The 57671-nt window shown below is 58.6% G+C and carries 51 protein-coding genes and 1 pseudogene (1 of these 52 running past the window's edge); 30 read left to right on the top strand and 22 right to left on the bottom strand.

Translation table 11 applies throughout. The features are described 5' to 3' along the window. From BHU62_RS18330 to ogt, 10 genes are all read left to right on the top strand, one after another. On the top strand, positions 1-445 hold the 3' portion of the coding sequence (locus tag BHU62_RS18330) for a carbohydrate ABC transporter permease (protein WP_073533342.1). The gene continues 497 nt to the left of window position 1, outside the view; only the last 445 of its 942 coding nucleotides appear in the window; the start codon falls outside the window, past its left edge; the stop codon is at positions 443-445. Positions 446-455: 10 nt separating this feature from the next. Then, positions 456-1274, top strand: coding sequence for a carbohydrate ABC transporter permease (locus BHU62_RS18325; protein WP_073533340.1), 819 nt, complete (start codon positions 456-458; stop codon positions 1272-1274). Positions 1275-1295: 21 nt separating this feature from the next. Further along, entirely contained in the window at positions 1296-2408 is a 1113-nt protein-coding gene (locus BHU62_RS18320) for an ABC transporter ATP-binding protein (protein WP_073533337.1), read from the top strand. Positions 2409-2428: 20 nt separating this feature from the next. Then, positions 2429-3712: a Gfo/Idh/MocA family protein gene (locus BHU62_RS18315; protein WP_073533335.1), complete on the top strand. Its 1284-nt coding sequence runs from the start codon at positions 2429-2431 to the stop codon at positions 3710-3712. Positions 3713-3730: 18 nt separating this feature from the next. Continuing rightward, a complete protein-coding gene (locus tag BHU62_RS18310) occupies positions 3731-4636 on the top strand; it encodes an ROK family protein (RefSeq protein WP_073533332.1) in 906 nt (301 codons plus the stop codon). A 331-nt stretch (positions 4637-4967) separates the two neighbouring features. Continuing rightward, positions 4968-5738 carry a transcriptional repressor AgaR gene (gene agaR / locus BHU62_RS18305; protein WP_073533329.1) on the top strand — a complete coding sequence of 257 codons (771 nt, stop codon included), beginning with the start codon at positions 4968-4970 and terminating at the stop codon, positions 5736-5738. Positions 5739-5763: 25 nt separating this feature from the next. Continuing rightward, on the top strand, positions 5764-6930 hold the full coding sequence (locus BHU62_RS18300) for an SIS domain-containing protein (RefSeq protein ID WP_073533327.1): 1167 nt from the start codon (positions 5764-5766) through the stop codon (positions 6928-6930). A gap of 9 nt (positions 6931-6939) precedes the next feature. After that, entirely contained in the window at positions 6940-7794 is an 855-nt protein-coding gene (locus BHU62_RS18295) for a tagatose bisphosphate family class II aldolase (protein WP_073533324.1), read from the top strand. Between the two features lie 308 nt (positions 7795-8102). Continuing rightward, positions 8103-8414, top strand: a complete 312-nt coding sequence (locus BHU62_RS18290; protein WP_073533321.1) for a hypothetical protein — start codon at positions 8103-8105, stop codon at positions 8412-8414. A gap of 219 nt (positions 8415-8633) precedes the next feature. Continuing rightward, on the top strand, positions 8634-9164 hold the full coding sequence (gene ogt / locus BHU62_RS18285) for a methylated-DNA--[protein]-cysteine S-methyltransferase (RefSeq protein ID WP_073533317.1): 531 nt from the start codon (positions 8634-8636) through the stop codon (positions 9162-9164). On the opposite strand, the gene BHU62_RS18280 is transcribed toward ogt, so the two are convergent. Together BHU62_RS18280 and BHU62_RS18275 are read right to left on the bottom strand one after the other, a co-directional pair. Further along, on the bottom strand, positions 9161-9688 hold the full coding sequence (locus BHU62_RS18280) for a glycine zipper family protein (protein WP_073533315.1): 528 nt from the start codon (positions 9686-9688) through the stop codon (positions 9161-9163). The two genes, ogt and BHU62_RS18280, sit on opposite strands and share 4 nt — an antisense overlap. A 16-nt stretch (positions 9689-9704) precedes the next feature. Then, on the bottom strand, positions 9705-10034 hold the full coding sequence (locus tag BHU62_RS18275) for a hypothetical protein (protein WP_073533314.1): 330 nt from the start codon (positions 10032-10034) through the stop codon (positions 9705-9707). 392 nt (positions 10035-10426) lie between these two features. Here BHU62_RS18275 and BHU62_RS18270 point away from each other — a divergent pair, with 392 nt between their 5' ends. Continuing rightward, positions 10427-11191 carry an FNR family transcription factor gene (locus tag BHU62_RS18270; protein WP_004938278.1) on the top strand — a complete coding sequence of 255 codons (765 nt, stop codon included), beginning with the start codon at positions 10427-10429 and terminating at the stop codon, positions 11189-11191. Positions 11192-11316: 125 nt separating this feature from the next. After that, positions 11317-12279, top strand: a complete 963-nt coding sequence (gene uspE, locus BHU62_RS18265) for a universal stress protein UspE (RefSeq protein ID WP_073533313.1) — start codon at positions 11317-11319, stop codon at positions 12277-12279. 52 nt (positions 12280-12331) lie between these two features. On the opposite strand, the gene BHU62_RS18260 is transcribed toward uspE, so the two are convergent. From BHU62_RS18260 to pntA, 4 genes are all read right to left on the bottom strand, one after another. Continuing rightward, entirely contained in the window at positions 12332-13231 is a 900-nt protein-coding gene (locus BHU62_RS18260) for an alpha/beta hydrolase (RefSeq protein WP_073533312.1), read from the bottom strand. Positions 13232-13377: 146 nt separating this feature from the next. Beyond that, positions 13378-14160 (bottom strand): enoyl-ACP reductase, encoded by a 783-nt coding sequence (locus BHU62_RS18255; protein WP_073533387.1) that lies wholly within the window; start codon positions 14158-14160, stop codon positions 13378-13380. A gap of 410 nt (positions 14161-14570) precedes the next feature. After that, on the bottom strand, positions 14571-15959 hold the full coding sequence (gene pntB / locus BHU62_RS18250) for a Re/Si-specific NAD(P)(+) transhydrogenase subunit beta (protein WP_073533311.1): 1389 nt from the start codon (positions 15957-15959) through the stop codon (positions 14571-14573). Positions 15960-15969: 10 nt separating this feature from the next. Then, on the bottom strand, positions 15970-17499 hold the full coding sequence (gene pntA / locus BHU62_RS18245; RefSeq protein ID WP_073533310.1) for a Re/Si-specific NAD(P)(+) transhydrogenase subunit alpha: 1530 nt from the start codon (positions 17497-17499) through the stop codon (positions 15970-15972). 537 nt (positions 17500-18036) lie between these two features. Between pntA and ydgH the strand changes: the two genes are divergently transcribed. After that, positions 18037-18987 carry a DUF1471 family protein YdgH gene (gene ydgH, locus BHU62_RS18240; RefSeq protein WP_073533307.1) on the top strand — a complete coding sequence of 317 codons (951 nt, stop codon included), beginning with the start codon at positions 18037-18039 and terminating at the stop codon, positions 18985-18987. Here the strand turns inward: ydgH and BHU62_RS25030 are convergent. Next, positions 18980-19174 (bottom strand): hypothetical protein, encoded by a 195-nt coding sequence (locus tag BHU62_RS25030; protein ID WP_139282296.1) that lies wholly within the window; start codon positions 19172-19174, stop codon positions 18980-18982. The genes ydgH and BHU62_RS25030 overlap by 8 nt on opposite strands. 57 nt (positions 19175-19231) lie before the next feature. On the opposite strand from BHU62_RS25030, the gene BHU62_RS18235 reads away from it, so the two are divergent. After that, positions 19232-20623 carry an amino acid permease gene (locus tag BHU62_RS18235; RefSeq protein ID WP_073533305.1) on the top strand — a complete coding sequence of 464 codons (1392 nt, stop codon included), beginning with the start codon at positions 19232-19234 and terminating at the stop codon, positions 20621-20623. Positions 20624-21103: 480 nt separating this feature from the next. Here BHU62_RS18235 and BHU62_RS18225 read toward each other — a convergent pair whose 3' ends face one another. Further along, entirely contained in the window at positions 21104-21514 is a 411-nt protein-coding gene (locus BHU62_RS18225) for a hypothetical protein (RefSeq protein ID WP_073533302.1), read from the bottom strand. Between the two features lie 184 nt (positions 21515-21698). On the opposite strand from BHU62_RS18225, the gene folM reads away from it, so the two are divergent. The 4 genes from folM (at position 21699) to BHU62_RS18205 (ending at position 26059) form a co-directional block, all read left to right on the top strand. Beyond that, positions 21699-22421, top strand: a complete 723-nt coding sequence (gene folM / locus BHU62_RS18220) for a dihydromonapterin reductase (RefSeq protein ID WP_073533299.1) — start codon at positions 21699-21701, stop codon at positions 22419-22421. Between the two features lie 75 nt (positions 22422-22496). Further along, a complete protein-coding gene (gene rstA, locus BHU62_RS18215) occupies positions 22497-23222 on the top strand; it encodes a two-component system response regulator RstA (protein WP_073533296.1) in 726 nt (241 codons plus the stop codon). Beyond that, a complete protein-coding gene (gene rstB, locus BHU62_RS18210) occupies positions 23219-24523 on the top strand; it encodes a two-component system sensor histidine kinase RstB (RefSeq protein WP_073533294.1) in 1305 nt (434 codons plus the stop codon). Before rstA ends, rstB begins: the two co-directional genes overlap by 4 nt. A gap of 36 nt (positions 24524-24559) precedes the next feature. After that, positions 24560-26059 (top strand): carboxypeptidase M32, encoded by a 1500-nt coding sequence (locus tag BHU62_RS18205; protein ID WP_073533291.1) that lies wholly within the window; start codon positions 24560-24562, stop codon positions 26057-26059. A 169-nt stretch (positions 26060-26228) separates the two neighbouring features. Here the strand turns inward: BHU62_RS18205 and BHU62_RS18200 are convergent, their stop codons facing one another. Next, positions 26229-27134 (bottom strand): alpha/beta fold hydrolase, encoded by a 906-nt coding sequence (locus tag BHU62_RS18200; protein ID WP_073533288.1) that lies wholly within the window; start codon positions 27132-27134, stop codon positions 26229-26231. A 185-nt stretch (positions 27135-27319) separates the two neighbouring features. Between BHU62_RS18200 and asr the strand changes: the two genes are divergently transcribed. Together asr and BHU62_RS18190 are read left to right on the top strand one after the other, a co-directional pair. Beyond that, positions 27320-27616, top strand: coding sequence for an acid resistance repetitive basic protein Asr (gene asr, locus BHU62_RS18195; protein ID WP_073533285.1), 297 nt, complete (start codon positions 27320-27322; stop codon positions 27614-27616). A gap of 294 nt (positions 27617-27910) precedes the next feature. Then, positions 27911-28723, top strand: coding sequence for a trypsin-like serine peptidase (locus BHU62_RS18190; protein WP_073533281.1), 813 nt, complete (start codon positions 27911-27913; stop codon positions 28721-28723). Between the two features lie 94 nt (positions 28724-28817). Here BHU62_RS18190 and hrpA read toward each other — a convergent pair whose 3' ends face one another. After that, complete coding sequence (gene hrpA / locus BHU62_RS18185; RefSeq protein ID WP_073533279.1) at positions 28818-32705, bottom strand: ATP-dependent RNA helicase HrpA; 3888 nt, start codon at positions 32703-32705, stop codon at positions 28818-28820. Positions 32706-32973: 268 nt separating this feature from the next. Here hrpA and azoR point away from each other — a divergent pair, with 268 nt between their 5' ends. Continuing rightward, positions 32974-33579: an FMN-dependent NADH-azoreductase gene (gene azoR / locus BHU62_RS18180; protein WP_073533278.1), complete on the top strand. Its 606-nt coding sequence runs from the start codon at positions 32974-32976 to the stop codon at positions 33577-33579. Between the two features lie 118 nt (positions 33580-33697). Here azoR and BHU62_RS18175 read toward each other — a convergent pair whose 3' ends face one another. The 3 genes from BHU62_RS18175 to BHU62_RS18165 are packed head-to-tail and all read right to left on the bottom strand — an operon-like array spanning position 33698 to position 36836. Then, positions 33698-34021 (bottom strand): YdbL family protein, encoded by a 324-nt coding sequence (locus BHU62_RS18175; RefSeq protein ID WP_073533276.1) that lies wholly within the window; start codon positions 34019-34021, stop codon positions 33698-33700. Between the two features lie 8 nt (positions 34022-34029). Beyond that, positions 34030-34227 (bottom strand): YnbE family lipoprotein, encoded by a 198-nt coding sequence (locus BHU62_RS18170; RefSeq protein ID WP_073533274.1) that lies wholly within the window; start codon positions 34225-34227, stop codon positions 34030-34032. Beyond that, positions 34224-36836, bottom strand: coding sequence for a YdbH family protein (locus BHU62_RS18165; RefSeq protein WP_073533272.1), 2613 nt, complete (start codon positions 36834-36836; stop codon positions 34224-34226). The genes BHU62_RS18170 and BHU62_RS18165 overlap by 4 nt, the downstream gene beginning before the upstream one ends. A gap of 455 nt (positions 36837-37291) precedes the next feature. On the opposite strand from BHU62_RS18165, the gene BHU62_RS18160 reads away from it, so the two are divergent. Both BHU62_RS18160 and hslJ read left to right on the top strand, forming a co-directional pair. Next, entirely contained in the window at positions 37292-38284 is a 993-nt protein-coding gene (locus BHU62_RS18160) for a 2-hydroxyacid dehydrogenase (protein WP_073533269.1), read from the top strand. 50 nt (positions 38285-38334) lie between these two features. After that, on the top strand, positions 38335-38763 hold the full coding sequence (hslJ, locus tag BHU62_RS18155; protein WP_073533267.1) for a heat shock protein HslJ: 429 nt from the start codon (positions 38335-38337) through the stop codon (positions 38761-38763). Between the two features lie 29 nt (positions 38764-38792). Here the strand turns inward: hslJ and BHU62_RS18150 are convergent, their stop codons facing one another. After that, complete coding sequence (locus tag BHU62_RS18150; RefSeq protein WP_073533265.1) at positions 38793-39047, bottom strand: DUF333 domain-containing protein; 255 nt, start codon at positions 39045-39047, stop codon at positions 38793-38795. Between the two features lie 498 nt (positions 39048-39545). Continuing rightward, positions 39546-39878 (bottom strand): multidrug efflux SMR transporter SsmE, encoded by a 333-nt coding sequence (ssmE, locus tag BHU62_RS18145; RefSeq protein ID WP_004930487.1) that lies wholly within the window; start codon positions 39876-39878, stop codon positions 39546-39548. Positions 39879-40115: 237 nt separating this feature from the next. Here ssmE and nifJ point away from each other — a divergent pair, with 237 nt between their 5' ends. The 4 genes from nifJ to BHU62_RS18125 all read left to right on the top strand — a co-directional run bounded on the left by nifJ (position 40116) and on the right by BHU62_RS18125 (position 45760). Beyond that, positions 40116-43649: a pyruvate:ferredoxin (flavodoxin) oxidoreductase gene (nifJ, locus tag BHU62_RS18140; RefSeq protein WP_073533263.1), complete on the top strand. Its 3534-nt coding sequence runs from the start codon at positions 40116-40118 to the stop codon at positions 43647-43649. A 76-nt stretch (positions 43650-43725) separates the two neighbouring features. Next, positions 43726-44055 carry a TfoX/Sxy family protein gene (locus tag BHU62_RS18135; RefSeq protein ID WP_073533262.1) on the top strand — a complete coding sequence of 110 codons (330 nt, stop codon included), beginning with the start codon at positions 43726-43728 and terminating at the stop codon, positions 44053-44055. Between the two features lie 221 nt (positions 44056-44276). After that, positions 44277-45215 carry a tRNA 2-thiocytidine(32) synthetase TtcA gene (gene ttcA, locus BHU62_RS18130; RefSeq protein WP_073533261.1) on the top strand — a complete coding sequence of 313 codons (939 nt, stop codon included), beginning with the start codon at positions 44277-44279 and terminating at the stop codon, positions 45213-45215. A 146-nt stretch (positions 45216-45361) separates the two neighbouring features. Then, positions 45362-45760 (top strand): VOC family protein, encoded by a 399-nt coding sequence (locus BHU62_RS18125; protein ID WP_073533260.1) that lies wholly within the window; start codon positions 45362-45364, stop codon positions 45758-45760. 218 nt (positions 45761-45978) lie between these two features. On the opposite strand, the gene zntB is transcribed toward BHU62_RS18125, so the two are convergent. Then, positions 45979-46962, bottom strand: coding sequence for a zinc transporter ZntB (zntB, locus tag BHU62_RS18120; RefSeq protein WP_073533259.1), 984 nt, complete (start codon positions 46960-46962; stop codon positions 45979-45981). Positions 46963-47342: 380 nt separating this feature from the next. Between zntB and BHU62_RS18115 the strand changes: the two genes are divergently transcribed. After that, the gene (locus BHU62_RS18115; RefSeq protein ID WP_073533258.1) at positions 47343-47591 is read left to right on the top strand and encodes a hypothetical protein; all 249 of its coding nucleotides are present in this window, start codon (positions 47343-47345) and stop codon (positions 47589-47591) included. A gap of 240 nt (positions 47592-47831) precedes the next feature. Here the strand turns inward: BHU62_RS18115 and BHU62_RS18110 are convergent, their stop codons facing one another. From BHU62_RS18110 to BHU62_RS18100, 3 genes are all read right to left on the bottom strand, one after another. Further along, on the bottom strand, positions 47832-49625 hold the full coding sequence (locus tag BHU62_RS18110) for a glycoside hydrolase family 18 protein (protein ID WP_073533256.1): 1794 nt from the start codon (positions 49623-49625) through the stop codon (positions 47832-47834). A 732-nt stretch (positions 49626-50357) separates the two neighbouring features. After that, the gene (locus BHU62_RS18105) at positions 50358-51992 is read right to left on the bottom strand and encodes a peptide ABC transporter substrate-binding protein (RefSeq protein ID WP_073533253.1); all 1635 of its coding nucleotides are present in this window, start codon (positions 51990-51992) and stop codon (positions 50358-50360) included. A 159-nt stretch (positions 51993-52151) separates the two neighbouring features. Next, the gene (locus tag BHU62_RS18100; protein WP_015378006.1) at positions 52152-52502 is read right to left on the bottom strand and encodes a hypothetical protein; all 351 of its coding nucleotides are present in this window, start codon (positions 52500-52502) and stop codon (positions 52152-52154) included. Positions 52503-52709: 207 nt separating this feature from the next. Between BHU62_RS18100 and mpaA the strand changes: the two genes are divergently transcribed. Further along, a complete protein-coding gene (gene mpaA, locus BHU62_RS18095) occupies positions 52710-53417 on the top strand; it encodes a murein tripeptide amidase MpaA (protein WP_073533250.1) in 708 nt (235 codons plus the stop codon). A 3-nt stretch (positions 53418-53420) separates the two neighbouring features. On the opposite strand, the gene ycjG is transcribed toward mpaA, so the two are convergent. Further along, on the bottom strand, positions 53421-54395 hold the full coding sequence (ycjG, locus tag BHU62_RS18090; protein ID WP_073533248.1) for an L-Ala-D/L-Glu epimerase: 975 nt from the start codon (positions 54393-54395) through the stop codon (positions 53421-53423). Positions 54396-54620: 225 nt separating this feature from the next. Between ycjG and tpx the strand changes: the two genes are divergently transcribed. Continuing rightward, entirely contained in the window at positions 54621-55124 is a 504-nt protein-coding gene (gene tpx, locus BHU62_RS18085; RefSeq protein ID WP_004930536.1) for a thiol peroxidase, read from the top strand. A 57-nt stretch (positions 55125-55181) separates the two neighbouring features. On the opposite strand, the gene tyrR is transcribed toward tpx, so the two are convergent. Together tyrR and BHU62_RS18075 are read right to left on the bottom strand one after the other, a co-directional pair. Continuing rightward, positions 55182-56753, bottom strand: coding sequence for a transcriptional regulator TyrR (gene tyrR / locus BHU62_RS18080; RefSeq protein ID WP_073533246.1), 1572 nt, complete (start codon positions 56751-56753; stop codon positions 55182-55184). A 313-nt stretch (positions 56754-57066) separates the two neighbouring features. Further along, positions 57067-57671: pseudogene (locus BHU62_RS18075) on the bottom strand (TIGR01620 family protein); the annotation flags it as partial.

The raw sequence follows: 57671 nt of genomic DNA, 5'->3' as shown, positions 1-57671 counted from the left end.
GGTCGCCTGGCTGTCCGATCCGGACGTGGTGCGCATCAGCGTGTCAGTCATCATCATCTGGTCGTCGCTGGCGTTGAAGATCATCATTTTGCTGGCGGGTTTGCAGAGCATTCCGCGCCAGCTGTACGAGGCGGCGGATCTCGACGGCATCGGCACCCTGCGCCGCTTCTTCTGTATCACGCTGCCGATGATGGTGCCGACGCTGTTCTTCGTGTCGGTAATGAGCTTTATCGAGATCCTGCAAATCTTCGACGTGGTGTTCCTGATGTTCGACCGCGCGCTGGTGGAAAACGATGTGATGACCGTCACCAACCTGTTCTACAAGTACGCGTTTTACCTGCAGGAAAAAGGCTACGCCTCCGCCATCACCGTGGTGCTGTTCGCCGTCACGCTGGTGATCACCCTGATTCAAATGGCGATCGGCAAGCGCCTGAAAGTCAGCTGAGGAGCTGCACATGAACGCAAGTAAGAAAACGCTGGTGTACCTGTTTATGGGGCTGGCGGCGCTGGCCTCGGTGGTGCCCTTTATCTGGATGCTGGTGACCTCGCTGAAAACCCAGGCCGAGAGCATTCAGATCCCGCTGACGCTGCTGCCGGCACACCCCAGCCTGCAGGCCTACGGCCGGGTGATGCACGAAATCCCGTTCGCCGGCTTTTATCTCAACTCGCTGCTGGCGACCTTCTTCACCGTCACCTTGCAGATGGCGATCGCCACCATGGCCGCCTATGGCTTCTCGCGCCTGCATTTTCGCGGCCGCGACGCGGTGTTTCTGGTGTGCGTGTCGATCCTGATGGTGCCCGGCCAGGCGTTTCTGATCCCGCAATTTCTGGTGGTACAGAAGTTGGGCTTGGTCAACAGCATCACCGGTTTGGTGCTGCCGGGCATTTTCAGCATTTACGCCACCTTCCTGCTGCGTCAGTTCTTCCTCGCGGTGCCGAAGGAGATGGAAGAAGCGGCATTGATCGACGGCTACAGCTACTTCGCCATCTTCTGGCGCATCATGTTGCCGCTGATCCGGCCGGGCATTATCGCCTGCATCATCATCAACGGCCTGTGGAGCTGGAACAACCTGATGTGGCCGCTGATCGTCAACACCACCACCGAGAAGCTGACGTTGCCGGTGGGGCTGGCCTCGCTCTCCAGCCGCGCCGGGGTGGAGTATCCGCTGCTGATGGCCGGGGCGCTGATGGCGGTGATCCCGATGCTGATGCTGTTCATTATTTTCCAACGCTATTTCATCCAGGGCATCGCCAGCGCCGGGGTGAAAGGCTAACGCGCAGACAAGGTAAACGACATGGCCGGAATTCAGTTAAACAGCGTCAAAAAAGTGTACCCCAACGGTTTCCATGCGCTGCACGGCGTCGATCTGGAGATTGAAGACGGGGAATTTATGGTGTTCGTCGGCCCGTCCGGCTGCGCCAAGTCCACCCTGCTGCGGATGATAGCCGGGCTGGAGAGCGTCAGCGAGGGGCAGATCCTGATCCACGATCGCTGCGTCAACGACAGCATGCCGAAGGATCGCGGCATCGCCATGGTGTTCCAGAACTATGCGCTGTACCCGCATATGACGGTGTACAAAAACATGGCGTTCGGCCTGATCGGTAAAGAGAGCAAAGCCGAAATCGACCGCCGGGTGCGCGACGCGGCGGAAAAGCTGGAGATCACCAATCTGCTGCAGCGCAAGCCGGGCCAGCTTTCCGGCGGCCAGTGCCAGCGAGTGGCGGTCGGCCGCGCCATCGTGCGTAAACCCAAGGTGTTCCTGTTCGATGAACCGCTGTCCAACCTCGACGCCAAGCTGCGGGTGTCGATGCGCGTGCAATTGATCGAACTGCACAATCAGCTGAAGCAGGAAGGCGCCGCCGCCACCATGGTGTACGTCACCCACGATCAGGTCGAAGCGATGACCATGGGCGATCGCATTTGCGTGATGAACCGCGGCGCCATCATGCAGGTGGATAAGCCGATCAACCTGTACCACCACCCCGCCAACCGTTTCGTCGCCGAGTTTATCGGCAGCCCGTCGATGAACCTGCACGATCTGACAATCGTGCGCGATGGCCCATCGGTGCGGCTGCGTATCGGCCTGCAGCATCAGCTCGATCTGCCGCCGGCGCTGCAACGGCAGTTGGCGGACTACCCGCATGAGCGGGTATGCCTCGGCATCCGGCCGGAAGCGCTGCGGCTGTGCGCGCCCGGCAGCGCCAACTGTTTCCCGGCGCAGATCGTCACCATCGAACGCATGGGCAACGAAGAGTTGCTGCACTGCGAACTGGCCGGCCTGCGCTTCGTGCTGCGCATGGCGTCGCTGCCGGACTGGGAGCCGCGCCTCGGCGAAAGCCTTCATCTGGCATTCGATCTGGCGCGCGCGCATTTGTTCGATGAGCTCAGCGGCCAAAACCTCAAATAACAACAGCGGAGTATCCAGCAATGTCGTCAACACAACCCAACAACTTTGCTCATCGCCCGGTGCGGGTGCTGGTGGTCGGCGCCGGCGCGCGCGGTGAAATCTACTCGCGCTATGCGCTGGCGCATCCTGATTTGATGCAGGTGGTAGCGGTGGCGGAACCACGCGACGCCTACCGCGAACAGTTCGTGGCGCAACATGCCATCGCGCCGGAAAACGTCTTCACCGACTGGCGCCAGGCCGCCGACGCCGGCAAGCTGGCCGACGCGGTGCTGATCTGCACCCAGGATCAGATGCATCTGGAACCGGCGCTGGCTTTCGCCCGCCAGGGCTACGCCATGCTGCTGGAGAAACCGCTGTCGCCGGACGCCGACGAATGCCGTGCCATCGTTGCCGAGGTGGTGCGCCAAAAGCTGATCTTCTCGGTCGGCCACGTGCTGCGCTATACCCGCTATACCCAGAAACTCAAGCAGTTGCTGCGCGATGGCGCGATCGGCGACATCGTCAGCCTGCAACACCTCGAACCGGTCGGTTACTGGCATCAGGCGCACTCCTTCGTGCGCGGCAACTGGCGCAACGATCGGCAGGCCGCCTTTATGCTGCTGCAGAAATCCTGCCACGACATCGACTGGATCCGTTACGTGATGGAGCAGCCCTGCGAACAGATTAGCTCCTTCGGCGGCCTGCGCCACTTCCGCCGGGAGAACCAGCCGGCCGGTGCAGCGGACAACTGTCTCGATTGCACGGTGGAGGCAAACTGCCCCTATTCCGCCAAACGCATCTATCTGGGGGACGACCACAAGGCCACGCCCGGCTTCCTGCGCGTGCTGACGCCAGAGCCGGACCAGGCGCATCTGCAGGCGGCGCTGCGCGACGGGCCCTACGGCCGCTGCGTCTACCGCTGCGACAATAACGTGGTCGATCATCAGGTGGTCAACATGCAGTTCGCCGGCGGCCGCACCGCGTCGTTCACCATGACGGCCTTTACCCGCCACGAAGATCGCCATACCCGCATCTTCGGCAGCCGCGGCTGCCTGGAAGGCGACGGCCGCCATATCCGCATCACCTCGTTCCTCGACGATGGCGAGACGCATTACGACACCGACGCCGGCCAGGATCTGCACGCCATGGCCGGCCACGGCGGCGGCGACTACTACCTGATGCAGCACTTTATCGCGGCCATTCGCGCCAACGACCCGAACCAGGTGTTGTCCGGCCCGGCGGAAGCGCTGGAAAGCCACCTGATGGTGTTCGCCGCCGAACGCGCGCGCCGCGAAGCGGCGGTGATCGCCCTGAGCGGAGCCTGAAACATGGCGACGAGAGAGATGCGTTACGGCTTTGACATCGGCGGCACCAAGATCGAAATGGCCGCTTACGATCGCCGGCTTAATCAGGTGCTGCTCCAGCGGGTGCGCACCCCAACCGGCGACTACGACGAGTTCGTGGCCTGCATCGCCGGGCTGGTCGACCAAGCGGATCGCGAGCTGCATACGCGCGGCAGCATCGGCATCGGTTTGCCGGGCATCACCGATCCCGTCAGTCGCCGTCAGCTGGCGGTCAACGTGCCCTGCCTGACCGGCCACTGCCTGGCGGACGATTTGACGCAGGCGCTGGCGCGGCCGATCGCCATCGAGAACGACTGCCGCTGCTTTGCGCTGTCGGAAGCCAGCACGCCGCAAACCGCACACCTGCCGCTGGTGTTCGGCGCCATCATCGGCACCGGCGCCGGCGGCGGCCTGGTGGTGAACCGGCAACTGCACAAGGGGCGCAACGGGCTGGCGGGCGAATGGGGCCATATGCCGATCTCCGCCCAGCTGGCGCAGCGTTACGATCTGCCGCTGTTCGGCTGCAACTGCGGGCTGACCGGCTGCTTTGAACGCTACGTCTCCGGCAGCGGGCTACTGGCGCTGAGCCGCCACTTCGCCCACCCGGCCGCCGACGTACCGGCGCTGATTGCCAGCTACCGCGCGGGAGATGCGCTCGCACAGCGGTTGATAACCGTCTACGTCGACATTCTGGCCAGCGCGCTGGCCGGTTTGCAGCTGTTGCTGGACGTCGACGCCTTCGTACTGGGCGGCGGGTTGTCCAACGTCGGCGAACTTTACCGGCTGTTGCCGCCGGCGATGCGGCGCTGGCTGCTGCCGGGCGTGGAACCGGCGGCGGTGTTCCCGCCGGTGCACGGTGACAGCAGCGGCGTGCGCGGTGCCGCGCTTTTGCGTGCGCCGGCATAAAAAACAGTGAAAGCCCGGCGGTTGTCGATATACCGCCGCGGCTTTCGCCGCCGGCGGAGCGAATGAATAAACGCCGAGAATTGTCGACTGAAAAATAACGAATTTGCCGTTTTCACTTTACGTTAACACCGCTTTCGGTTATCACCCAATCGAAAGCAGAAATAAATATAAACAACTGATAGATATAGATATTTTAAAAATAATCGATTGCATTTCAGTGTTTCGTTTGCTGTAATTCGCCACGAACAACTGAAAGCGCTCCGGTCGGTATCGCTGCGGCTTATTAAGCCGCGGTCGGGCACGGCTACAGGTAAATCAGGAGTCTGCGTTAATGATCAATACCGCAAAACGCCGGGAATTAATTATCGACCAGCTGTGCCGCGAGGGCTCGGTGCGCGTGGAGCAACTCAGCCACCAGTTTTCGGTGTCCAGCGTCACCATCCGCAGCGATCTGCGCCAGTTGGAAAAGCACGGCTGTGCGGTGCGCGCTTACGGCGGCGCCATGTTGAACAAACAGTTCGCCTTCGACCGCCCGCTGCAGGACAAGGGCCGTATCAACCGCGACGTGAAGCACGCCATCGCCTGTGCGGCGGCGGCGCTGATCGAAGACGGTGACGCCGTCATCCTTGACTCCGGCTCCACCACCAGCCAGATGGCGCCACAGCTGGCGGGAAAGAAGGATCTGGTGGTGATGACCAACGCGCTGAACATCGCCTTCGAGTTGGCCAATAACGAGCAGATCGATCTGATGGTGATCGGCGGCAGCGTGCGCCGCAAAGCCTGGTCGCTGTACGGCCCCGCCGCCGAGCAGCAGCTGCGCCAGTACCGGTTCGACAAACTGTTTCTCGGCGTCGACGGCTTCGATCTGGCAGCCGGCATCACCACGCCGGATCCGGGCGAAGCGCAGCTGAACCGCGTGATGTGCGAAGTGGCGCGCGAAGTGATCGCCATCGCCGACGCCAGCAAATTCGGCCGCACCAGTTTTTGCATGATCCGCGAAATCGGCCAGATACACCGCCTGGTTACCGACAGCCGCATTCCGGAACACTATCTGCAGGCGCTGCACCATTTAGGGATCGACGTGATTATCGCCGACCGTTAACCGAGGCTTTTAAGGAGTTGTCATCATGAACGCATATTTCTCTTACGAGGCGGATTGGCTAAAGCAGCGCAACGCCTGGCACACCGCCGCCGAGATTTGGCAACAGCCGGATCTGTGGGCGGCGCTGCACCGGCAACTGCAGGATCAACAGGCACAGTGGCAGCCGTTTCTGGCACCGCTGCTGGCCAATCCGCGGCTACAAATCGTGCTGTGCGGTGCCGGCAGTTCGGCCTTCGCCGGCCGCGCCCTGGCGCCCTGGCTGCGCGAAAGAACCGGCCGTGACGTGGTGGCCTACGGTACCACCGATATCGTCGCCAACCCGCGGCAGTATCTCGATCCTGAGCGGCCGACGCTGCTGGTCTCCTTCGCACGTTCGGGCAACAGCCCGGAAAGCGTGGCGACGGTGGAGTTGGCCGACCAATTGCTGCCGGAAAGCTATCACCTGATGCTGGTGTGCAACCCGGACAGCCGCCTGGCGCAGTACGCACATCGGCGCGACAACGTCTGTTCGCTGGTGATGCCGCAGGGATCTAACGATCAAAGCTTCGCCATGACCTCCAGCTTCAGCTGCATGATGCTGGGCGCCGCACTGCTGCTCGGCCCGGCTTCGCTGGAGGCCGCCCACGCGCCGCTGAACGCCATGGTACAGCGCTGCCGCGCACTGCGCGAAACGCTGCAGCCGCAGGTAAAAGCGCTGGCCGCCAGCGGTTTTCGCCGCTATATCACCCTCGGCGGCAGCTGCTTTACCGGCCTGGCGGAAGAGGCGTCGCTCAAGATGCTGGAGCTGACCGCCGGCCGCATCGTCACGCGCTACGACTCGCCGCTCGGCCTGCGCCACGGCCCGAAATTCATGGTCGACGGCCAGACGCTGGTGCTGGTGATGTTCTCCCACGACGACTACGCCCGCCAGTATGACCACGATCTGTGGAACGAACTGCGGCGCGACGGGCTGGCGATGCAGATGGTGGGCTTGACCGGCGACCACTCGCCAACGGCCGACGGAATGCTGAACCTGCATCCGGCCGAAGACGACATTTGGCTACTGTTCCCGTACCTGCTGTTCACCCAAATGCTGGCCTTCGAAAGTTCGCTGGCGCTGGGGCTGACCCCGGACAACCCCTGCCCGACCGGCGAAGTCAACCGGGTGGTGAAAGGCGTGACGATTTACCGTTTTCCTTCCCCTGCGCTGTAAGGAGATCCCATGTATCTGATAGCCAACCGAGAAATGCTGCTCAAAGCCCAGCGCCAGGGCTACGCCGTCCCGGCATTTAACGTCCACAATCTGGAGACCGTGCAGGTGGTGGCGGAGACCGCCGCCGAGCTGCGCTCACCGGTGATCATGGCCGGCACGCCCGGTACTTTCAGCTATGCCGGCACCGACTACCTGATCGGCATCTGCCAGGCGGCGGCGCACCGCTACGATCTGCCGCTGGCATTGCACCTGGATCATCACGAAGAGCTGGATGACATCGAGCACAAAGTGAAAAGCGGCATTCGTTCGGTGATGATCGACGGTTCCCATCTGCCGTTCGAGCAGAACATCGCCAAAGTGGCCGCTGCGGCCGCCTTGTGCCACCGCTACGGCGCCAGCGTGGAGGCGGAACTGGGCCGCCTGGGCGGGCAGGAAGACGATCTGATCGTCGATACGGCGGACAGTTTCTATACCGACCCGGCGGCGGCTCGCGAATTCGTCGCCGCCACTGGCATCGATTCGCTGGCGGTGGCGATCGGTTCCGCCCACGGTCTGTATCACGGCGAACCGAAACTGGACTTCGAGCGCCTGGCGCTGATCCGCGAACAGGTGGACGTGCCGCTGGTGCTGCACGGCGCTTCCGGCATTCCGGAAGCGATGGTCAAGCGCGCAATCTCGCTCGGCGTCTGCAAGGTCAACGTCGCCACCGAATTGAAAATCGCCTTCGCCGATGCGGTGAAAAGCTACTTTGCACAGCATCCGGATGCCAACGATCCGCGCAAATATATCGTCCCCGGCAAGCTGGCGATGAAAGAAGTGGTGGCGGAAAAGATCCGCATCTGCGGCAGCAGCGGCATGTTGTAACCCCGCTCCCGTCTCCGGCGCCTCATTGGACGCCGGAGACGGAAATACTCCTCCGCCATTCCCCACTTTCCTGCGATAACGATCACAGCCTTTCATACCGCTCGCCTCGACAATCATTAACCGGCCTTCACTATGATCCAAATCATGGTTTTACTCACCTCAGCTCCCTATTATCAAATCCATTGAATTCAGGCAGTAGGATTTTTGCCCATTCGTTTTTATTTCGCCAAGCGAAATAGTTTATTTTATGAAAACAAGCCCGCTTGTTTTTTTAATTGGCAGTGTTTTTACTCTGAAAGGAACAGCATATGAACCATTACTTAGCCGTATTACTCGCATTGGTCATTCTGCCCTTCGCCCTACAAGCAAAACCGCTTTCCGACAGCCAGGCCGGCTCTGGCGTGATACACTTTACCGGCAAAATCACCTTCCCGACCTGCAGCGTTGAACATCAGGATAAACAGCTCATCTCCAACTGTTTCGTTAAACTAGCGGAAAACAAGAACGGCTATATTTCATCTTCGCTGAAGGACATACCCAAAGAGTTAGTTTCTGCGGTCACCAGCGAATTTGTGAATAACGATCCGCATTTGAAGCGCGTAACCATCAGCTATAAATAACCCCAAAGAGTTAATATTTGCCGCAAGATTAAACAAGTCACAATCAGCCGAGATTATTTATAAATTTATTTTATAAATTTATCGAACAATGGCGACTCGCCTTATCGTAAGCCGGCTATTCGGGCAACCCTACGGTTGCCCATCAGCATGTCCGAAATCCGCCATCGCTGCCCCCACTTTCATGCGATAATCGCCACACCAAACCGAGGAGTGATCCAGATGCAGACTTTTTTGATTGATCGTACCGCTACGCCGGTGGGAGAACTGGTGCTGATTGCCGATGAACAGGGGCGCCTGCGGGCGGTTGACTGGACCGATCACGAAGCGCGCCTGATGAAGCTGCTGAATACCCATTATCGCGCCGATCGTTTTACCTTGCGCGAACAGCGCGATCCCAGCGGGCTGACCGATGCGATGCAGCGCTATTTCGCCGGTGAGCTGAGCATCATCGACCGGTTGCCGGTAATGACCGCCGGCACCGAGTTTCAACGCGCCGTTTGGCAACAGCTGCGCCAGATCCCGTGCGGCGAGATCCTGACCTATGGCCAGCTGGCCCATCGCATCGGCCGCCCGACCGCTTCGCGCGCGGTCGGCATGGCCAACGGTTCAAATCCGATCAGTATCGTAGTGCCTTGCCACCGGGTGATCGGTTCGCAGGGGGCGCTGACCGGCTATGCGGGCGGCGTACAGCGCAAACAGTGGCTGTTGCAGCACGAAGGTTACCTGCCACGGGACCTGCTCACGCACTAACGCGGCGTATAGTCAGGCGGCACGCCATCCGTCGGTGCGGCGGGATAATAATCCGGCGGCACCGGCGGCGGCGACGCTTCACCGTAACCGTAGGCCGCCGGCACTTTATTGCCTTTGGCGTACATGCATTGCGTATACACGGTATCGTAACGGTTTTGCAGATCATCGCTACTGCGCCAGGCGGAGTGATTAGCCATCGCGCTGCCGACCAGCAGACCGCCGCCCGCGCCCACCAGCGCGCCCGGCCCGGCATGACCGGACGCGGCGCCGATCAACGCCCCCGCCGCAGCGCCGACGGCCGTGCCCGCTACTGCCGCCCCCGTCGCCGAATTGGCCGCCGTTTGCGCGCCGCCGCCGAGGCTGTTTTGGGCATAGCCGCGGCACATGGCCTCATCGCGATTGAATTGTTCGTAGCTTTTTCCCGTGCCGGGCAGCGCCGTCACCTCCGGCCCGGAAGGCACAGAGACGCAGCCGGCCAACAGCCCGGCCAGCGCCAGAATTGGAAAAGCAAAAGAGTGTCTCATCACGCACCGCCTTCAATCACCGGTATAACGGACTGTCTGGCACCACTTTCATCCAACCGTCGGGACAACGCGGTACCTGCGGGTAATAGCCCGCCGGACGGCGGCAGTAATAGACGTAGCTCGGTGGTTTTTCGATATAGGTTTGCGGCGGTGTGACATACACCACCGGCGGCGGCGCGTAATAGATTGGCGGCGGCCCCCAGGGCACGCCAATCACCACGCGAGGGCCGCCATAGTAATAGCCGTGCCGGTAGCCGCCGTGGCCATAATAACCGTGGGCGAAGGCGGCGCCGCCGATCGTCATCAACACCCCGGCGACCGCCATCAACAGTATGCGCTTTTTCATCATCCGCTCCCGAACAGGATCGTTCACCAGCCTATCTGACATCAGGATAACGCCGGCGCGGTGCGGCTTTGCGGCGATGATTGGGGTAAATGCGACAAGCTTTCGCCAGCAAGTGTGTCAAAGGATGATTGATTCACGCCGCTGAAATTCGCCGCCGTGCGCCGCAAACGCCGCTTTCGGTCATCACCGCGCTTCACGCCACCGGCAAACCGGCCGCATGTTGAGTGCAAGTGTTAAATAAATATAGCGACTTCAGCGTGATACAGAACAATCGGCGGCATGTGTGCGCAAAATTCGCACACAATACCCCTATTCATGCTAATGCCACCCTTATCAGCTGCGGCAAAAGATGTTAAAATTGACTCATATCAATTATTGAATGAGCGTAATCTATGATCCCGGAAAAACGCGTGATTCGTCGTATCCAGTCTGGTGGTTGTGCGATCCATTGCCAGGACTGCAGCATCAGCCAGCTGTGCATTCCTTTCACTCTTAATGCTCACGAGCTGGACCAGCTCGACAACATTATCGAGAGGAAAAAGCCAATCCAGAAGGGCCAAACCCTGTTCAAGGCCGGCGATGAGCTGAAGTCGCTGTACGCGATCCGTTCCGGGACCATCAAGAGCTACACCATCACCGAGCAAGGCGACGAGCAGATCACCGGCTTCCACCTCGCGGGCGATCTGGTCGGCTTCGACGCCATCGGCGGTCTGAAGCACCCAAGCTTCGCCCAGGCGCTGGAAACCTCGATGGTGTGTGAGATCCCATTCGAAACCCTCGACGATCTGTCCGGCAAAATGCCTAACCTGCGTCAGCAGATCATGCGGCTGATGAGCGGCGAGATCAAAGGCGATCAGGACATGATCCTGCTGCTGTCGAAGAAAAACGCCGAAGAGCGCCTGGCAGCGTTCGTTTATAACCTGTCCCGCCGCTTCGCGGAGCGTGGCTTCTCACCGCGCGAGTTCCGTTTGACCATGACCCGCGGCGACATCGGCAACTACCTCGGCCTGACGGTGGAAACCATCAGCCGCCTGTTGGGGCGCTTCCAGAAAAGCGAAATCCTCAGCGTGAAAGGCAAATACATCACCATCGAAAACGCCGACGCCCTGTCGGTGCTGGCCGGTACGCCGCGCATCAACGTGACCGTCAACGCCTAATCCCCTGCCGGATCAACATTTCACCGAAATTGTTGATCCGGCACGCTTCTGTTGTTGTTCTGTTTTTCAATGTTGGGTTACTCTGTAAATTAACAGACTGTTGATTTCAGCTGTAAGGAGGCCCTATGGCGAAGTATCAGAATCTTCTGGTGGCTATTGACCCCAATCAGGACGATCAGCCGGCATTGCGTCGCGCCGTATACCTGGTAAAACGAAACGGCGGGCGCATCAAAGCCTTCCTGCCCATTTATGACTTCTCTTACGAAATGACGACCCTGCTCTCCCCGGACGAAAGAACGGCGATGCGGCAAGGCGTGATCGGCCAACGCGCCGCCTGGATCAACGAGCAATGCCGCTTCTATCTCAACGAAGGCGTGCCGATCGAAATCAAAGTGGTCTGGCATAATCGCCCCTTCGAAGCCATCATTCAGGAAGTGCTTTCCGGTCAACATGACCTGCTGCTGAAAATGGCGCACCAGCACGATCGGCTGGAGTCGGTGATCTTCACTCCCACCGACTGGCACCTGCTGCGCAAATGCCCTTGTCCGGTGTGGATGGTGAAAGATCAACCCTGGCCGGAAGGCGGTAAAGCGCTGGTGGCGGTCAACCTGGCCAGCGAAGAACCCTATCACGACCCGCTCAATATCAAACTGGTGCAAGAAACCGTCGAACTGGCGCAGAACGTTAACCAAACCGAAGTTCACCTGGTCGGCGCCTACCCCGTTACCCCGATCAACATCGCCATCGAGCTGCCCGATTTCGATCCGAGCGTCTACAACGACGCCATTCGCGGCCAGCATCTGATCGCCATGAAAGCGCTGCGGCAGAAATTCTGCATTAAAGAAGAGTTCACCCACGTGGAAAAAGGCCTGCCGGAAGAAGTGATCCCCGATCTGGCCGAACACCTGCAGGCCGGCGTGGTGGTCTTGGGCACCCTGGGCCGCACCGGCATTTCGGCGGCCTTTATCGGCAACACGGCGGAACATGTGATCGACCATCTGAAATGCGATCTGCTGGTGATTAAGCCGGAAAACTTCAACTGCCCGATCGCGGCGGATGAAGACGACGAGCATGACGACGAAGATTAAGCGTTAACACCAATCTTAAACCGCTCGCTGCGTCGTGAGCGGTTTTCCCCTTTCACTTTAACAACGCATCGCAAAACGCCTGCATTGCCGCTGCGGAAGTGATGATTCGCCGGTGACCCAACCCCTGGGTTTCGATCAGCGTCGCGTTTGGCCAGGCATCGACCAGGATGTCGCTTTCAATTTTATGGACATAATTATCGTTTGCGTCATGAATGGCAACCAGAGGGATCTGTTGCTCGGCCACGCCGTGATAAGCACTGTAATGGTCCCAGCCATCGGCATCAATGCGGTAGCGCCGCGTGATGACCCCTTCCAGGTGTTCATGCATTCTCTTTGATAGCTTCAACTGCATGGACACTTTCTCAAAGATGCCGTAAAAACTGGACGGTGAGCTTATCACTCCCAGGCGATTGACGCTCAGCCCGGCTTTTACCGCATTTATCGCGGAAATGCCGCCGAAGCTGTAGCCAATAATGCTATCTATTCCGCCAAAAATCGCATGAAGCTTGGAGATGCATTCCATAAAGTCCAGCATGTCGGCTTCTACACCGTCAGACCGCCCATGTGCTACCGCATCGAATGCCGCAACGCAAAATCCCTTGGCAACCAAGATATCGATCAGTTTGGCGAAATGTGAGGCTCTGGACTCCCATCCATGTACCAACAACACATCGGGTTTGGCTCCACCCCAAAGATAATATCGGCAACGAATGCCTGAACTGAGGGAAAATGTCTCCGTCGAATCCGCCGTTTCCAGGAAGCTGTCCTTGGGGTCATGCTTTTTCTTTTTAGGTCTGAAAATTAAACTCTCCATTTTCCCCTTGGTGTAACCTGGCGAAATAACCTCACCGACCTTAACTAAGCTTCTGAACAGCTTCAGCGTAAGATCGCCGCGAAACTCAGCTGAATCGGCATCGCGATATGACGCCGAGATCCTCTGTTTGTAGTGCATGGCGCTTAACTCATCAAGAGAAAATATCAGGAGAGAACGTGGAGACTTCTTTGTTACAAATACTCAGCGTCACTATAAATTACCCCTACCATTTTCTAAAAAACATCTAAACTCCAGAGGCTATAATATTCATACAATTACTCATCTCATCCAGAAAAAGCTAATGCCGTCGTGCTGAAACCATTGTCGGCATACAATACCTGGGCAGTCATCGCTGAAGATAAATCGCTGGCCAGGAAAGCGGCGATATTGCCAACTTCCTCGATGGTAACGCAGCGTTTTAATGGCGCACTTGATTCAAATTGGTGCAATATCGTTTTAAAACTAGCAATTCCCGCCGCGGCCAAGGTACGAATGGGGCCGGCTGAAATTGCATTAACACGGATATCAAGTTTGCCAAGGCTTGCCGCCATAAAACGGACGTTGGCTTCTAATGACGCTTTAGCCAAGCCCATGACATTGTAATTAGGTATTGAACGCTCCGCCCCAAGATAGCTGAGCGTAATGAGCGAGGATCCGGGATTCAGGAAAGGTTTGGCCGCCTTTGCCATCGCGACAAAGCTGTAGGAACTGACATCGTGTGCAATCCGAAAGCCCTCACGCGTGACCGATTCCAAATAATCACCTTCCAGCTGATCGCCAGGCGCAAAGGCGATGGCATGCACAAACCCATCAAAAGTAGCCCAATGGCGTGAAAGGCTCTCGAATAACGTTTCAATTTGCGCATCTGAATTCACATCGCAGGGAAAAAGCAATGACGAACCACAGCGTTCGGCGACCTTCTCAACACGCACTTTCAGTTTGTCATTCAAATAGGTGAAAGCGCACTCTGCCCCTTGTGCATACAGCGCTTCGGCAATGCCCGTCGCGATAGAGCGATCGCTGGCAACACCGGCAATTAAGAACTTTTTACCTGTCAAAAGACTCATTATTATTAACCCCGAAAAACCCACAAATAATATCATTTAGAATAAATCAATCGCATAATAAACCTAAAGAGCCACCTTTCATTAACCGATCGTTAACACAGTAGCGCATGAAAAAAAATGAACATATTAGACCAGTTAATTTATTTTAATTGCGCGTCTTATTATTTCTTTTTCCCATTTCAGATCATGGTGCAATTAAAAATAAATTATAAATATTTAATATGCTAATGATTTATCATTAACTGCAAATCATATTAAAATCAAATCATTCCAATTCACAGATATAAAAACCCTCGAAATGAAAATCATCGAAGTTTCAATTAAATGCAATCGGCCCCAGGCAATTGCCCAGGGCCGATATCATGGTTTGCTGAAGAGACTTAACAGACTTTCTTTGAACGGCGTTATTGTTACAACGCCCGCAGAATCGCCTCTACGCTGTCTTTAGCGTCGCCAAACAGCATCTGGGTGTTCTCCTTGAAGAACAGCGGGTTCTGCACGCCGGCGTAACCGGTGTTCATCGACCGCTTGAACGCGATAACGTTCTGCGCTTTCCACACTTCCAATACCGGCATGCCGGCGATCGGGCTGCGCGGATCTTCCAGCGCCGCCGGGTTCACCGTATCGTTGGCGCCGATCACCAACACGGTATCGGTATCCGGGAAATCGTCGTTGATTTCATCCATCTCCAACACCACGTCGTACGGCACCTTGGCTTCCGCCAGCAGCACGTTCATGTGGCCCGGCAAGCGCCCCGCGACCGGGTGAATGCCGAAACGCACCTTCACGCCGCGCGCGCGCAGTTTCTCGGTGATTTCCGCCACCGGATATTGCGCCTGCGCCACCGCCATGCCGTAACCAGGGGTGATGATCACCGAGGTGGAGTTCTTCAACTGCTCGGCCACGTCTTCCGCCGTGGTTTCACGGTACTCACCCATCTCTTCGGCATCGCCGGTAGACGAACCGTCGCTGCCGAAACCGCCGGCGATCACGCTGATAAATGAGCGGTTCATCGCCTTACACATGATGTAAGACAGGATGGCACCCGAAGAACCCACCAGCGCACCGGTGACGATCAGCAGATCGTTGCTCAGCATGAAGCCCGCCGCCGCCGCCGCCCACCCCGAATAGGAGTTGAGCATCGACACCACAACCGGCATGTCGGCGCCGCCGATCGAGGCCACCAGATGCCAGCCGAACGCCAGCGCGATCGCCGTCATCAGCAGCAGCGTTACCACCTGCCAACCCACGCTGTCGGTGCGCACGAACGCCACCAACAGCAGGAACGACACGACCAGCGCCGCCAGATTCAGCTTATGGCGGTTAGGCAGCATCAGCGGCTTGGAAGAAATGATACCGCGCAGTTTGCCGAAGGCAACGATCGAACCGGTGAAGGTCACCGCACCAATGAAGATGCCGAGGAACACTTCGGTCAGATGGATGTTTGCCATCACCGGCTCCATCGGCGCGCCGTGATCCAGATAGCTGTTGAAGCCGACCAGCACCGCAGCCAGGCCGACGAAGCTGTGCAGCATCGCCACCAGTTCCGGCATTTCGGTCATTTCGACCTTCTTCGCCAGATAGACGCCTATGGAACCGCCGATGATCATGGCGATGATGATCCAGCCGACGTTGCCGGAATCCGGCCCCAAAATGGTGGCGATCAGGGCAATCGCCATGCCGGCGACGCCGAACAGGTTGCCCCGCTTCGAGGTTTCATGGCGCGACAGGCCCGCCAGGCTGAAAATAAACAGAATAGCGGCAACAATGTATGCAGCTGTAACCAATCCTCCAGACATTTGTTACCCCTTAGTTCTTGCGGAACATCTTCAGCATGCGCTGAGTGACGGTGAATCCACCAAAAATGTTGATGCTGGCGATCAGCACGGCGATAAAGGAGAGGAAACTCACCCAGCCGCCGTGGCCGATTTGCAACAGCGCACCGACCACGATTATCCCTGAGATCGCGTTGGTGACCGACATCAATGGGGTATGCAGCGCATGGCTGACGTTCCAGACCACGTAATAACCGACCACGCAGGCCAGCGCAAACACGGTAAAGTGCGACAGGAACTCTTTCGGCGCCGCGTCCGCCAGCCAACCGAACAGCAAGATCGCCAGCGCCATCAGGCCGTACTTGAGCCAAGGCGAGGTCGGCTTGGCTTCGGGTTTCGCGACCGGTGCGGCGGCAGGCGCCGCTTTCGGCTGGGCAGAAACCTGGATCGGCGGCGCCGGCCAGGTGATCTCGCCGCTGCGCACCACGGTGACGCCACGGATCACCGTATCGTCGAAATCGATGTCGATCTCGCCGTTTTTCTCTTTTGACAGCAGCTTCAACAGGTTGACCAGGTTGGTGCCGTACAGCTGCGAAGATTGCGTCGGCAAGCGGCTCGGCAGATCGGTATAGCCGATGATTTTCACGCCGTTGTCGGTCACGGCAATGGTGTCGGCCACGGTCAGTTCGCAGTTGCCGCCGGTTTGTGCCGCCAGATCGACGATCACGCTGCCCGGCTTCATCGACGCCACCATCTCTTTGGTGATCAGCTTCGGCGCCGGTTTGCCTGGGATCAGCGCGGTGGTGACGATGATGTCGACCTCCGCCGCCTGTGCGGCGAACAGCGCCATCTCGGCCTTGATAAAGGCTTCGGACATCACTTTGGCGTAACCGTCGCCGCTGCCCGCTTCCTCTTCAAAATCCAGCTCGAGGAATTCCGCGCCCATGCTCTGCACCTGCTCCTTTACTTCCGGGCGGGTGTCGAAGGCACGCACGATGGCGCCGAGGCTACCGGCGGCGCCGATCGCCGCCAGGCCGGCCACGCCGGCACCGATGATCATCACCTTGGCGGGCGGCACTTTGCCGGCGGCGGTGATCTGGCCGGTGAAGAAGCGGCCGAACTCATGCGCCGCTTCGACGATCGCGCGGTAACCGGCGATGTTGGCCATCGAGCTCAGCGCGTCCAGCGACTGGGCGCGGGAGATACGCGGCACCGAGTCCATCGCCAACGCGGTGACGTTACGCGCCGCCAGCTTGGCCATCAACTCGGGGTTTTGCGCCGGCCAGATAAAGCTGACCAGCGTGCTGCCTTCGCGCATCAAGGCGATCTCGTCGTCTTGCGGCGCATTGACCTTCAGGATCAGATCCGACTGCCACACTTCACTCTCGTCGACCAGCACCGCACCGGCGGCTTCGTAGGCGACGTCCTCAAAACTGGCCAGTTTGCCCGCCCCGCGTTCAATCGCGACGGTAAAACCCAGTTTCAGCAGTTGCTCCACCGTTTTCGGCGTGGCTGCCACCCGGGCTTCATTGGCCAACCGCTCTCTTGGTACACCAATACGCATAATGTTCCCTTCTCACCTGTCTTGGATGATGTTTATTATCTTCCTGCCCATAGCACGGCGCCGCCGGCGAGCGTGGCGTTAACTTGCCCGCACTGATTTCGGACGCCAACTATAACCTACTGAAAATAAGGTCGATGATCCATAATTGCTTACGCATTCAACTCTGTTTTTACATATAAACGTCTAACGCGATATGACAAATCGCAATTTACAGTGAAAAAAACCATACAGAACAGCGCATTCTGCGTGTCGTGACGTTTACGCTCGTCGTAACGATTTATGGCCGCATACGGTGGAAAAGCATAAAAGTTATCATTTTGTGAATAATTAACACTAATGACACCAAAGCCTTTATTATGGAAACTTATGGCGGTGTCGCCATCCGTGCGGCCTACGCCGCCTTCGGCGATTTGTCGCACGGGATAACATAAAATGCTGAGACAGTTTTCAGAATTACATGTAATAATCGACGGCTGAATTACACTTAAACAGTTCAGTACGTTATAAACGTTAATGCGCTAGGCGAAAGGATTTTTTATGAAGCTGAAGACCACGATCATCGCATCAGCCTTGTTATCACTCACCGCGCTGTCAGCTCATGCAGCGCAAGAGTTAACTCCTGAGAAAGCAGCGGCGCTGAAGCCGTTTGATCGCATCACGATTACCGGCCGCTTCAATGCCATCAATGAAGCCGTCGACGCCGTATCCCGCCGTGCAGACAAACTGGGTGCAGACTCCTTCTACATTCAGGACACCAATAACAGCAATAATGGCGGCAACTGGCGCGTCACCGCAGACCTTTACCATAAAGATGCGCCAGAAGTGAGCAAAACACCAAAATACCGCGTATTTAACGGCGTGAATGAACTGCCTAAAGATGAAGCCTACCTGCTGGAACCTTACGATACCGTGAGCGTCAGCGGTTTCTACCGTAGCCAGCCGGACATCAACGACGCCATCTCCAAAGAAGCGAAGAAAAAAGGTGCCGCCTCGTTCTTCATCGTGCGCCAGGTTGACGCCAACTCCGGCGGCAACCAGTTCGTCACCGCCTACATCTATAAGGCCGACGCGCCGAAACGCCGCGTGCAGAGCCCGGATGCCATCCCGGCCGATTCTGACGCCGGCCGCGCCGCGCTGGCCGCCGGCGGCGCCGCAGCCGCGAAAGTCGAAATCCCTGGCGTCGCGTCTTCCGGTTCGCCAAGCCGCGAAGTGGGCCGTTTCTTCGAGACCCAGTCCTCTACCGGCCAGCGCTATACCGTCACGCTGCCTAACGGCACCAAGATCCAGGAAGTGAACAACGTGACCGCCGCGCAGATGGTGCCGTTCGATTCCGTCACCTTCACCGGCCACTTCAACAGCATGACCGACGTGTCGACCGAAGTGGCGAAACGCGCAGCCGAGAAAGGTGCCAAGTACTATCATGTCACCCGCCAGTGGCAGAACAAGAGCGGCGGTAACCTGACCGTCAGCGCCGATCTGTTCAAATAAAACCCGCTTTTCGGTTTACCATCGGGCAGCCCTTGAGCTGCCCGTTTTTATTGCCGTTATTTTCGTCACGCGCTGAATAATTTTTTGTAAATTCCGCATATCCAATCATTGCATCTCTAATCATCCCTCCGTAGAATTTGCGCCAATTTTTAGGGCTATTGTCTATTCGCGCAGTGGTTGTTAACACATTGTTGCCGCCAAGCAGTTCCCTTCCAGTTGTTTATTCTGCGTTCAGGATCCGTCATTGGAAAAAAAACTCGGTCTTACCGCGCTAACCGCTTTGGTGCTCAGCTCGATGCTGGGTGCCGGCGTGTTCAGTCTGCCGCAAAACATGGCGCAGGTCGCCAGCCCCGCCGCGCTGTTGCTGGGCTGGGGGATCACCGGCGTCGGCATTCTGTTTTTGGCCTTCGCCATGCTGCTGCTTACGCGTCTGCGGCCGGATCTGGACGGCGGTATCTTCACCTACGCCAAAGAAGGGTTCGGCGAGCTGGTGGGTTTCTGCTCCGCCTGGGGATACTGGCTGTGCGCCGTGATCGCCAACGTCTCGTATCTGGTGATCGTGTTCGCGGCACTGAGCATTTTCACTGACCGTGGCGGCGACGTCATCCTCGGTGATGGCAACACCTGGCAGGCGCTGATCGCCGAATCCGCCCTGCTGTGGATCGTGCACGCGCTGGTGCTACGCGGCGTGCAAACCGCCGCCAGCATCAACCTGGCGGCCACCCTCGCCAAACTGCTGCCGCTGGGAATGTTCGCCGTTCTGGCAGCCATCGCCTTTAAAATGGACGTGTTTACACTTGATTTCCAGGGCATCGCGCTCGGTAAGCCGGTATGGGAGCAAGTCAAGGACACCATGCTGATCACCCTGTGGGTGTTTATCGGCGTGGAGGGTGCAGTCGTGGTTTCCGCCCGCGCCCGCAATAAGAAAGACGTTGGCCGCGCCACCATGCTGGCGGTGCTGTCGGCGCTGGCGGTGTATCTGATGGTCACGCTGCTGTCGCTGGGCGTGGTGCCGCGCAGCGAGCTGGCCGAAATGCGCAACCCGTCGATGGCGGTGCTGATGGTAGAGCTGATCGGCCCTTGGGGAGACGTGCTCATCGCCGCCGGCCTGATCATTTCCGTGTGCGGCGCCTACCTGAGCTGGACCATCATGGCGGCGGAAGTCCCGCTCTTGGCCGCGCAGCACGGGGCGTTTCCGCGCGTGTTCGGCAAACAGAACCGCCACCACGCCCCAGCCTCTTCGCTGTGGCTGACCAACATCGCGGTGCAGCTGGCGCTGGTCTTAATCTGGCTGACCGGCAGCAACTACAACTCACTGCTGACCATCGCTTCAGAAATGATCCTGGTGCCTTACTTCCTGGTCGGCGCGTTTCTGTTTAAGGTGGCTTACCGCCGTCGCGACAAGCGTCTGATCTTCGCCGCGACCGGCGCCTGCGTCTATGGGCTGTGGTTGCTGTACGCTTCAGGGTTGATGCACCTGCTGATGTCGGTACTGCTGTACGCGCCAGGGCTGCTGGTATTCATGTATGCCCGTCATGGCCACCGCGATGTCAATTTGCTGAATCGGTTGGAAAAGGGCAGCATCTTCTTGCTGCTGGCGGCTACGCTGCCTGCCGGCTGGTTTATGCTGCACTAGTTCTCTGTCGATGCGGCTGCCCGTCAGCCGCATTTTATTTCCCCTTCTTTCCTCTCTCGCGCGTTTCCTGTCTTTGCTCACTCAGTCAGCAGCCCCTCTTGCGATCTTAAATGCAACCAATCATCATTATCATTTAAGGCATTACCGAAAGACGTGGATGAACCCCTGACAGGAAGGGTAGAAAATGGCCGTCGTGGTCATAGAACGCGAGGCGCTGGGGTTGCCGCTTCGTTGGCACCCCCGAGTTGCTCCTGGCGGGCAAGCCGTTTGACGATGCGCAGACGTTTGCAGAAAAAACGGGATGAAACCGCCGAAATACGCGGTGTTAATTCATATAGACAGCATCTTTACCCTGCACTCTGGGCCCGATGCCGGAAGGAAGCTGTAACCGCCTGCGATGATGAAAGTAGACGTTTCGCGTTCATGGTTAGGCAATGTCATCGCCTAACCATGAACGGGCGGACGGGTGGACGCACCCGATCAGCTTTTAGGGGGAATGGTAATGGTCATGCGTTCTCCCACCAGGGCGATTGCAATGCCTTCCGCACATTCTTTCTGAATAGCCGCCAGCTGTTGCGCATCCAGCGCATAAGGCAGCTGAATATCAAACACCGTCAGGCCCTGCTGCTGCGCCAGATCGATCAGACGCACGATATTGGTTTCGTCGCTGACCTGCGTCGACACCACCTGCAGCGCCAGCTCTTTCAACTGCTCTTTGCGCGTTTGTGACGTGGTCACGCGCGATTTCAACACCATGCCGAAGATCGGCATCACACCATAAATAGCATCAACAAAGCGCCAGTGCTTCCTGCACGATGCGGACAGAAAATCCATGTAGTCAAAACAGATTTTCTCACTGCGCGCGATGGATGCAAGGTGATTGCTGTTCATCCCCTCATTCCTCTCATGGCCAGTGTTAACCCGTGGTCTTTCAAGCCGCCGCCGGGCGGCAACCTGAAATGCTTTGGGGATCTTACATCCAGAAATGGATAATCATGCGAAGCTTTAACGACTTTCCGCCGTATGATGGCATAATTCCCCTATTGTTTGCCAGTCTGTCCAGGAGCTTTAATCAATGGAACACCACAACTCTGCCCCGGTGCTGATTACCGGCGGCGCACGGCGCATTGGGCTGGCGCTCGCCAGGTCGTTTCTTCAGCGCGGCATTCCCGTCATCATCGCCTATCGCAGTGAATATCCGGCGATGGCCGAGTTGAAAGCCTTGGGCGCCTGCTGCATTCAGGGCGACTTCTCTACCCATGAAGGCATCTACCGTTTCGCCGACCAGGTTCGGCAGGTGGCGCCCAAGCTGCGTGCGGTGATCCACAACGCCAGCGCCTGGCAGGCCGAGTCGTCGGAGGTGCCGCCGGAGCAGGTGATGGCGGCGATGCTGCAAATCCACGTCTATACCCCCTATTTGCTCAACCTGCTGCTCGAATCCTGCCTGACTGGACAAGGCCAGGCCGGTGCCGACATTATCCATCTGACCGACTACGTGGTGGAAAAAGGCAGCGACAAGCACATCGCCTATGCGGCCAGCAAGGCGGCGCTGGACAATATGACCCGCTCTTTCGCCCGCAAGCTGGCGCCGGAGGTGAAGGTGAACGCCATTGCGCCGGCGCTGATCATCTTCAACGCGGGTGACGACGAGGCCTATCGCCAACAGGCGCTGGCGAAGTCGCTGATGAAGGTAGCGCCGGGAGAAAGCGAAGTGGTCAATCTGGTGAACTACCTGCTGGAGAGCCGCTATGTCACCGGCCGCACCCACGGCGTCGACGGCGGGCGGCCGCTGCGCTGATGCAAAGATCCGCATGGCGCATCTTCGCGGGCCGCGCTATGCTGAAATCCGCTTTTCTTATTAAAACACGGGCATATGCATAAAATTGTTTTTGTGGAAGACGATCCTGAAGTCGGCAAGCTGATCGCCGCCTATCTGGGTAAACACGACATCGAGGTGCTGATCGAACCGCGCGGCGACACCGCGCAGGCGCGCATCGAGAGCGAGCAACCCGATCTGGTGCTGCTGGACATCATGCTGCCCGGCAAAGACGGCATGACGCTGTGCCGCGATCTGCGCCCTACGTTCCCCGGCCCGATCGTACTGCTTACCTCGCTCGACAGCGACATGAACCACATCCTGTCGCTGGAGATGGGTGCCAACGACTATATTCTGAAAACCACACCGCCTGCGGTGTTGCTGGCACGCCTGCGTTTGCACCTGCGCCAACACAGCCAGCAGCCGAAAGAAGAGTCGGTTCAGCCGCTCACGCAGCACAATGCGCTGCATTTCGGGCTGCTGTGTATCGATCCGGTCAACCGCCAGGTCTCGCTCGGCGAAGAAACGATCACCCTGTCCACCTCGGATTTCGATCTGTTGTGGGAGCTGGCGACCCACGCCGGGCAGATCATGGACCGCGAAGCGCTGCTGCAAAACCTGCGCGGCGTGAGCTATGACGGCATGGACCGCAGTATCGACGTGGCGATCTCCCGCCTGCGCCGCAAGCTGTACGACAACGCGCTGGAGCCGTTCCGCATCAAAACCGTGCGCAACAAGGGCTATCTGTTCGCCCCTAACGCTTGGGCGTCGGTGCAACAATGAGAAAACTTTTCGTCCAGTTCTTCCTGTTGCTGTTCGTCTGTTTTCTGGTCATGGCGATGCTGGTCGGCCTGGTGTACAAGGTGACCGCCGAACGCGCAGGCCGCCAGTCGATGGACGATCTGATGAAAAGCTCGCTGTACCTGATGCGCAGCGAACTGCGCGAGATCCCGTTGAAGGACTGGAACAAGACCATCGCCACGCTGGATCTCAACCTGTCGTTCAAGCTGCATATCGAACCGCTCGGCAAACAAGAACTGAGCGAAGACCTCAAGAAGCGGCTGCGGCTGGGAGAGATCATCGCCCTCGACGATCAATACACCTTTATGCAGCGCATTCCGCGCAGCCACTATGTCTTGGTGGTCGGCCCGATTCCTTATCTGTTCTATCTGCACCAGATGCGCCTGTTGGACCTGGTGTTGCTGGTGTTTATCGGTATGTCGCTGGCGCTGCCGGTGTTTCTGTGGATGCGGCCGCATTGGCAAGATCTGCTCAAGCTGGAAAACGCCGCCCAACGGCTCGGCGCCGGGCACCTGGATGAGCGAACCCACTTCGATCCTACCTCCAGCCTGAGCCGGCTCGGCGTGGCGTTCAACCAGATGGCGGACAACGTCAACACCCTGATCGCCAGCAAGAAACAGCTGATCGACGGCATCGCCCACGAGCTGCGCACGCCGCTGGTGCGCCTGCGTTACCGGCTCGAAATGAGCGACAACCTGTCCGAAAGCGAGCAGCAGGCGCTGAATCGCGATATCGGCCAGCTGGAGTCGCTGATCGACGAACTGCTGACCTATGCGCGTCTGGACCGACCGCAGGTGGCGCTAAACATCGAGCCCATCGATCTGCCAAAGTGGCTCGAGGACAAGATCGAAGATATCCGCCTAATCCATCAGGAGCGTGAAATCCAGCTTGATATCCCGCACGTCGGTGACTTCGGCGGCGTCGATCTGCGCCTGATGGAGCGCGTGCTCGACAACCTGGTCAACAATGCGCTGCGCTATTCCGAACAGCGCCTGCGCGTTGGTCTGTGGTTTGACGGCGACCTCGCCTGCCTGCAGGTGGAGGACGACGGCCCTGGCATCCCGCCGGAAGAACGCGAGCGGGTGTTCGAGCCATTCGTCCGTCTCGATCCCAGCCGCGATCGCGCCACCGGTGGTTGCGGGCTGGGGCTGGCCATCGTCCACTCCATCGCCGTCGCTTATCAGGGACAGGTGTTCGTCGAAGGCAGTTCGCTCGGCGGCGCCAGCTTCCGTTTCTGCTGGCCGGTGAAGCCGACATTCAGTTTAAAAGCCGATCTGGCGTAATGCCGTCGGATCATTCTCATAGGGAGCCGAACAATAATGACATCTGCACATTCCAACACTTCCGCTTACGATCACCTGCGTGCCCTGTTTAGCCGGCTGTCGCGTTTCGGCCACCTGTCCGCCATCGCCGGTTGGGACATGCAAACCATGATGCCGCCCGGTGGCAGCAAGGCACGCTCCGAAGCGCTGGCCGAACTGAGCGTGCTGCAGCACCAGATTTTAACGGCGGAAAGCACCGGCGCACTGCTGGATCGCGCGCAGCAGGAAACGCTGGACGAACTCGATCGCGCCAACCTGCGCGAAATGCGCCGCCAGTATGAAGACGCGGTGCTGCTGCCGGCCTCGCTGGTCGAAGCCAAGTCGCTGGCCGGTGCGCGCTGCGAACACGCCTGGCGCGCCCAGCGCCCGGCCAACGACTGGGACGGCTTCGCCGAGAACCTGCGCGAAGTGGTCAAACTCAGCCGAGAAGAGGCGCAGATCCGCGCACAGGCGGCCGGCACCAGCCGTTACGATGCCCTTCTCAACCTGTATGAACCGGGTATGCGCAGCAGCGATCTGGACCGCATCTTCGGCGATCTGAAAACCTGGCTGCCGGATTTGCTGCAACGCGTGGTGGCCAAGCAAGCCAATGAACCTTGCCAGACGCCGCAGGGCCCGTTCCCCGTGGAAACTCAGCGCCAACTGAGCCTGAGCGTGATGAAACTGCTCGGTTTCAACTTCGACAACGGCCGCGTTGACGTCAGCGCGCACCCGTTCTGCGGCGGCGTGCCGGAAGATGTACGCATCACTACCCGCTATAACGAAAAAGAGTTTCTGACCGCATTGCTCGGCATCGTGCACGAAACCGGCCACGCCCGTTACGAGCAAAACCTGCCACGCGATCTGCTCGGGCAACCGGTCGCCCTGGCCCGCTCCACCGCCATCCACGAATCGCAGAGCCTGCTGTTCGAAATGCAGCTGGCACGCGGCAATGAATTCCTGAAAATCTTGCGTCCGCTGGTCACCGCGCAGTTTGGCGAACAGCCGGCGCTGGAAGAAGCCAACTTCATTCGCCTCAACCAGCGGGTGAAACCGGGCCTGATCCGCGTTGACGCCGATGAAGTGAGCTACCCCGCTCACGTCATCCTGCGCTATGAGATTGAAAAAGCGCTGGTCGAAGGCGATATCGAGGTGGAAGACATTCCGGCGCTGTGGAATGAGAAAATGCACGCTTACCTCGGCCTCGACACCATCGGCAACTACCGCAACGGCTGCATGCAGGATATTCACTGGACCGACGGCGCCTTCGGCTACTTCCCGACCTACACGCTCGGCGCGATGTACGCCGCGCAGCTGTTCCACAGTGTGCGTCAGGCACTGCCTTCGCTGAGCGAGGATATCGCCGCCGGCAACCTGCAGCCGTTATTCCACTGGTTGCAGCACAACATTTGGCGCCACGGCAGCCGTTTCCCGACCGAGACGCTGATCGCCAATGCGACAGGCGAAGCGCTCAACCCGCGCTACTTCCGTCAGCATTTGGAAAACCGCTACCTGTAATTCCCCCTGGCGCGGCCCCGGCCGCGCCCTTTCCTTACCTGTATGACTGGATAATGTTTCATGGCGCACATGCCCTGCCAATAACGCCTTGGTTACAGAGTGGCGGGTTGCTACTCATCACAAGTATGTTGTAACTAAAATAGCAAAAAGCAGCGGGCCGCCTGGCCGCTCATCCCTGAGCGTGACGCGCGATCATCGCCGCCAATTGCGGCCGCAGTTGCGCAGGCAGGTCATGCCCCATGCCCGGCATAACATGCAATTTGGCGTTGGCGATCGTCCTGGCGATCGCCACCCCGCCCGCCTTACGCACCAGCCGGTCACGATCGCCGTGGATCACCAGCGTCGGCGCGACAATGCGCCGGCTGTAACGGCGCAGATCGCCGCTGCCAAGCAACGCAGAGAGCTGCCGCTGCACGCCTTCCGGATCCACGCCTCGCTTCAGCAACCGCTTTATCAGCGCATCCAGCTCCGCCTCCTCCGGCGGATAAACCGGGCTGCCGAGCGCGCGCAGAAAGGTCTTCATTCCCTCATGGCGCTGCTGCGGCGTCATATCGGCCGGCGGCCGGCGCACCAGCAACCATAACAACGAAGGCGCCGGTGGCGGCAACAGCGGTTGATTGGTACTGGAGAACAAGATACACAGCGAGGCCACGCGCTGCGGGTAGTCGGCGGCCAGCACCTGCGCGATCATCCCACCCATCGAGGCGCCCAGTACGTGGGCCTGCGGGATGCGCAGATGATCGAGCAGATGCGCCGCGTCCGCCGCCATGTCCGCCAGGGTATAAGGCACCGGCGTTTGCCAACCGAGCTGGGCGCGCAACATCAGCAGCCACAGCGGCTGCGTGCGTTGCGCCTGAGTTTTGCCGGAAAGGCCGACGTCGCGGTTGTCATAACGGATCACCCGAAACCCCTTGGCCACCAGGGCGCGGCAGAAATCGTCAGGCCACAGCAGAAGCTGCGCGCCGATGCCCATGATTAACAGCAGCGGCGGGTGCGTCTCATCGCCCCAGTCCTCATAGGCCAACGGTACCTCGCCCTGTTCGGTCACGCCGCAACGAATCGTTATCTCGTTCATTTTAAATCCCTTTTATCGTGCCTGGCGGTCATTATAGCAGCAATCCCCCCTGCCGCCGCCGCCCTGTACATTAGGTTACATGCCGAAACCAATCACTCACGGAAAGCCGGGCGCCGTTTGCCTACTATCATCTCAACGGCCCCGCAGTGGGGTTGATACCCAAAAGTCATGTTGAGGATTCTGCGATGAAAAAAGTATTAGCTCTGGTTGTTGCCGCTGCAATGGGTCTGTCTTCTGTGGCTTTCGCTGCCGAGGCTGCCACCACCACCGCACCTGCGGCTACCGCAACCACCGCCACCGCTGCGCCGGCTAAAGCTCAGGTGAAACATCACGGCAAGAAAGCACCGGTACAGAAAGCTCAGGCGGCCAAAAAGCATCACAAAAAAGCCGGTAAGAAAGCCCCGGCACAAAAGGCCCAGGCGGCTAAAAAGCACCACAAGAAAGCCAGCCACAAAAAAGCTGCCAGCACTCCAGCAGCGTAATGGCGTGAGGTTCCCCTCACCGCTTCAGGCTTGACGTGTACGACACCCGGTTCGCCGGGTGTTTTTTCATCGGGGGGTTCTCATTGATGCTGCGCCGCTACCTGTTCGAGATCATTCTGACCGCCCTGATCCTTTGCGGCCTGATAGCCGTCTGCTTTTATCTGTAGCCTGCCGCATTGACGGCGGGAAATTATTGAAAAATCAATTATTGCCCATCTACATGGCTGCTAAATCAGTCTATAGTTAGCATTCAGTGTGTTTATGGATGATCCGTATTTGTCAGGCAAGAGATCTATGCGCAAATCCGTTTTACTGTTGCTGTGCTCACTCCCGTTCATCGCTTCCCAGGCGGCACGCGCCGACAGCCCGTCCAGTGCTGAACAAACGCGCCTGTTTTTCGGCAAAGATGAACGAGTCAAGGTCACGGATACCGCCGCCCAACCGTGGCAAGCCATCGGCCAGGTAGAAACCGTCAGCGGCAACCTGTGCACCGCGACGTTGATTTCCCCGCATTTAGCGCTGACCGCCGGTCACTGCGTGCTGGCGCCGCCGGGGCAATTGGATAAAGCCGTCGCCCTGCGCTTCGTGGCCGGCGATAAATCATGGCAGTATCAAACCGGCAATATCGAGACGCTGGTCGACAGCAAGTTGGGCAAAAAATTGAAGCCGGACGGTGACGGCTGGATTGTACCGCCTGCCGCCGCCGCTTATGACTTTGCGCTGATCCGCCTGAAAGACAAAACGCCGCTGCCGATCAAACCGCTGCCGCTGTGGCAGGGCGACAGCAAAGCGCTGACCCAGGCCCTTAAACAGGCCAAACGGCTGATTACTCAGGCGGGTTACCCGGAAGACCATCTGGATGACCTCTACAGCCACCAAAACTGCAAGGTGACCGGTTGGGCCCAGCAAGGGGTGCTGTCGCACCAGTGTGATACGCTGCCCGGCGACAGCGGTTCACCGCTGCTGCTGAAAACCGCCGACGGCTGGCAATTGATCGCCATCCAAAGCTCGGCGCCGGCGGCGAAAGATCGCTATCGCGCCGATAACCGCGCCCTGGCGGTGCCCGGCATCCGCGCAGCGCTGGACGCCCTGGCGGCTGGCAAGTAATCCTCTCACAACGGCGCATGATGCGCCGTTGTGTTTTTTCGTTCCCCCGTCCTATCGCGCCGCGCCGGCCCTCTGCTGACCGGCGCGCCTGAGCTTAGCCCGAAAGCTGCTCGATAGTTTGCAAAATGCGCTTGTCGGAGATCGGGTAAGGCGTGCCCAACTGCTGCGCGAACAGGCTAACGCGCAGCTCTTCGATCATCCAGCGCACCGCTTTCACCTCTTCCTCCTGCTGTCGCTTCGGCGGCAGCTTGTTCAGCCACTGCTGCCACGCCTGCTGCACCTGCTCCACCCGCAACATCTGCGCGCGATCGCGGTGCGGATCGATAGCCAGCTTCTCCAACCGACGTTCGATCGCCTGCAGGTAACGCAGCGTGTCCTGCAGGCGTTTCCAGCCGTTGCCGGTGACGAAGCCGCGATAGACCAGGCCGCCGAGCTGAGTCTTGATGTCCGACAGCGCCAGCGCCAGCGACATGTCCACCCGGCCCTTCAGCCGTTTGTTGATGTTGAAGACCGCCGTCAGGATCTGTTCGACCTGCTTGGCCACCTCGACGACCGTGTCGTTCAGCTCGGCGCGGATCTGCTCCTGCAAGCGCGCAAAACCTTCCTCCTGCCAGACCGGGCCGCCGTGTTCGGCGATCAGCTTGTCGATGCCGCACGAAATGCAGTCGTCGATCAGCTCCAGCACCTTGCCGTACGGGTTGAAATAGAGCCCCAGCTTGGCCTTGTTCGGCAGTTTCTCGTGCAGGTATTTAATCGGCGAAGGTATATTCAGCAACAGCAGGCGGCGCGTGCCCTGCCACATGGCCTGTTGCTGCTCGCTTTCGCTGTCGAACAGGCGGATCGCTACGCTGTCCTTTTCATCCACCAGCGCCGGGTAGGCCTTCATCGAATAGCCGCCGCGCTTCTGCTCGTAAAACGCAGGCAGTTGACCAAAGCTCCAGACATGCAGATTGCTCTGCTCCAGCCCGTCGTCGGCCACCGCCGACAGCGTTTCCTGCACCTTCTCTTTCAGCTGCAGGCGCAAGGCGGCCAGATCTTTGCCTTCGCGCAGCGTCTGGTTTTTCTCGCCCACCACGCGGAAAGTCATTTTCAGGTGATCGGGCACCTGATCCCATTGCCAATCATCACGTGACACCGTCACGCCAGTCATGCGCCGCAGTTCACGCTCCAGCGCATCCAGCAGCGGCAGTTCCAGCGCCGTGACGCGGCCGAGGAACGCTTCGGCGTAGTTCGGCGCCGGCACGAAGTTGCGGCGCACCGGCTTCGGCAGCGACTTGATCAGTGCAATCACCAGCTCGCGGCGGATGCCGGGGATCTGCCATTCAAAGCCCTGCTCCTCCACCTGGTTGAGGATTGGCAGCGGAATGTGCACCGTCACGCCGTCGGCGTCGGTGCCCGGTTCGAACTGGTAGCTCAGCCGCAGCTTGAGGTTGCCCTGATGCCAGAAGTTCGGGTAGTCGAGCGCGCTGATCTTGTTGGCGCCGTCCTTAATCAGCATCTCTTTTTCGAAGTTCAGCAGATCCGGCTGCTGTTTGGCGGCGTTCTTCCACCAGCTGTCGAAATGGCGGCCGGAAACCACGTCGTTGGGAATGCGGCGATCGTAGAAGCCGAACAGCGTTTCGTCGTCCACCAGAATGTCGCGGCGGCGCGATTTGTGCTCCAGCTCTTCCACCTCGGCACGCAGTTTTTGGTTGTCGCGGAAGAAGGCGTGGCGCGTCTGCCAATCGCCCTCCACCAGCGCATGGAGGATAAACAGCTCACGGCACAGCAGCGGATCGATGGAGCCGTAGTTGACCTGGCGCGCCGCGACGATCGGCAACCCAAACAGCGTCACCTTTTCGCTGGCCATCACCGCCCCCTGCGACTTCGACCAGTGCGGTTCGCTGTAGCTGTGTTTCACCAGGTGTTGCGCCAGCGGCTCGATCCATTCCGGTTCGATGCGCGCGGCGATACGCCCCCACAGGCGGCTGGTTTCCACCAGTTCGGCCACCATGGTCCACTTCGGCGGCTTCTTGAACAGGCCGGAGCCGGGGAAGATCGAGAAGCGGGCGTTGCGCGCGCCGGTGAATTCCTGTTTGTCCGCGTCTTTCTGGCCGATGTGCGACAGCAAGCCGGTCAGCAACGCGGTGTGCACGCTGCGGTAGTCGGAAGGCGTGCTGTTGATCGGCAGCCCCAGTTCTTTCACTACCTGGCGCAGCTGGGTATAGATATCCTGCCACTCGCGCACCCGCAGGTAGTTGAGGAAATCGTTGCGGCACAGCCGGCGGAACTGGCTGGAAGAGTTCGCTTTTTGCTGCTCCTGCAGATAGTCCCACAGGTTGACGAACGCCAGGAAGTCCGAGTCCTTGTCGGCGAAGCGACGGTGTTTTTCATCCGAGGCCTGCTGCTTGTCCATCGGGCGCTCACGCGGATCCTGAATCGACAGCGCGGCGGTGATGATCATCACCTCGCGCACGCTGCCGCTCTTCTGCGCTTCCAGCACCATGCGCGCCAGACGCGGGTCGATCGGCAACTGCGCCAGCTGCCGGCCCTGCGGCGTCAGCTGATAGTGGCCGTTGTCGGCGGTGGTGATCGCCCCCAGCTCTTCCAGCAGGCGCACGCCGTCCTGAATGTTGCGCTTGTCCGGCGCCTCGACGAACGGAAACGCGGCGATGTCGCCCAGCCCCAGCGAGGTCATTTGCAAAATGACCGACGCCAGGTTGGTGCGCAGAATTTCCGGATCGGTAAACGCCGGCCGCGACAGGAAGTCCTGCTCGGAGTACAGACGGATGCACACCCCTTCCGACACGCGGCCACAGCGCCCTTTACGCTGGTTAGCGGAGGCCTGCGACACCGGCTCGATCGGCAGGCGCTGCACCTTGGTGCGGAAACTGTAGCGGCTGATGCGCGCAGTGCCCGGATCGATGACGTACTTGATGCCCGGCACCGTCAGCGAGGTTTCCGCCACGTTGGTGGCCAGCACGATGCGGCGGCCGTGGTGCGACTGGAACACCCGGTTCTGCTCGCTGTTCGACAGACGCGCGTACAGCGGCAACACCTCGGTATGCGGCAGGTCGAGGCGGTTCAACGCGTCGGCGGTATCGCGGATCTCACGTTCACCGCTCATGAAGATCAGGATGTCGCCCGGCCCTTCGCGCCCAAGCTCGTCCACCGCATCGAAAATCGCCTGTAGCTGATCGCGATCGGTATCGTCGCCGTCGTCGACCACCGGGCGGTAACGCACTTCCACCGGGTAAGTGCGCCCGGAAACCTCAATGATCGGCGCATTGTTGAAGTGGCGCGAGAAGCGCTGCGGATCGATGGTCGCCGACGTGATGATCACTTTCAGATCCGGGCGTTTCGGCAGCAGCTCGCGCAGGTAGCCGAGAATAAAATCGATGTTAAGGCTGCGTTCGTGCGCCTCATCGATGATCAGCGTGTCGTACTGCATCAGCAGGCGATCCTGCTGAATTTCCGCCAGCAAGATACCGTCGGTCATCAGCTTGACCAGGGTGTTTTCCCCCACCTGATCGTTGAATCGCACCTTGTAGCCGACGCTGCCGCCGAGCGGGGTTTCCAGCTCGTCGGCGATGCGGTTGGCGACGGTGCGCGCCGCCAGACGGCGCGGCTGGGTATGACCGATCACCCCTTTCACCCCGCGCCCCAGTTCCAGGCAGATCTTCGGCAACTGGGTGGTTTTACCCGAGCCGGTTTCCCCGGCGACGATCACCACCTGGTGATCGCGGACGGCGTTTAAAATATCCTGTCTTTTTTGACTGACCGGCAGGCTTTCCGGGTAGGTAATGCGCGGGCAAGACGCGGCGCGCGCCTGCACTCTTTGCCGCGCCGCCGCGATGTCGCTTTCCACTTCGGCGGCGACCGCCAGCTGGGCATCGGGATTTTTGATTTTTCGTGCGCCCTGCAGGCGACGACGCAGGCGTTGTTGATCGCGGAGCATCAGCTCACCCAGTTGGGCCGGCAGTGCCTCGAGCGGAGATTTCACGTTCGGTGTTCCTTTTTCATCGCGGCCAAGGCCAGGCTTAGCAACGGTTTAATGTTTTTTTAGCGATTTTTTTGCTTTAGCCGCACAGCCTATCACAAACGGCTTTTTCCCCCTACTTCCGCAAGTAAAGCGTCGGCATGTTATTCAATAAAATCGAACGAAGATCTCGAAATATTGCGCTATCACTGTTGGGGGAATGTGAATAGCATGTACTTCATGCAAGGGACGCTGAGTCCTGATGTCACTGTCACAACGTAAGGAATTATCGATGAGCAAAGTATTGGTTCTGAAATCAAGCATCCTGGCGACCTACTCTCAGTCTAACCAACTGGCCGATTTCTTCGTAGAGCAATGGAGCAACGCCCATAGCGGCGACACCATCACCGTGCGCGATCTGGCTGCACAGCCGATCCCGGTACTGGACGGTGAACTGGTCGGCGCGCTGCGCCCTTCCGATGCCCCGTTGACCCCGCGTCAACAAGAAGCGCTGGCCCTGTCGGACGAGCTGATCGCCGAACTGCAGGCCAATGACGTCATCGTGATTGCCGCACCGATGTACAACTTCAACATCCCGACCCAGCTGAAAAACTATTTCGACCTGGTTGCCCGTGCCGGCGTTACCTTCCGCTACACCGAAAACGGCCCGGAAGGCCTGGTGAAAAACAAACGCGCCGTGATCCTGACCAGCCGCGGCGGCATCCATAAAGACACCCCAACCGACCTGGTGGAACCGTACCTGCGTCTGTTCCTGGGCTTCATCGGCATCACCGACGTGGAGTTCGTCTTCGCGGAAGGCATCGCCTACGGCCCGGAAGTGGCGACCAAAGCACAGGAAGACGCCAAGGCGGCCCTGTCTCAGGTGGTTGCCGCCTAAGACGCTGCGCAGGGGCGGCATGCCCCTGCCGGACACGCTGCCAGTCCTGTCAAACCTGCACTACCCTCATAATAATCATCTATCCGTATCTCTTGGCGCGCCTGATGGCGCGCTTTTTTTATTTCTTCAGCCACTGGCCGTTGATGCCGCGCACATACTCGCCGCTCTGCGCGCGCGTCACCAGCTTCTGCCCGGCCATGCGCGCCACTTCGTCGACGGCGATATGGTTGCCATCCGCCACTTCCTGATACTTCTCGGCGCGGCCGGCGTTGATGCGTTTCACCAGCGCCAGCGTTTCCGCATCCTGCTGCACCGGCGCAATATAGCCGCTCAGCGTTTCGCCCACCCGCCCTTGCTGTTTCGCTTCATCCAGCGTCAATGCCATCGCCAAGCCGCTGAACAGCCAGGTGGCGGCAGTCAGCCACAAATAACGTTTCTTCATGCCGGCTCCTAGAACAGACCGCTTTGGGTTTTCAGCAGGTTTTCGACGTCCTTATCCACCTTGATATGAATTTCATGCTCGATCTTGACGTTCATATTGATGGTAATCGGCTCCTTCGGCGTCGCCACCTCGATGCGCGGCACACAACCGCTCAGCAGCGAAGCGCACAGCACCGCTGCCAGCGCCGACACACTCATGATTTTCATTGTTGTTCCCCAGGTTGTGAGAGGGCCTGCTCCAGCCACTCCTGTAAATTGTCGCCGAAGCGCAAACTGCGCCACAGCTGAAACACGTTTTCCTGATGGCGATAGTTCAGGATCACCTCGCGCTTGGCGTTCTTCTGCGGGTTGATGCCGTCGATGCGTGCGCTCAGCGTCAGCTCGCCCAGGTTGTCGAGATCGACCCGGGCGTGCGATCGGTTGATTTCCATATAGCGCAGCCAGTCGATCGCCGCGCCGGTCGCCAGATTGTTGCCGCCGATGGCGTCGGCCATGTCTTTGTCCAGCCGCAGCGTCAGGGTGCCGGCATTGGCGATCCAACCGTTTTGCACCAACCATTTCGGGTGGTTCAGGAACAGCGGCAGTTCGCCGTCTACCCGGCCGGACATGGCTAACTGCTTCGGTTTCAGGGCGGTGAACAACGCACTGAGATCGATCTTGTCCAACTTCAATACCGCGGCGTCATGCTGCGGCAAACGCAGCGCCGACAGGCTGATATGCCCGTTGAGCATATCCACGCCGACGTTGCTCAACGTCAGCGGCTGCTCCTCACTATAAGGATAGGTGCCCTGCAAATCGGCGGTGATGTTCTGCATCTCGAACAGGTTGGTGAAAGACTTGATGCGCAGCGACACCGGCTGCTTGGCACCCAGCTGCCACTGATGCTGCTTAAACCGGTACGACAAGATGAAATCCAGGCCGCTCATTTCTCCGTCTTTCAGCCACATGCCACCGTTTTTCACCACCCAGTGACCGCCGGCTTCAAAACCCTGCTCGCGGGCGGCGGAAAACGCCGACTGCGCGTAAAACTCACCGTCGCGCAACGTGATATTGAGATCCGGCGCCAACAGCGGTTGGAAGACTTTCAGCGATTGTTTCGGCCACCAGCCTTCACCACGCAGGCGTTCGCCGTCCCAACGGCCGCGCAGCGCGATCGGCCCAATCTGCTGTGCCTGCAGCTTGCCCTGCAGTTGGAAACTGTCCGGCGAACTGCCGTTTAATTGCAGCGCCAGCACCGGCGCCGGCAGATGGCCACCGTCGCTGAAGCTGACTTTATCCGCCGCCAGCTGCAGCTCGCCGTTGAACTGCGGGCGCTGCTCATCACGCTGCCAGCGCAGCGGCTGGTTGAGGCTCAGCCGCGGTGCGGCGACCGTCACCAGGCCGTACTTCAATTTGTCGAAGCCGGTGGAGAGTTTGTCGAGCACCAGATCGCGGTCTCGCCAGCTGCCGCTGCCGGTGACGTCCCAGGCGGCCTGCAGCGGCGGCAACCGGCCATTGCCCCAGTAGCGCCACTGCCAATCGCCCTTGTCCGGCCAGAAATCCTGCGCCTGGCCGTCCAGATGCAGTTTGAAACGCCCCCAGTAGCTGTCGCTGGCGCTCAGAATCGCCTGCAGGCGGCCAGTGATGCCGGCGGCGGTCACCTTCACACCCGCCAGCGGTAAACGCACCTCTTCCAGTTTCATTTCCGGCGCCACCTGGCCCCACAGGCGCAGCAACGATCCCGATTGCAAGATCAGCGTCGGATTGAGAATGCTGCCGCCGATCACACCCGGAATCGACGCAGTGGCCGAGAAGTCGGCCAGATTGGCCTGGCCGGTCAGCTGGAAACGCAGATCGCTGTCGGTCAAACCCACTTTGCCCGGCCCGAGGGTGAGCACCGCATTGCCCTTGCCATTGTGGCCGGCGGTGATCACGTTCAGCCGCGCGCTGATCTCCGTTTCATCCAACCCTGTGCTCCAATCGTGCAGCGCGATGCTCAGGCCGCCGTTCAACGGCTGCCCACTATACGGCCAACGCCACTCGCCCTGCTTGATGCTGACCCGCTGCGGCGTGACTTCCCACGGCAACACCGCCAGCGGACGATCGTCACCTTTTTCGCTCACCGTCAACACGCCCTGCTGCTGTTGCCAGCGCATGTCCAGCAACACCGGTTTTTCCAGATAGGCCGTCTGCATTTCCCCCTGCAACGCCCCCTGCGTCGGCAGGCTGGTCAGATCCAGCGGAATGGTTATCTTGCCGGCGAGGTGCAGCGGTTGTGTGCTATTGGGCGGGACGACGGTCAGACTTTGCAACGTCAGCTGCTGTTTTTCATCCAGCTGCGCCTCCGCGCTGAGATTCGGCCCCTGATAATGCAGGCGTTGCCCGTCATGGCCGGAGGAAAGCTGCAGCTTGCCGGCATAGCGCTGCCAGGGAATGAGCGTCAGATCGTTAATGGTGAGATCCAGCGGCGGCAACTGCCGCTGCAATTGGTCAAGCGCCAGCGGCGCACTGTTGGCGTCGCTGGCCGGCAGTTTTGACAAACAGGCGCTATCGACGCTGACCTTATCGCTCGACAGCTGCCAACGGCCCTGCCGATAGGCCAGCCGCGTCGGCCCGACGTTGGCCAGCAGGCAATCTTGCGCGCTGAAACGCGCCCCCGCCAGCGCCAGGCCACCCTGGCGCCAGTGCAATTTGCCCTGCAATTCCAGCCGGCTCCCCGCCGGCAACCAATGCGATAACACGCCCGGCAGCCAGCGCGGCAAGGTTTGCCACAGCGCCAACGCCAGGATCGCGCAGCCCGCCACAGTCCCTATGAATACTTTCAATCGCCTGGTCATTAAATGATTGCTTCGTTCCTGAGTTAGGCATTCATTAAGTCTATGCCTGAATTGACAATAATGATGGCACGAAATTGACATAGGGTGAAGCTGAGAGCCGTTACCGGCGCCATTTGCACCTTTTTGGCGCAAACGCGCACGGGATTGTAGATTTTCGTTACATATAGTTCACATGAATGGGACAGTTTTCAGACTTTTGTTATTGTCGTTACCGTTGATGATTAATAGTCTTGCAAGCATTCTAATAAAAGTTTAGCTGCTAGCTAACTGTGTACTAGAGAAGCCATTCCCCACACCCCCGTGGGGATTTTTTTGCCGCCCGCCATCACCATCGCCCCCTTCAACCGCGTCAAGCCCGCACAGCCGCGATCCCACCGCATCCGAAACCGCTAACCAATTGTCGAATTTACTAAAATCTGTTAAATTGATCACAAAATCACGGTGGAGAAACCACGATGAAATTGGCGATATACAGTACCAAACAGTATGACCGTAAATATCTCGAACTGGTGAATCAGCAGTTTGGCTATGAGCTGGAATTCTTCGACTTTTTGCTCAGCAAGAAAACCGCCAAAACGGCCGCCGGTTGCAAGGCGGTGTGTATCTTCGTCAACGACGACGGCAGCCGTGAAGTGCTCGAAGAACTGGCGGCGCTGGGGGTCGAAATCCTCGCCCTGCGCTGCGCCGGTTTCAACAACGTCGATCTGGACGCCGCCAAAGAACTGGGCATCAAGGTAGTACGCGTGCCGGCGTATTCGCCGGAGGCGGTGGCAGAACACGCGGTGGGCATGATGATGTGTCTGAACCGCCGCATTCACCGTGCCTATCAACGCACCCGCGACGCCAATTTCTCGCTGGAAGGGCTGATCGGCTTTAACATGCACAACCGCACCGCCGGCGTGATCGGCACCGGTAAAATCGGCGTGGCGACGATGCGCATTCTGAAAGGCTTCGGCATGAAACTGCTGGCCTACGATCCGTTCCCGAGCGAACAGGCGCTGGAACTGGGCGCGGAATATGTCGATCTGAAAACGCTGTACGCGCAATCCGACGTGATCACCCTGCACTGCCCGCTGACGGCGGAAAACCACCATCTGCTGAATGCCGACGCCTTCGCGATGATGAAAAACGGCGTGATGGTGATCAACACCAGCCGCGGCGCGCTGATCGACTCCACCGCCGCCATCGATGCGCTGAAGCAGCAGAAAATCGGCGCGCTGGGGATGGACGTCTACGAGAACGAGCGTGACTTGTTCTTCGAAGACAAGTCTAACGACGTGATCCAGGATGACGTATTCCGTCGCCTGTCGGCCTGCCACAACGTGCTGTTCACCGGCCATCAGGCTTTCCTGACCGAAGAAGCGCTGACCAGCATTTCGCAAACCACGCTGCAGAACATCAGCCAGTTGGATCGCGGCGAAGCCTGCCCTAACCAGTTGAACGCCTGAGCATGACGTCAGGGCGCCCGTGTGGCGCCCTTTTTATTAAGGGAAAGGCGATGAGAAAAACTGCGGCGACCGCCCTGGCGGCGCTGGCCTTAACGGGGTGCAGCATGATGCAACACACCACCGTCGCGCCAAACGATTTGTTGCATCACAATTTCGTGTTGCAAAGCGTGGATGGCGAAGCGGCCAAGCTGCCGCCGGGCGGCGGCTTGCTCAATCTGGAGTTCGGCGAACACCTGCATGTGTCCGGCGCCATGTGCAACCGCTTCTTCGGCCAGGGGCAATTAGACGACGGCGTGCTGACGGTGAAGCCGTTGGCCATGACGCGCAAGCTGTGTCCTGACGATCAGCGAAATCAATGGGATCGGGTGATCGGCACCGTACTGGAAAACGGCGCCAAAGTAACGCTCAGCGCGCAGCAGTTGACGCTGAGCGGCAGCGGCCACACGCTGGTCTATACCCTGCGCGATTGGGTGTACTGATCCTGCGCGCCCGGCCTGGCGCCCTATGCTTATCCGGCGCAGCTGCCCAGGCCCAGCGAGCGCTCCTCACACTGCTTGCCGTTCGGCATTTGGCACATACGCAACGCTTCGCCGTTCAAATTGTGCGCGATGGTGGTGACGCCGCCGACCGCCGCGCAACCGGCGCTGGTCTGCAACGTATTGATTCTGGCACTGTTGCCCTGCTGTACTGGCTCTTCGTTATTGCTGCTGCAGGCGGCTAAAAGCAGCACGGCGCTGGCAAGCAGCCATTTTGATGTCGTCATTATCCCACTCCTGAACCTGGAACTGCGCTGTGTAAAATCGCCATTGCTGATAGTGCGCGTCACTCGGCGGACACGTTTCGCTATCTTTGATGCAAACCTGTTTAATCTAGCTCGATATATAAATAATGAAAATATATTCCGGCCATTATTGGGTGTTTTTTTGCACCGGATGAACATTTATTTTTATTGCAGGCTATTTCCGCTTCGCCGCAAGGCGCCAAACGTGACGCTGCCACCCGCTACAGGCGTCGGCCGCACGCAGAAAGTGATAACGTCACTGCTGCCGACGAGGAGGTTTCTCCCGCAATATCGGGATTAATTATCTTCGCGTGCTTTCAGTGAGACGGCGCATTTTTTGCTACCGGAGAGGAGGATATTTGCGTCTATGCTGGCGGCGCTAAGTAATTAGCATTCCACTATTTTCAGTGAATGATGGCTGAATTCTTCAACCGGCGCGACTTGCTGTCACGCCGGCCTTTTTTCACATTAAAATAACACTCAATGCACCGAGGCTTTCGACAGTAAATTAATCACCAGCACACCGGCAATAATTAATCCCATGCCGACGATCGCCGGCCAATCCAATTTTTGCTGATAAACGAATACCGCGGCGACCGACACCAGCACGATCCCCATGCCTGACCAGATCGCATAGACGATGCCCAGCGGCATGCTCTTGACCACCATCGACAGCCCCCAAAATGCCACGCCGTAGCCCAGCACCACCAGCAGCGACGGCCACAGGCGGGTAAAGCCCTCGGAGGCTTTCAACATGGTGGTGGCGATCACTTCCGCGACTATCGCCATCGTCAAATACATAAATGCGCTCATGGTTTTCTTCTGTTAGTTTGCCGATGCGTAATTATGACGCGCCGGAAATAAATTGTCTTTAAACGGTGAAAACAATTTATTGCCGTCGGCCCCCAATCGACGAGGAAATACGCCCTTGCCGATTTATCAACCGCCACACAAACGCGATAAAGCGACGTTCTCCCCTCTGTTAGACTTTTTTCCATTACTGCGAAAGTGCGCTTTCGCGGCTTTGTGAGCAATGAAAAGGTAACGTCGATGATAACTACAGATGGTAATAATGCAGTCGCTTCCGTGGCCTATCGCACCAACGAAGTGATTGCCATCTATCCTATCACGCCGAGTTCCACCATGGCGGAACAGGCGGATGCCTGGTCCGGCGATGGCCGGCAAAACATCTGGGGCGATATCCCGCGGGTGGTGGAAATGCAGTCGGAGGGCGGTGCGATCGCCACCGTACACGGCGCCCTGCAAACCGGCGCGCTGTCGACCTCGTTCACCTCATCGCAGGGTCTGCTGTTAATGATCCCGACGCTGTACAAACTGGCCGGCGAGCTGACGCCGTTTGTGCTGCACGTCGCCGCGCGCACCGTGGCCACACATGCGCTGTCAATTTTCGGCGACCATTCGGACGTGATGGCGGTGCGCCAGACCGGCTGCGCCATGCTGTGCGCCGGCAGCGTGCAGGAAGCGCAGGACTTCGCGCTGATCTCGCAGACCGCCACCCTCAACGCGCGCGTGCCGTTTATCCATTTCTTCGACGGCTTCCGCACCTCGCACGAAATCAACAAAATCATGCCGCTCAGCGACGATACGCTGCGGCAAATGCTGCCGCAGGCGGCGATCGACGCACACCGCAGCCGGGCGCTGTCGCCGGATCATCCGGTGGTGCGCGGGACTTCCGCCAACCCGGACACCTATTTCCAGTCGCGCGAAGCCACCAATCCCTGGTATGACGCCACCTGCCAACACGTAATCGACGCCATGGAGGCCTTCGCCACCCTCACCGGCCGCCACTACCGGCCGTTCGACTATTACGGCCACCCGCAGGCCGAGCGCGTGGTGGTGGTAATGGGCTCCGCCGCCGGTACCTGCGAAGAGGTGATCGACACCCTGCTGGCCCGCGGCGAGAAAGTCGGCGTGCTGAAGGTGCGGCTGTTCCGGCCGTTCTCGGCCAAACACCTGCTCGACACGCTGCCGGACAGCGTGCGCAGCATCGCGGTGCTCGACCGTACCAAAGAACCGGGCGCGCTGGCTGAACCGCTGTATCTGGACGTGATGACCGCGCTAGCGGAAGCCTACAGCCGGGGTGAACGCACCACGCTGCCGCGAGCGATCGGCGGCCGTTACGGCCTGTCGTCGAAAGAGTTCGGCCCGGATTGCGCGCTGGCGGTGTTCCGCGAACTGGCGCAGCCGCAGCCGCGCCCGCGCTTCACCGTCGGCATTTTCGATGATGTCACTGGCCTTTCGCTGCCGCTGAGCGACGAAATCCTGCCGCAGCGCGCTTCGCTGGAAGCACTGTTCTACGGCTTGGGCAGCGACGGCTCGGTTTCGGCCACCAAGAACAACATCAAAATCATCGGCAACGCCACGCCGCTGTATGCCCAGGGCTATTTCGTCTACGACTCCAAAAAAGCCGGCGGCCTGACGGTGTCGCACCTGCGCGTCAGCGAGCAGCCGATCAACTCGGCCTATCTGGTCAGCCACGCGGATTTCGTCGGCTGCCACCAGCTGCAGTTTATCGATAAGTACCAGATGGTCGAACGCCTGAAACCCGGCGGCACCTTCCTGCTCAATACCCCTTACGGCGCCGACGAGGTCTGGTCGCGCCTGCCGCAGGAGGTACAGGCGCTGTTGCACCAACGCCAAGCGCGTTTCTATATCATCAACGCCGCCAAGCTGGCGCGCGAATGCCGGCTCGGCGCACGCATCAACACCGTGATGCAGATGGCGTTTTTCCATCTGACGCCGATCCTGCCGAGCGACGTGGCGCTGCAACAGCTGCAGGATGCCATCGCCCGCAGCTACAGCAGTAAGGGCCAGGAGATCGTCGAGCGCAACTGGCAGGCGCTGGGCGCCACCCGCGGCGCGCTGATCGAGATCCCGCTGCAGCCGGTCGACGCCAGCAGCCCGATGCGCCCGCCGGTGGTCTCGGACGCCGCGCCGGACTTCGTCAAAACCGTCACCGCCGCGATGCTGGCCGGGCTGGGTGATGCGCTGCCGGTTTCCGCCTTCCCGCCGGACGGCACTTGGCCGGTAGGCACCACCCAGTGGGAGAAGCGCAACATCGCCGAAGAGATCCCGGTCTGGCAGCCCGACCTGTGTACCCAGTGCAACCACTGCGTCGCCGCCTGTCCGCACTCCGCCATTCGCGCCAAGGTGGTTCAGCCGGCGGAGATGGCACACGCCCCCGCCTCCCTGCAGTCTCTGGATGTCAAAGCGCGCGATATGCGCGGCCAGAAATACGTGCTGCAGGTAGCGCCGGAGGATTGCACCGGCTGTAATCTGTGCGTCGAGGTCTGCCCGGCGAAAGATCGCCAGAACCCGGAGATCAAAGCCATCAACATGGCTTCGCGCCTCGATAATCTGGCGGCGGAAAAAGACAACTACGACTTCTTCCTGCAGCTACCGGAAATCGATCCGGCGCAGCTGGAGCGCATCGATATTCGCACCTCGCAGCTGATCACGCCGCTGTTCGAATACTCCGGCGCCTGCTCGGGCTGCGGCGAAACGCCATACATCAAGCTGTTGACCCAGCTGTATGGCGACCGTTTGCTGATCGCCAACGCCACCGGCTGTTCGTCGATCTACGGCGGTAACCTGCCGACCACGCCATACACCACCAACGCCGAAGGGCGCGGGCCGGCGTGGGCCAATTCGTTATTCGAGGACAACGCTGAATTCGGCCTGGGCTTCCGCCTGACGGTCGATCAACATCGCGCGCGGGTGCTGCGCCTGCTGAGTTCGCTGGCACCGCAGCTGCCGGAGCCGTTGGTCAACGCCCTGCAGATGGCGGACGTGGCGCCGGAGCCGCGCCGTCAGCAAATCACCGAACTGCGCGCGCGGCTGGCGAGCCTCGAAGGGGAAAACGCGCGCCAGCTGGCGGCCGATGCCGACTATCTGGTGGACAAGTCAATCTGGCTGATCGGCGGCGACGGCTGGGCTTACGACATCGGCTTTGGCGGTTTGGACCACGTGCTCAGCCTGACGGAGAACGTCAACGTGCTGGTGCTCGACACCCAGTGTTACTCCAACACCGGCGGCCAGCAGTCGAAGGCCACGCCGCTCGGTGCCGTGACCAAGTTCGGCGAGCATGGCAAACGCAAGGCGCGCAAGGATCTGGGCGTCAGCATGATGATGTACGGCCATGTCTACGTCGCGCAGATCTCGCTGGGAGCGCAGCTTAACCAAACGGTGAAAGCGATTCAGGAGGCCGAGGCCTATCCGGGGCCATCGCTGATCATCGCCTACAGCCCGTGCGAAGAGCACGGCTACGATCTGGCGCTCAGCCACGATCAAATGAAACAGCTGACCGCCACCGGCTTCTGGCCGCTGTACCGCTTCGATCCGCGCCGCAGCGCCGAAGGCAAGGCCGCATTGGCGCTGGATTCCCGGCCGCCTAACAGCGACCTGGCGGAAACGCTGCTGAAAGAACAGCGCTTCCGTCGCCTGAATTCGCAGCAGCCGGAGGTGGCCAGCGCGCTGTATCAGGCCGCCGAGAAAGAGCTGAAGGAGAAATACGACTTCCTCAGCCTGCTGGCCGGCAAGGCGGAAAAATCCGCCGCAGAGTAATCCCGCACAGGGCGCGAGCGATTCGCGCCCTGTTCATTCCGCCGTCTGTGATCAAGCGACTATCACGGAGAAGACAATGTCTCGCGATAAAGGCCTTGAAGCGGTGTTAAACGATGACCTGGTGGAAATGCCGGGGATAACGGAGAAGGCCATGTTCGGCGGGTGGGCGTGGTTGCTCAATGGCCATCTGTTGTGCGGTGCGCGCGATGACGGACTGCTGGTGCGCCTGGGTAAGGGCAATGATGATTGGGCATTGGCGCTCCCGGGCATTTCGCCAATGATCTCACGAAATAAAAAGATGCCAGGTTGGGTGCGCGTTGCGCCAGAGGCGTATGGTGACGATGCACTGCGGCTGAGACTGCTGCAAGCCGCGCAGCTCTTTGTTTTGTCCCTTCCCGCAAAATGAACGCGTCGGCGCCTGCTATCCGTTCATTGCCGGACAATCAGCAGGCATCATTGCAAAACCTGCTGGCATTCCTGCGCGCAATCCGTACCATACAGGCCTCGCGTCGGGCGCATGGAGGCAAGATGATGAATAATGATCAAAATCGGCCGGTTGGATGGTAAAATCGCGGTCTAAAACGCCATGCCCCCTAGTGCCCCCCATTGAGAATGAGCACGATTTAAATGTCAGAAAAGCAATCCGTTAGCCAAAAAGAGCAGTACAACCTGAACAAATTGCAAAAGCGCCTGCGCCGCAACGTGGGCGAAGCGATCGCCGATTTCAATATGATCGAAGAAGGCGACCGCATCATGGTCTGCCTGTCCGGCGGTAAAGACAGCTACACCATGCTGGAGATCCTGCGCAACCTGCAGCAGAGCGCGCCGGTCAACTTCTCGCTGGTGGCGGTAAACCTCGATCAGAAGCAGCCTGGCTTCCCGGAGCATATTCTGCCTGCCTATCTGGAAAGTCTGGGGGTGGAGTACAAAATCGTCGAAGAGAACACCTACAGCATCGTCAAAGACAAGATCCCTGAAGGCAAAACCACCTGTTCGCTGTGCTCGCGCCTGCGCCGCGGCATTCTGTACCGCACCGCCACCGAACTGGGCGCCACCAAGATCGCGCTGGGCCACCACCGCGACGACATTCTGCAAACGCTGTTCCTCAATATGTTCTATGGCGGCAAGATGAAAGGCATGCCGCCCAAGCTGATGAGCGACGACGGCAAACACGTGGTGATCCGCCCGCTGGCCTATTGCCGCGAGAAAGACATCGAGCGCTTTTCGATCGCCAAGGAATTCCCGATCATTCCATGCAACCTGTGCGGTTCGCAGCCTAACCTGCAGCGCCAGGTGATCGGTGACATGCTGCGCGACTGGGACAAGCGTTACCCAGGCCGGCTGGAAACCATGTTCAGCGCCATGCAAAACGTGGTGCCTTCGCATCTGAGCGACATCAATCTGTTCGATTTCAAAGGCATTCACCACGGCAGCGCCGTGGTGGACGGCGGTGACCTGGCGTTCGATCGCGAAGACATTCCGATGCAGCCGGTCGGCTGGCAACCGGAAGAGTCAGACGACGCGGCACCGGCGCCGGAACGTTTGAACGTGCTGGAAATCAAATAACCCCCCTCACCGCCCGCAGCCCTGCGGGCGGTGACATCTCCCCTTCTCGACGATCTCGATCCTGCTCACAGTTTGCGCAAAATTTACTGGGCGGTGCCGTTTTTACCCTATACTGTTCATTTATACAGTTATACGGAGATCGCGTAATGAATATCACCCCCTGCCTGTCCCACATTTCATTGGGCACCAACGACTTCGAGGCCGCCGCCGCCTTTTACGATCGCGTTTTGGCCGCCTTAGGCTGCCGTCGCGTGCTGGAGCACCCGGGTGCGGTCGGCTATGGCCGCGATTATCCTGAGTTTTGGCTGCAGCTGCCGATCGACGGCCGGCCCGCCTCGACCGGCAACGGCGTACACGTCGGCTTTTTCGCCACCAGCAAACAGCAGGTGGATGAATTCCATCGTCAGGCGCTGTTGGCCGGCGCCGTCGATGAAGGCGCGCCCGGTTCGCGGCCGCACTACGGCGAAGCCTATTACGGCTGCTTTGTCCGCGATTTGGATGGGCACAAGATTGAAGCCAGCTTCTGGGATGAAAGCGCAGCCTGAGGAAGAGGAATAGCCGGATAAAAAAATGCCGGTGATTAAACCGGCATTGTACGAATCAAATGTGCTATGCAGTAATTCAAAAATAAGAAAGTAAGACAATTATGGAGCGCAACGCCCATCGCTTGACGTTGCATTCACCTGCGAGAGAGATCATGCCCCATTTCCCCCGGCTAAATGTTGATATTGCTCAATGTTAACCGGGTTTTCGTCGTTTTTGCTTACAGCCAGCGGCTGCGCTTTAGCCACCAGGCGACGCCCCCCACTAACGCCAGCAGCATCAGGCAAAAGGTGACGAAACCAAACGGCGCGCTGTTGCCCGGAATGCCACCAAGGTTGACGCCGAACAGCCCGGTCAGGAAGGTGGTGGGCAGAAACACCATCGCCAATAATGACATGGTATAAGTGCGGCGGTTCATCGCATCGGCCATCACCGTGGTGATCTCGTCGGACAAGATGGCGGTGCGCGCGATGCTGCCGTCCAGATCGTCCAGCCCTCGCCCCAGACGATCGGCGATGTCCTGCATGCGGCGGCGATCGTCATCGCTCATCCACGGCAAGCGATCGCTGGCCAGCCGGGCGAAGACGTCGCGCTGCGGCGCCATATAGCGGCGCAACACGATCAGTTGTTTACGGATCAACGCCAGCTGACCACGCTCCGGCACCTGCTGCTCCAACAACGCGTCTTCCAGATCGATGATCTTGTCGTGCAGATCTTCGATAAACTCGCTGGTGTGATCGGTCAGCGCATCGGAAACCTCCACCAGCCAACTGCCGCTGTTGGTCGGCCCGGCGCCGCTTTGCAGATCGTTTACTACCTGATCGATGGAATACACCTTGCGGTGCCGGGTGGAAACAATCAGTTTACCGGTGATGTACACGCGAATGGTGACCAATTGATCCGGACGGGAGTTGGCGTTGAAGTTGATGCTGCGCAGAGTGATCATGGTGCCTTCGCCCTGGCGATTAACGCGCGGCCGTGAGCTTTCGCCGGAGAGCGCTTCGCGCACCGAATCCGGCAGCAGCGGCGTGGTGCTCAACCATTCGGCGCTGGCCGGGTGCGCATAATCGAGATGCAGCCAACACGGTGCGTCGCAGGTTACTTTGTCATCCTGCTCGATCGGCGTTACGCCCCCCTTGCCGTCCAGCTGATAAGCGTAAACCGCGTCGGCGACCTGCAGCTCGCTCCCCTCAATAACATCCATTGATTCATCCCCTCAATCTTGCTTATGGTGCAGAGTCTAGCGTTAACGTCTTGGAGATCAAAGACCAAGCTGTAACGCCAGTTTTCACGCCTGGCTAAAAGCGTGCCCTATACTTCAGGCGCAAGGAACGAGTGGTTGCCTACCCGCGGCAGGTAACGGCGCTATTTTCCCATTAAAGCAGACGAATAATAACGGCAATGAAATAAACCATTGCCGATAAATCAGACAATATCGCCGATAAAGCGCTGGTAATACTTTTATTATTATGACTTAACATATTAGTATCAATTTAAATTCAAAATGATAATAATAAATCAACATAAAGCTGTTTCAGCGCAAATTTTAGGGGCATATACTTTTCTCACTACGAGGAGGTAGTTATGTTACGCGACCATTTAAAAATAAACGCCAGCGATACGCTGGAAAAAATCAGCAGTATGCATTTGCAAAACCAGGGCCAGGAAGAGATCAGTGAGTTTGTGGTGAAAAACGCCGCCGGCCTGCAGATTGGCAAGGTCTCCGTCCACGATCGTTTCAGCACCCGTCGCTCTTATCCCACCAGCTACCGCATCACCCAGACCGACATGAGCGGCCGCGTGGTGGTGGATGCCATGCGGGACTGTCTATAGTAGTGACGCACAAATAAAGATCGCGCATGAGCGCGATCTTATAGCCACCCGCCGCTTTCACCACGATGCTGTGTGATTTATCGCGACTCAAATTAAGAATACCTGTGGCAGCCTGGGTAAAGACCAGCAGGGTATCGCGGCTCATCGCTGGCGCAATAAAGTTAACAACCACATTATTTAGCGAGTCTGCCGATACGCCCGGAGGCACTTCCCAGAAATCGCCGCCACCGGCAGCAAGTTCTATCCCCCTGCAACCTGAATCACATGATCATGAGTATGACTTGAGTTACCATCAGAAACTGTCAGTGATAACGTATAAGTCGCCGATGGATTACTGGCCGGTACCTTGACCTGAACAATGGCGTGATCAAGGCCGCCAATCACCTCCAAACCAGACGACGCCCTCCAGTGATGAGTTAACTGCTGCCCTTCAGGGGCAAACGGGTGAGCCCCAGTAAAGGTCAACGGTGCGTCCGGTTGAACCGGATTCTCCGGGCCGGTAATCACCGCAATCGGTGGCTCATTAATTGACAATGGCCCGACATTCACGCCTGTAAAATAGAAAGGTTGCATGTCGACGACTTGCGTTGTCACATTGCATCCCAATCCTTCACGTACCGCGTTCACTAACAAACCATTATCTTTATCAATCGTCCACGTGAAAACACCCCCCAATCCTTTACTCAAGGCATAAGCACCTTTGGCTTTGGCCGTGCGCGGGGTGTCCAGCGACATAAACAGGTGTGACTGCGGGCTATACAGATAATCGGCATTCGCCTTTTCATCGGTGTACAACAAGAAGCCATTTTTGCCTGACTTAGCATTAAGATCCAGATAATTATAAAGAATGTCGCACCAATCAGACGTCCCGGATTCAAAACTACCGGTTGTGGAACCCAACTCAGGCTGTGGGACATAGCTGCCACTGAGTGGGGATTCGTTATTAATCGTGGCATTACGAGCATTGCGGGTATAGCCGGCATAGCCGATATTGATATTGCCAGGGTTAACGCCCAAATCCAGCAAATAATTAACGGCGGCATCAACGCTGCAGACCGCCTCACTGGTGCTATACAGGTTGGTGTGATGGTTTAATTTGGTAGCCCACGGCGTACCAAAGAAGTCATAGGTCATCAGATTGATGCCTTCCACCCCGGCAGCAAGCAAATCAGGGATATGAGCCAGCGCCATCACGTCAGGGTCTGCGGAAGTCGCAATACTGATCTTCACATTACCTCGACCAGAGCTAGTCAACGCGGCCTTGAGGTCTTGAATTAATAGTTTGTAATACTGCCAATCATCTGGCCCATGGCTATTACCATTACCCGGCGCACCTGGGTATTCCCAGTCCAGATCCAGCTCGCTAAACATTGGAAAACGCTGGAATAAATCGACGACGCTGGCGCAAAAGTTAGCGCGTTTTACGGGATCGCGCGATGTGTGATAAAAACCGTCACTCATGCTCCAACCACCGATACTGAATGACAAAATCAAATTATGCCCTGCCTTCTGCGCAGTGACTTGTTTTTCACGTAATCCCCCGAGTACGCCGCGAACTTTACTCTGATAAAAATCACCAGGCATTTGAATATCAACCCAGCCTTCAAGACCATTATTTTTGGCTGCCTGACAATCGCCCCATGCATCCAGGAACGTGACATCACCCAATTTAGAGCGCGCAAATTGAGGGGCCGCGGCAGATATTGCCGCCGCCTTTTCCCCTTTATCGCCCAGAATACCGGCAAAACCGATAATGATTTTATCGAATGCCAAAGGATCTAATAGCGCTAAATTCACACCGATTCCACGAGCAGCCGGTGGGCAGTCGATGTTATCCAAACGCCCATCATATTGTGACCAATCGGTGTAGTAACCAAATACTCTGGGTTTGCCCGCCGTGTCATAATGGTTATAGAGAGGATTGAGCACTCGTGCCGAGGTATAGCTTAATTCTTGCGTTGCTGTTGCTGGAACAAAACCATCGATAGCGTAAGAATGGTCGGTCGCCAGATCGGGTTTAGTAATATTCGTCATATTAATTCCTCATAGAAACGCTTGATAATAATAAATTGGTAACTCTGACTGATAGCCAGGTATCAAGAAGCCAGAGATTGATAAGATATTTTTATCAATTTAAGCATGTGTAATTGTATGCTTAAACGCCGAATTATCCAGCTTTTCTCTGTGGAATTAAAAAATACACATGTAATTAGCTGTTATTAATCGCTATATTTATTTGGCACATCTTAGGGTTGAACAGCTTTCAGTCGCCTGCATTATCCGTGATATCATCACTCAGTGTGCTATCTGGTATCTTGCTTATGATTTCAGCTTGTGCAATCTGACAGAAATGATGGCAGGCTACGGAGATCATGGGATCCCCTGCGTTCTACTGCGTGGGTGGAGGAGTGGCGTGCCGAAAGAATTTTATTCTGATATATATCAGTAATTTACAAGATAACTTCAATAATGAGACTGATATTTAGCCAGTGTATTTTTATTATCACTGAATGTGATTCTAACGCCGCTATACATCTCAGCTACCGTGGCTTCAAAAGGAGTGCTTATTACACGTGATGATGGTCATCATTGCACTCCACAACATATAATTGTAACGGCCTCTGAAATAACGAAATAATAACATGATGATACACCCCTGTTTATGGCTAAACGGGGGTTATCGCGTGAAAAAAATAATCAACTCCGTCATGACGCCGCTGGTAAAATACCGCCCCCGCATTAGGCGGGGGCGATAAATAAATCGACTCAGTGTTTAATGATATACATCGTCTGGCTGTAGGCCACGTCTTCCGGGTTGGTGATCGGGTAGCCTTTTACCCACGGTTTGATCAGGCGGCCGTTGGTGTATTGGTAAATCGGCGCGATCGGCGCCTGGTCGGCGATAATCTGTTCCATCTTGTTGTAATCGGCGGTCACCGCCGCCGGATTGGTTTCCCGCCCCGCCTGCGCCAACAGCTTGTCGTAGTCCGCGCTCTTGAACTTGGCGATGTTGCCGCTGTGGGTGGAGGTCAGCAGCGACAGGAAGGTGGAAGCCTCGTTATAGTCGCCGACCCAGGAGGCGCGGATCACATCGAAATTACCGGTGTTGCGGCTGTCGATATAGGTTTTCCACTCCTGGTTTTGCAGCTTGACGTCAATGCCGAGCTTTTTCTTCCACATCGAAGCCACGGCGATGGCGATCTTCTGGTGACTTTCCGAGGTGTTATACAGCAAGGTCAACTTCAGCGGGTTGCCTGGGCCATAGCCGGCCGCCTGCAGCAACGCTTTGGCCTGCGCGTCCAGCTCAGCCTGCGGCTGCTGTCGCAGCAGACTCGCTTCCGGTTTGAAACCGGCGGTCACGTCCGGCGTGAAGTGATAGGCCGGTTTTTCGCCGGTGCCCAACACTTTCTCCGCGATAACCTTGCGGTCGATGGCGTAGGACAAGGCCTGGCGCACCCGCACATCATTGGTCGGCGCGCGCTGGGTGTTGAACGCGTAGTAATAGGTGCCGAGCTGATCCGGGGTGTACACCTGGCCCGGAATGTCTTTCAGCAGCTTCTGATACATGTTTTTCGGGAAGGACTCGGTGATGTCGATGTCACCCGCCAGATAACGCTTGGTGGCGTTGGATTCCTGGTTGATCGGCACGAAGGTCACTTTGGTCAGCACGGTCTGCGCGTGATCCCAGTAGTGATCGTTAGGCGTCAGCACCAGCTTCTCGTTCACCACCCGCTCCTGCAGTTTGAACGCGCCGTTGCCCACCAGATTGCCGACCTTGGTCCAATCGTTGCCGTATTTTTCCACCACCGCCTTGTTCACCGGGAACAGGCTGAAGTTGGCCGTCAGGCTGACGAAGTACGGCACCGGCTTATCCAGCTGCACCTTGAGCGTGTAGTCGTCCGGTGCCGAAACGCCCAGGCGATCGGCCGGCAGCTTGCCGCCGATAATCTGTTCGGCGTTCTGGATCCCCGCCAGCTGCGCGAACCAGGCGAACGGCGACAGGTTTTTCGGCTCCACCAGCCGCTGCCAGCTGTAGACGAAGTCTTTCGCCGTGACAGGGTCACCATTTGACCAGCGCGCATCTTTGCGCAGATGGAAAATATAGGTCTGGTTGTCGCTGGTCTGCCAGCGTGTGGCGACGCCGGGGATCACTTTGCCGTTGGCGTCCTGATTGACCAGCCCTTCGAACAGATCGCGCGCCAGTTGGGCCTCCGGCAAGCCGACCGCTTTAATCGGATCGAGCGATGCCGGCTCGTCTTTAATGTGGCGCACGATTTCCTGTTTGTCCGCCAACGCGGTGCCCGGGGGAACCTGCGCCGCCATCGCGCTGCTCATACAGGCACCGATCGCCGCCGCGCAAAGCGCCAAACGAAAACCCCGTTGTATTTTTCTTCCTGCCATTATGATTTATCCCCCGTTAACCATCTGAATTTTTTATCATATAGCACAAGATCCATCAGACCTATAGCCCGCGGCCGAGAAGTTGCAAAAAGTGCGATTCAGGCGATAAAAAACCCGTGCGGCGCAGGGCGGCACGGGTTGCGTTTGCAGCAGCGACCGTCAGTCGTACAGGTGGATGCTGTTGATGCGGTAGCTGAATTCTTCGCCTTCTTCTTCATCGAACACGGTGAAAAAACCTTTCTCAGCCAGCGGACGGGCCGAAATGTCGGTTTTTTGCAGCTGGCGCGCGTCGGCGTCGTCATAGCCGTAGTCGAGGTAGAAAGCATCTTTCTGGTAATCGATATGCAGGGTGAACGGATAGTTCGATTCGTCCCCGCGCCCGTCGTCATTTTTCACCACGCCGAACCATTCACCCTGGCGGATCTGGTTTTCAGCGTCCACGCCGCACAGCAGCGTGATGGTGTCATTTTCATTTTCGCTATAGCTGGCGATGATTCTGGCTACTGGCATGTTAAATCCTCTTGCGGGTGATTGGCTTAGCTCTGCCGTTAGTATAACAACAGCGCCCGGTCAGGTGCGGTTTAATTGGTGTTTTCACCGCCGTGGCGTCACAGATCGCGCAAACGTCGCACAATTGCGGTGGGAAAGATGCGCCAAAGCGTAATACACTGAATAAAATGACAATGACTCTCGGCCTTTAACTCAGAGACAACCACTATGATCGAACATCGACCGCGCAGTGAACGTGGCCAGTTGGCCGTCGCAGGAGAGAATTACGGCAGTTCACTGCTGGGCGCGCCGTTGCTCTATTTCCCGGCGGCGGTGAGCGGCCCGGATACTGGCCTGATCATCGCTGGCACCCACGGCGATGAGGGCGCCGCCATCGTGACCCTGTCCTGCGCGCTGCGCAGCATCGCGCCCAACCAACTGCGCCACCACGTCGTGCTGGCGGTCAACCCCGACGGCTGCCAGCTGGGGCTGCGCGCCAACGCCAACGGTGTCGATCTGAATCGCAACTTCCCGGCCGCCAACTGGCGCTCCGGCGACACCGTTTACCGCTGGAACAGCGCGGCGCCGGTGCGCGACGTCAAGCTCTCCACCGGCGGGCGCCCCGGTTCCGAACCGGAAACCCAGGCGCTGTGCCATCTGATCCATCGCCTGAAGCCGCACTGGGTGGTGTCGTTCCATGAGCCGTTGGCCTGTATCGAAGATCCCGCCAGTTCACAGCTCGGCGTTTGGCTGTCGCACAAGTTCGAGCTACCGCTGGTAACCAGCGTCGGTTATGAAACGCCCGGTTCGTTCGGCAGCTGGTGCGCGGATCTGTCGCTGCCGTGCATCACCGCCGAATTCCCGCCGATCTCCGCCGACGCCGCCAGCGAGCGCTACATCGACGCGATGACCGAGCTGCTGGCCTACCCCAATTAATTCCTACGGGGCGAGATCGACGATCGCCCCGCATTCGAACACCAGGCCCGGCTCGACGTCCCGCGCCAGCCAGGTCGGGCCGTCCAGATCGATGAAGCGCGCCGCCGGTGCCAGCGGCAAGGCGGCGGAGATGGCCCGCGAAGTGCACAGCATACAGCCGAGCATGATGGCGAAGCCCTGCTCCCGCGCGCTTTCCGCCAGCGCCAATGCCTCGGTCAAGCCGCCGGTTTTATCCAGTTTGATATTGACCATCTGATAGCGCCGCGCCAACCGCGGCAGATCGGCGCGGGTGTGGCAACTCTCGTCGGCGCAGATCGGCAGCGGATGAATAAAGTGCTCCAACGCGTCATCGTCGCCGGCCGGCAGCGGCTGCTCCAGCATCGCCACGCCGAGATCGGCCAGCAGTTGGCAGCGCGCCGCCAGCCCTTCCGCACGCCAGGATTCATTGGCGTCGACGATCAGCGTCGCCTGCGGCACCGCCGCGCGGATCGCCACCAGCCGCTCGCTGATATAGTGATCGTCGAGTTTGATCTTCAGCAACGTAGCCCCCTGCCGCTCCAGTTCACGCGCGGCGAAGGCCATCGCTTCCGGCGTGCCGATGCTGACGGTCTGCGCCATACGGATCTGCGCCGGCGCCGTTACGCCGCTGCGCTGCCACAGGCTCTGTCCGTGCAGGCGACACTCCAGATCCCACAGCGCCGAGTCCAGCGCGTTGCGGGCGGCGCCCGCCGGCATCTGCGTCAACAGCTGCTCGCGAGTGAGACCCTGCGCGATCGCCGGCACCATCTCCGCCAGCTGCGCCATCACCGATTCCTCGCTCTCACCGTAACGCGGGTATGGCGTACATTCGCCGGTACCGCGCACGCCCTGCTGTTCGATGTCGACCACCACCACCCGGGCTTCGGTGCGGCTCCCGCGCGCAATCACGAAGGCGGTGTGCAGCGGCCAGGCTTCCGGGTAAAAACGCATGTCTCTCATAACGGCTCCTGAGCGAAAACGGCGCATCAAGGCGGGCTGATGTGCCGGTGATGATTTATAGAACAGCCTAATATATACAACTATTTAGCAAACTTTGATATCCAATCCGCCCCGGTTGTCATAAACTGGCGCCGGGGTGTGAACCTGATGTTAAACGCCATCGCAAACGCGCCGTTTCATCAGGTTCATACCCTTTGTATAAACACCTGTAAAAGGAATCTAGCAATGACTCAGACAGTACATTTTCAAGGCAATCCGGTCAGCGTAGCGGGCAAACTGCCACAGCAAGGCGAACAGGCCAAGGCCTTCTCACTGGTTGCCAAAGACCTGTCAGACGTAGCGCTGAGCAGCTTCGCGGGTAAACGCAAAGTCCTGAACATCTTCCCAAGCATCGATACCGGCGTCTGCGCGACTTCGGTGCGTAAATTCAACCAACTGGCCAGCGGCCTGGATAACACCGTGGTGCTGTGCATCTCCGCCGATCTGCCGTTCGCGCAGTCGCGCTTCTGCGGCGCGGAAGGCCTGAGCAACGTGGTCACTCTGTCCACCCTGCGCGGCGCCGAGTTCAAGCAGGCGTACGGCGTTGAAATCGCCGAAGGTCCGTTGGCAGGCCTGACTGCGCGTGCGGTCGTGGTGCTGGATGGCCAGGACAATGTGCTGTACAGCGAGCTGGTGAACGAAATCACCACCGAGCCGGACTACGACGCGGCGCTGGCTGCGCTGAAATAACAAAGCCGGCGAACGCCGGCTTTGGAAACACGTTAAAGGCGCCGCAAGGCGCCTTTCTTATTCTTCGCCCTCAGCGCCACCCTTGCGGCTGCTCAGGCCATACTCGCGCAGCTTGTTGGCGATCGCGGTATGGGAAACGCCCAGCCGCTTCGCCAGCTTGCGGGTGCTGGGATAAGTGCGATACAGGCGCGTCAGCACCGAGCGCTCGAAACGCTTGCTGATGTCGTCCAGCGAGCCGTCCAGCACCTCGTCGCCCAGCGACACCTCCACGTCGAACTCCGGCAACACGATATCCTGCGGCCGCAGCTCGTAGCCTTCGGTTTGCGTCAGCGCGCGGTAGATGGCGTTTTTCAGCTGACGCACGTTGCCCGGCCAGCCGTATTTGCTGAGGAAACCGCCCAGATCGCTCGCCAACTTGGGCCGCGCCACGCCCTGTTCATCGGCGAAGCGCGCCACGAACAGCTCGGTCAGCGGCATGATGTCCTGCGGGCGCTCGCGCAGCGGCGGGATGGTGATGGTCAGCACGTTGAGGCGATAATAGAGATCTTCACGGAATTCGCCGCGCTGTACCAGCTCGGTGAGGTTTTTCTGGGTGGCGCAGATCACGCGCACATCGACGTGCACCTCATGCTCTTCACCGACGCGGCGGAACGTGCCGTCGTTGAGAAAACGCAGCAGTTTGGTCTGCATGCGCGGCGACATTTCGCCGATCTCATCCAGCAGCACCGAACCGCCGTTGGCCTGTTCGAAGAAGCCCTTTTTACCTTCCAGCGCATTGGGATAAGCGCCCGGCGCATGACCGAACAGTTCGCTCTCCACCACGTCATCCGGCAACGCGGCACAGTTCAGCGCCAGGAACGGCTGTTTGCCGCGCGGGCTGCGCAGATGGCAGGCGCGGGCCAAAATATCCTTGCCGGTACCGGTATCGCCGACGAGCAGCAGCGGCGCGTCGAGCATTGCCAGCTTGCGCGCCTGCTCCAGCACGTGGCGCATCTTGGCGCTCACCGCGACGATGTGATCGAATTCGGTATCGTCGTTCACCGACAGATTTTGCAGCTGGCGGCCCATGCGCGCGGTGGACTTCAGCATCACCACCGCGCCGACCGCCGCCGGTTGCTGCTGTTCGTCTTCCAGATAGATCGGCGTGATATCCATCAGGAAGTCCTGGCTGCGGATCACCACCCGCTCGGAGTGCGGCGCCGTGTGTTCGCTCTCCAGCCAGCGGCTGAAGTTATAGCCGCCGATCAGCGCGCCGGCGGTCTGGTTGCGGATCTTGTCTTCGTTCAGGCTGAACAAGGCCTGCGCCGCCGGGTTGGCCAGCTCGACTTTGCCCTTCATGTCGATCGAGAACACCGGTTCCGGCATCGACTCCAGCAGCGCACGCAGCGCGCGATGCTCACGTTCGGAAGGCATAAAGCTGACGGTGCGCACATCGGTCACGCCGGCGATGCGGCGGATCTCCGCCATCAGCGCGCGGAAAGTATCGAAATCCAGCTGGGAGAAATTGAGGTAAATGCGGCCGATGGGATCGATCTCAATGCCGCGCAGGTCAATGCTGCGCGATACCAAAAGATCGAGTAATTCTCGAGTGAGACCGAGACGGTCTTCGCAAAATACTTCCAAACGCATCAGTATTGGCCTTATCTCTGCAAGTGCGGGGATCGTTGACGATGATGATACTCCCTCGCACCGGGCGGTAGAAGCGATCTGTCAGCAAAAGTTGACAGAACTCTGATTTATTGCCGTGGTTGCTGATTTTAAACGCAAGTGAATAACAGCATCGGCGTCATTTTAGCCTGCATACAGAGAGTTATAACAACCAGTATTAATTTTGCAGAGATTTATAATGTAATTACAGGGGGATCGACTGTCGTCAAGCCTCGATTACGTCCAGCGTTTGCGCCGCTGAAAAAACGGCGCTCCTGAAAGCGCCGTCGCGGGGTTATTTGGCCTTGCCGTCGCTCTTTTTCAGCGTCTCTTTCAACTGGCCGATCAGCTGGCTGCGGAAATCGCCAAGCTTCGGTTTTCCCCTTCCAGCCACGGCAGCGGGCGGCACAGCTCCATCGCCTTGATGCCCAGCCGCGCGGTCAACAACCCGGCGCCGATGCCCTGCGCCGCACGCGCCGACAGCCGCGCCGCCAGATCCTGCGACATCCAGTCCATGCCGACTTCGCGCACCAACTCGGAAGCGCCGGCGAAGGCGATATTCAACAGCACCAGCCGGAACAGGCGAATGCGGCTGAAGTAACCCAGTTCGATGCCATACAGCGCGGCGATGCGGTTGATCAAGCGGATGTTGCGCCAGGCGATGAACGCCATATCCACCAGCGCCAACGGGCTGACGGCGATCATCAGCGTCGATTCGGCGGCCGAGCGGCTGATTTCGCGCCGCGCCTGGTTGTCCAGCACCGGCTGCACCAGTTTGGCGTACAGCTCCACCACTTCGCGGTCGTTTTGCGTTTCATGCAGCGACGCCTGCCAGCGCTGCAGCGCCGGATGCCCCTGATCCAACCCGGCCTGGCGCGCCAGCTTCTCGCAGAATTCGCG

Origin of the sequence: Serratia marcescens (assembly GCF_001902635.1) — a bacterium.
In the GTDB taxonomy this organism is placed as follows: Bacteria; Pseudomonadota; Gammaproteobacteria; order Enterobacterales; family Enterobacteriaceae; genus Serratia; species Serratia marcescens_F.
Note: the sequence above shows the minus strand (reverse complement) of the source record. Positions and strands in the feature narration are given on the sequence as shown.

Coding starts and splice junctions, on each gene's coding strand:
- agaR (WP_073533329.1), top strand. CDS start 4,968: ATGATCAATACCGCAAAACGCCGGGAATTAATTATCGACCAGCTGTGC.
- nifJ (WP_073533263.1), top strand. CDS start 40,116: ATGATAACTACAGATGGTAATAATGCAGTCGCTTCCGTGGCCTATCGC.
- uspE (WP_073533313.1), top strand. CDS start 11,317: ATGGCGAAGTATCAGAATCTTCTGGTGGCTATTGACCCCAATCAGGAC.
- ydgH (WP_073533307.1), top strand. CDS start 18,037: ATGAAGCTGAAGACCACGATCATCGCATCAGCCTTGTTATCACTCACC.
- BHU62_RS18170 (WP_073533274.1), bottom strand. CDS start 34,227: ATGAAAATCATGAGTGTGTCGGCGCTGGCAGCGGTGCTGTGCGCTTCG.
- BHU62_RS18205 (WP_073533291.1), top strand. CDS start 24,560: ATGACATCTGCACATTCCAACACTTCCGCTTACGATCACCTGCGTGCC.
- BHU62_RS18115 (WP_073533258.1), top strand. CDS start 47,343: ATGTTACGCGACCATTTAAAAATAAACGCCAGCGATACGCTGGAAAAA.
- BHU62_RS18105 (WP_073533253.1), bottom strand. CDS start 51,992: ATGGCAGGAAGAAAAATACAACGGGGTTTTCGTTTGGCGCTTTGCGCG.
- zntB (WP_073533259.1), bottom strand. CDS start 46,962: ATGGATGTTATTGAGGGGAGCGAGCTGCAGGTCGCCGACGCGGTTTAC.
- BHU62_RS18135 (WP_073533262.1), top strand. CDS start 43,726: ATGTCTCGCGATAAAGGCCTTGAAGCGGTGTTAAACGATGACCTGGTG.
- BHU62_RS18160 (WP_073533269.1), top strand. CDS start 37,292: ATGAAATTGGCGATATACAGTACCAAACAGTATGACCGTAAATATCTC.
- rstB (WP_073533294.1), top strand. CDS start 23,219: ATGAGAAAACTTTTCGTCCAGTTCTTCCTGTTGCTGTTCGTCTGTTTT.
- BHU62_RS18260 (WP_073533312.1), bottom strand. CDS start 13,231: ATGCACTACAAACAGAGGATCTCGGCGTCATATCGCGATGCCGATTCA.
- BHU62_RS18255 (WP_073533387.1), bottom strand. CDS start 14,160: ATGAGTCTTTTGACAGGTAAAAAGTTCTTAATTGCCGGTGTTGCCAGC.
- BHU62_RS18315 (WP_073533335.1), top strand. CDS start 2,429: ATGTCGTCAACACAACCCAACAACTTTGCTCATCGCCCGGTGCGGGTG.
- hslJ (WP_073533267.1), top strand. CDS start 38,335: ATGAGAAAAACTGCGGCGACCGCCCTGGCGGCGCTGGCCTTAACGGGG.
- azoR (WP_073533278.1), top strand. CDS start 32,974: ATGAGCAAAGTATTGGTTCTGAAATCAAGCATCCTGGCGACCTACTCT.
- BHU62_RS18110 (WP_073533256.1), bottom strand. CDS start 49,625: ATGACGAATATTACTAAACCCGATCTGGCGACCGACCATTCTTACGCT.
- ogt (WP_073533317.1), top strand. CDS start 8,634: ATGCAGACTTTTTTGATTGATCGTACCGCTACGCCGGTGGGAGAACTG.
- rstA (WP_073533296.1), top strand. CDS start 22,497: ATGCATAAAATTGTTTTTGTGGAAGACGATCCTGAAGTCGGCAAGCTG.
- BHU62_RS18270 (WP_004938278.1), top strand. CDS start 10,427: ATGATCCCGGAAAAACGCGTGATTCGTCGTATCCAGTCTGGTGGTTGT.
- BHU62_RS18325 (WP_073533340.1), top strand. CDS start 456: ATGAACGCAAGTAAGAAAACGCTGGTGTACCTGTTTATGGGGCTGGCG.
- BHU62_RS18100 (WP_015378006.1), bottom strand. CDS start 52,502: ATGCCAGTAGCCAGAATCATCGCCAGCTATAGCGAAAATGAAAATGAC.
- BHU62_RS18310 (WP_073533332.1), top strand. CDS start 3,731: ATGCGTTACGGCTTTGACATCGGCGGCACCAAGATCGAAATGGCCGCT.
- mpaA (WP_073533250.1), top strand. CDS start 52,710: ATGATCGAACATCGACCGCGCAGTGAACGTGGCCAGTTGGCCGTCGCA.
- BHU62_RS18225 (WP_073533302.1), bottom strand. CDS start 21,514: ATGAACAGCAATCACCTTGCATCCATCGCGCGCAGTGAGAAAATCTGT.
- BHU62_RS18125 (WP_073533260.1), top strand. CDS start 45,362: ATGAATATCACCCCCTGCCTGTCCCACATTTCATTGGGCACCAACGAC.
- ttcA (WP_073533261.1), top strand. CDS start 44,277: ATGTCAGAAAAGCAATCCGTTAGCCAAAAAGAGCAGTACAACCTGAAC.
- ssmE (WP_004930487.1), bottom strand. CDS start 39,878: ATGAGCGCATTTATGTATTTGACGATGGCGATAGTCGCGGAAGTGATC.
- asr (WP_073533285.1), top strand. CDS start 27,320: ATGAAAAAAGTATTAGCTCTGGTTGTTGCCGCTGCAATGGGTCTGTCT.
- BHU62_RS18300 (WP_073533327.1), top strand. CDS start 5,764: ATGAACGCATATTTCTCTTACGAGGCGGATTGGCTAAAGCAGCGCAAC.
- BHU62_RS18165 (WP_073533272.1), bottom strand. CDS start 36,836: ATGACCAGGCGATTGAAAGTATTCATAGGGACTGTGGCGGGCTGCGCG.
- BHU62_RS18150 (WP_073533265.1), bottom strand. CDS start 39,047: ATGACGACATCAAAATGGCTGCTTGCCAGCGCCGTGCTGCTTTTAGCC.
- tyrR (WP_073533246.1), bottom strand. CDS start 56,753: ATGCGTTTGGAAGTATTTTGCGAAGACCGTCTCGGTCTCACTCGAGAA.
- BHU62_RS18290 (WP_073533321.1), top strand. CDS start 8,103: ATGAACCATTACTTAGCCGTATTACTCGCATTGGTCATTCTGCCCTTC.
- BHU62_RS18280 (WP_073533315.1), bottom strand. CDS start 9,688: ATGAGACACTCTTTTGCTTTTCCAATTCTGGCGCTGGCCGGGCTGTTG.
- BHU62_RS18320 (WP_073533337.1), top strand. CDS start 1,296: ATGGCCGGAATTCAGTTAAACAGCGTCAAAAAAGTGTACCCCAACGGT.
- BHU62_RS18200 (WP_073533288.1), bottom strand. CDS start 27,134: ATGAACGAGATAACGATTCGTTGCGGCGTGACCGAACAGGGCGAGGTA.
- BHU62_RS18295 (WP_073533324.1), top strand. CDS start 6,940: ATGTATCTGATAGCCAACCGAGAAATGCTGCTCAAAGCCCAGCGCCAG.
- ycjG (WP_073533248.1), bottom strand. CDS start 54,395: ATGAGAGACATGCGTTTTTACCCGGAAGCCTGGCCGCTGCACACCGCC.
- BHU62_RS18175 (WP_073533276.1), bottom strand. CDS start 34,021: ATGAAGAAACGTTATTTGTGGCTGACTGCCGCCACCTGGCTGTTCAGC.
- tpx (WP_004930536.1), top strand. CDS start 54,621: ATGACTCAGACAGTACATTTTCAAGGCAATCCGGTCAGCGTAGCGGGC.
- pntB (WP_073533311.1), bottom strand. CDS start 15,959: ATGTCTGGAGGATTGGTTACAGCTGCATACATTGTTGCCGCTATTCTG.
- BHU62_RS18190 (WP_073533281.1), top strand. CDS start 27,911: ATGCGCAAATCCGTTTTACTGTTGCTGTGCTCACTCCCGTTCATCGCT.
- folM (WP_073533299.1), top strand. CDS start 21,699: ATGGAACACCACAACTCTGCCCCGGTGCTGATTACCGGCGGCGCACGG.
- BHU62_RS18275 (WP_073533314.1), bottom strand. CDS start 10,034: ATGAAAAAGCGCATACTGTTGATGGCGGTCGCCGGGGTGTTGATGACG.
- pntA (WP_073533310.1), bottom strand. CDS start 17,499: ATGCGTATTGGTGTACCAAGAGAGCGGTTGGCCAATGAAGCCCGGGTG.